The following is a 56698-nucleotide window of genomic DNA, read 5'->3' as shown; positions in this document are numbered from 1 at the left end:
CGCCCACGCGATCGACGAGGCCTACATGCCGCGCTTCGCCGGCGACGCGATCGCGCCGTCCAAGCTGGGCCAGGTGCTGGCGATCGCCGAACGCCTCGACACGCTGACCGGCGGCTTCGCCGCGGGGCTCAAGCCGACCGGCAACAAGGATGCGTTCGCGCTGCGGCGCAATGCGCTGGGCCTGGCGCGCACGCTGATCGAAGGCGGGCTCGATCTCGACCTCGACGCGCTGCTGGCGAAGGCGCGCGAAACCGTCGGCGCGATCGCGCTGGACAAGGCGGCCCCGGCAACCGCCAACGTCGCGGAGCTGCGCGAGTTCATAATCGACCGCCTGCGTGGTTACTACGCCGACCAGGACGTGCCGGTGCAGCAGTTCGAATCCGTCGCCGCGCTGCGGCCGGCCTCGCTGCTCGACTTCGACCGCCGCCTCAGGGCGATCGCCGAATTCGCCCGGCTCCCCGAAGCCGAGGCGCTGGCCGCGGCCAACAAGCGCATCCGCAACATCCTGAAGAAGGTCGAAGGCGCGCTGCCGACCGCAATCGATCCGGCGCGCTACACCGAAGCGGCCGAGCGTGAGCTGGGCGACGCGGTGGCAGCGGCCATCGCCGACACCGATGCGCAGGTCGAGGCGCGCGATTACGTCGCCGTGCTCGGCCGCCTCGCGCGCCTGCGTCCGCAGGTCGACGCGTTCTTCGACCAGGTGATGGTCAACGTCGACGACCTGGCCGTGCGCAACAACCGCCTCGCCCTGCTCAAGCGCCTCAGCGACCGCCTCGGCAGCGTCGCGGCGATCGAGCACCTGTCGGTCTGAGCAGTGCATGCGGCTGCGGTGGCTGCTGCCGCCGTAGCCGCGCCGCGGCCGGCAGCGCAGCGTGCAGATCCCGGCGGTGCGCGCGCAACGCAAGCGCCAAGCGCACCGGCTTCGTTAATTCCCCTTTGACCCGCCCCCGGTATCCTCGGCCGATGCCCCGCCTCTCCCGACTGCTCACCGCCGGCGCCCTGTCCCTGTTCGTCGCCGGAGCTGCGCAGGCCGCGACGGTCAGCAAGGTCGAGGTGCGCGGGCTCGACGAGACGATGGCGCTGAACGTGCGCGTGTCGCTGTCGCTGGTCGATGCGATCGGCAAGGAGGTCTCCGGCCGCCGCCTCGCCTACCTGCTGCGCGAGGCGGAAAGCGAAACGCGCGAGGCGTTGGAGCCGTTCGGTTACTACTCGCCGCGCATCACCGTCGAGCGCACGCGCGATGGCGTGACCACGGTGGTCGAGAGCGCCACGCCCGGCGCAACCCCGGCCACGGCATCGGCAGCAGGCAGCGCGCCGGCGAACGCCGCGCCCGCCGCCGCTGTATCCGCCGCGGCGGATGCCGATGCCGATGCGCCGACCGCGGCCAGCGAGGCGCCCGCGCCCGGCGAGCGCCGCGCCAACAGCGCGCCGGTCAGCGTGACCATCACCGTCGAACTGGGCGAACCGGTGACCGTGCGCCGCGCCAACATCGCCATCGAGGGCGAGGGCGGCAACGACAAGTACCTGCGCGAGGACCTGGGCAAGTTCGTGCCGCAGCCCGGGGCCGTGTTCGACCATTCGCTGTACGAGGCGAGCAAGGCGCGCATCACCCGGCGCCTGGCCGAACGCGGTTACTTCGACGCCGATTTCGCCTCGCGCCAGGTCGCGGTGACGCGTGCCGAGCACGCGGCCGACATCGACCTGGTGTGGGCCAGCGGCGACCGCTACGACATGGGTCCGATGACGATCGTGCAGGCGCCGCGGCACATCATCCGCGACAGCCTGATCGAGCGGCTGGTGTACTGGGAAGAGGGCAGCTACTACCACCAGGGCAAGCTCGACAAGTTCCGCGAATCGCTGGCGCGGCTGGACTACTTCGCCGGCATCGACATCGAACCGCAGCCGGAGAACGCCGTCGATGGCCGCGTGCCGGTCAAGGTCACGCTGACGCCGGCCAAGCGCAGCATCTACACCGCCGGCCTCAGCTACGGCACCGACAGTGGCGCCGGCGTGCGCCTGGGCCTGGAGCGCCGCTACCTCAACGACCGCGGCCACAAGCTGCTCAGCCAGATCGAATGGGCGGAGAAGCGCAAGACCGCGACGGTGCAGTACCGCATTCCCGCGTTCGCCTGGATCGACGGCTGGTACACGGTCAGCGCGCAGTTCTACGACGAGCAGACCGACTACATCGACACGCACAAGATCGAGCTGGTCGGCAGCCGCAGCGGGCAGGTCAACGAACGCCTCAACGCGGTGGCCTCGCTGCATGCGCTGCGCGAGCGCTGGGCCTACGTGACGCAGGACAACGGCGACGGCGACGTCGCCTACAACTACGCGACCTTCCTGTACCCGTCGCTGCGCGGCGAGTACATCGACGCCGACAACCGACTGTTCCCGCGCGATGCCTTCGGCCTCACCCTGGAACTGCGCGGCGGCCTCAATGGCCTGGGCTCGGATGCGAGCTTCCTGCAGGCGTGGGGCCTGGGACGCTGGTACCGCGGACTGGGCGAGCGCAATCGACTGATCGTGCGTGGCGAGGCCGGCTACACCTTCACCAACGGCCTGGTCGACATGCCGCCGAGCCTGCGCTTCTTCGCCGGCGGCGACCGCAGCATCCGCGGCTACGCCTACCGCGAAGTCGGGCCGACCCTGGTGACCGACAGCGGCAAGAAGTACGCGCTCGGCGCGAAGAACGTGCTCACCGGCTCGGTCGAGTTCGAGCATTACTTCAACGAGACCTGGGGCGCGGCCGGCTTCGTCGATGGCGGCGACGCCTTCGACGACGACCGGCCCGACTTCCACACCGGCGTCGGCATCGGCCTGCGCTGGCGCTCGCCGGTGGGCCCGGTACGCCTGGACATCGCCCACGGCCTGTACCACCCGGATTCGCAGTACGAGATCTACCTCAACATCGGCGCGGACCTGTGATGGCGACGAAGCGGCCGACGATGACGCCGGAAGAACGCGACGCGCACGAAGCGCGCATCGCCGAGTTGCGCGCCAAGCGGCGCGCCCGCCTGCGCTGGCTCGCGATCCGCGGCAGCATCACCGCCGCGGCGCTGACCCTGGGCGCCGCCGCGCTGCTGTACTGGCTGCTCACCACGGTCGGCGGACGCAACGTGCTGCTGGCGCAGATCCAGCAGCGCCTGCCGGCGGAAGCGAGCCTGGCGTGGGCGCGCGCGGAAGGCCCGGCCTCGGGACCGCTGGTGCTGCACGACGTGCGCTTCACCTACCTGCTGGCCGACAAGCACGGCAAGCGCGATCCCGCGCACCCGCGCCGGCTCGAGTTCACCGCGCGGCGGGTGGTGCTCGATCCCGCGTTGCGGCCGCTGCTCGGCCGGCGCCTGCGCCTGGATGCGCTGCAACTGCAGGGCGCGACCCTGGAGATTCCCAGGAGCGACGAACCGTTGGAACTGCCGCGCTGGCCCGAATCGTTGCCGGCGATCCATCCGCCGCTGGCGCTGCAGGCCGACGACGTGCGCGTCGACGGGCTGGTGGTGACGCAGGCGCGGCAACTGCTCGTCGACGTGCGCCGCCTGCGCGCCGGGCTCGATGCGAGCGACGGCCGGTTGCACGTGGAATCGCTCGATGCCGACACCAGCCGCGGCCGCTTCACCCTGCACGGCGACTACGTGCCGCGCGACGACTACCGCATGGACCTGGTCGCCACCGCCGTGCTGCCGGCGCAGGCCGGCACGACGCCGCCGCGACTGGGCCTGGTCGCGCGCGGCGACCTCACGCGCATGGACGTCGGCGTCGCCGGCCGTGCGCCGGGCCCGACGCGGGCGACGCTCACGCTGCACGGCAAGGCGCAGCCGCGCTGGCAGCTGCACGCGCGCTCCGACGCGCTCGACCTGGCCTTGCTGACCGAAGGCAAGCCGTCGGACGTGCCGCTGGCGCTGCGCTTCGACGCGGACGGCGTCGGCGGCGAGATGAACCTGCAGGGTGAGTTCACCCACGGCGACGCGGCGCAGGGCGGCTTCAGCGCCACCGTGCTGCCGTCCAGGCTGCGCATCGAGAACCAGGTCCTCGAAGCCAAACCGCTGTCCCTGCGCCTGTTCGACGGCACCGCGGTGCTGCGCGGCCGCGCCGATTTCAACGACCCGGAACACGCGACGCTGCGCTTCGCGGTGAATGCGCGTGCGCTGAAATGGGGCGGCGCCAGGACGACGGCGACGACCCCCGCGCGGGCCGCACGCGCTACCCCGCTGATCCAGGCCGATGCCGATCTCGGCATCGCCGGCACGCTGCAGGCCTGGGCCGCGATCGGTCGCGCCACGCTTACGCGCGACGGCGAACGCGCGCTGGTGTTCTTCGACGGCCGCGGCAACGACGCGCACATGGCCGTGCGCAACCTGCGCGCGCAGATGCCCAGCGGCGCGTTCGATGCCACCGGCGACGTCGCCTGGAAGCCGACGCTGGGCTGGCACCTCGATGCCACCCTGGACGGCTTCGATCCCGGCTACTTCGCCCCGCGGTGGCCGGGCGCGTTGCGCGGCCGCTTCAGCACCCGCGGCACGACCCGCAACGACGGCGGCCTCGACATCGTGGTCGATGCGCCGCAACTGGGCGGGCGCCTGCGTGGACGCCCGCTCGCCGGGCGCGGCCGCTTCCTGATGCGCGGCGCCGCGACACCGGCCGCGCAGGACAGCTACGAAGGCGACGTCGCGCTCACCTTGGGCGGCAGCCGCATCGAGGCGAAGGGCAAGGTCGCGAACGTGCTCGCCATCGATGCGAAGTTCGCGCCGCTGCAGCTCAACGACCTGCTGCCCGACGGCGCGGGCACGCTGCAGGGCACGCTCACGCTGCGCGGCCCGCGCAACACGCCGGACCTCGATGCCGACCTCGACGGCAGCGGCCTGCGCTATCGCAACTACCGCGCCGACAGCCTCAGCGTGCGCGGGCGCCTGCCCTGGCGCAGCGGCAACGGCGCATTGGCCGTGCGCGCGAACGGCCTCGATCTCGGCACGCCGGTCGAGTCGCTGACCCTGGATGCACGCGGCGCGGTGGAGAACCTGCAACTGCAGGGCGAGGCGCGCGGCGAGATCGGCTCGCTGGCCTTGAGCGGCAACGCCGTCAAGCGTGGCGCCACCTGGCAGGGCGCGCTGGCGTCGCTGCGGCTGGTGCCGGTGAAGGGCGCGCAGTGGCAGTTGCAGCAGGCGGCGCAGTTCCGCTGGGACGGGCGCAGCGGCGCGTTGTCGAACGCCTGCCTCGCCTCCAGCGGCGGCGGCTCGCTGTGCGCGAATGCCGACTGGCCGCGTCGCGGCCTCGACGTGCGCGGCACCGGCTTGCCGCTGACCCTGCTGCTGCCCTACCTGCCCGAACGCAGCGACCGGCGTCCGTGGATCCTGCGCGGCGACGTCGCGCTCAGCGCGCAGCTGCGCCCGCTCGGGGCGGGCTGGCGCGGCACCGCGCACCTGACCTCGCCCAACGGCGGCATGAAGTTCAGCGAGCGCTCGCGCACCGAGATCGTGCGCTACGGCGGCCTCGACCTCACCGCGACCTTCGATCCGCAGCGCCTCAGCGCAGAACTGCACAGCTCGCTCAACGACGACGGCCGCGTCGATGCGCGCATCGCCACCGGTTGGGATGCGTACGCGCCGCTGTCGGGCGAGGTCGGCATCGATACCGACGAACTCACCTGGATGGAGCTGTTCTCGCCCGACATCGTCGAGCCGACCGGAAAGCTCGAAGGCCGTGTCACGCTCGCCGGCACGCGCGCCAAGCCCCTGCTCGGCGGCAACGCGCACCTGACCCGCTTCGCCACCGAGCTGCCCGCGCTCGCCATCCAGCTGCGCGACGGCGACGTGCGCATGGATGCGTTGCCCGACGGCACCGCGCGCATCGCCGGCAGCTTGCGTTCCGGCGACGGCACGCTCAACATCGATGGCACGCTCGGCTGGCAGGGCGACGACACCCCGCTGGTGCTCGCGCTCAAGGGCGACAACGTGCTGCTCTCGGACACGCGCGACCTGCGCGCGGTCGCCAACCCCGACGTGCAGGTGCGCTACGCCGCCAAGCAGCCGCTGCAGGTCACCGGCACGGTCACCGTGCCGTCGGCGCGCATCGACCTGGAACGCCTGGACGAAGGCGTGTCCGCGTCGCCCGACGTGGTCGTGCTCGATCCGGTCGACCCGGAGCAGACCCGCGCCTCGCCGCTCGACATGGACCTCACCATCGCGCTCGGCAACGACGTCAAGCTCGCCGGCTTCGGCCTCGATGGCACGCTCGGCGGCCAGCTGCGCGTGCGCGCGCGACCGGGCCGCGAGATGACCGCGTCGGGCCGCCTCGACGTCGACGGCCGCTACACCGCGTACGGGCAGAAGCTGCAGATCACCCGCGGCGAACTGGTGTGGTCGAACAGTCCCGTCGCCGATCCGATCCTCAACATCCGCGCCGAACGCGAAGTCGGCCAGGTCACCGCCGGCATCGACGTCACCGGCCGCGCCGCCGCGCCGCAGGCGAAGGTGTGGAGCAATCCGGCCAGTTCGCAGTCCGAGGCGCTGTCGTACCTCGCGCTGGGCCGGCCGCTGTCGAGCGCGAGCAACGACGAGAGCCGCCAGCTCAACGCCGCCGGCGCGGCGCTGTCGGCGGGCGGCAGCCTGCTGGCCTCGCAGCTGGGCGCGAAGATCGGCCTCGACGACGCCGGCGTGATGGAGAGCCGCGCGCTCGGCGGCAGCGTGCTCGGCGTCGGCAAGTACCTCTCGCCGCGCCTGTACGTCGGCTACGGCGTGTCGCTGCTCGGCACCGGCCAGGTGCTGACGCTGAAGTACCTGCTGCGCAAGGGCTTCGACATCCAGATCGAATCGAGCACGGTGGAGAACCGCGCGTCGATCAACTGGCGCAAGGAGAAGTAGGCGCGCGGGCGTTGCGGAAGCGGCGCGGCCGTCAGCGCGCGTCGCCGCCCAGGTCGAGCACGACGTTGCCGGCCACGCGCCCGGATTCGACCGCCTCATGCGCCTCGGCCACGCGCTCCAGCGGCAGCCGCAGCGCGATGTTGTGCTGCAGGGCGCCGGCTTCCAGCCACGCGGTGAGCTGGCGTTCGGCGATGCCGCGATCGGCGGGCGACAGGTGGTAGACGATGAAGAAGTTGACGCGCACGTTCTTCAGGATCGCCGGCACGAACGGCACGGCGATCTCCGGCGCGCCGCTGCCGTAGACCACGATGCGGCCTTCCGCTGCGATCAGCGCGAAGTCGAGCGCGGCGTTCGCGGCGAAGTCGACCTCGACGATGCGGTCCACGCCGCGGCCGCCGGCGAGCTCACCCACGCGCGCGGCGACGTCCTCGCGGCGGTAATCGATGGCGACGTCGGCGCCCGCGGCCTGCGCGAGCGCGGCCTTCTCCGCTGAGCTCACCGTGGCGAGCACCTGCGCGGCGCCGAGCAGCTTCGCCATCTGCACCGCGTAATGGCCGACCGCGCCGGCGCCGCCGGCGACGAGCACGCGCCGGCCGGCCACGCCGCCATCGACGGCGAGCGCGTGCAGGGCGGTGAGCGCGGGAATGCCGAGGTTGGCGCCAACCTCGAGTGGCACCCCATCCGGCAGGCGCACCGCCTGCGCCGCGGGCAGCACGATCCACTCGGCGGCGGTTCCGTGCGCGCGGCCCCAGGCGGCGTTCCACAGCCACACCCGCTCGCCGAGCCGTTCCCGCGCCACACCGGCGCCGACGGCATCGATGACGCCGCTGCCGTCGCTGTGCGGGATCACCTCCGCGAACGGCAACTCCCTGCTGCGCGTGCCGGCACGACTCTTCACGTCGGATGGGTTCACGCCCGACCAGGCCAGCCGCACGCGCACTTCGCCGGGGCCGGGGTCCGGGCGCGGGCGGTCGGCGACGGACAGCACGTCGCGGGCCGAGCCGGTGCGGGAATAGAAGGCGGCGCGCATGGCGGAAGTTCCGGCGGGAGGAGCGCGGCAGGGTAGGCCGCCGCGCCACCCGATGGTTCCATCTGCAGCGAACGCTGCGTTGCCGCTGGTCGGACGCTGCGCCGCGAGCGGCGTGCGAGCGCTAGGGCGCGACCACCGCCGCGTGCAGCTGCGGCTTGCCGCCGATCACGTCGGTCCACACCACGACCACGCCGCCGTCGTGCAGCGCCAACTGCGGGAAGCCGGTGCCGCGGCCGCGCCCCTGCAGCCGCGCCACCTCCAGGCGCTGGCGTTGCCGCGACAGATCGGGCGCGTATTCCGCGAGCTGCAGCGATTGGCCATCTGCGTCCTCGCGCAGCCACAGCACCCACGCCGCGTCGGTGGACAGCGCGACATCGACGCGGCCCTGCACCGCTTCGCCGCGATCGAGGGTGACGGGCGCGGCGAAGCGGTCGCCATCGTCTCGCGAATGCGCCAGCTTCACCGCGGGCACGTCGCCGGCGGCGGTGTACCAGGCGGCGAGGACGTCGTGGTCGCGCGCGGCGAGCGCGGGACCATTGACCGGACACGCCGGCATCTTCCAGTCGTCCGCGTGCACGGTGTGCGGCGCGGACCAGGCGCCCTGGTCGAGGCGCGACACGGCGATGTCGCGGATCTCCTCGGGCGTGCGGTCGCGGAAGGCGAGCAGCGGTCCGCGCGCGGTGAGGGCGACGTCGGTCTGGCAGCAGTCGCAGGTCATCGCATCGATGCGGGTTTCGTCGCGGCGCTGCAGGCGCGCATCGAACACCGCGGTGCGCAGGGTCATGGCCCCGCCGTGGCCGCCGTGCATCGCATGCGCGTCCTCGCCGGCCGAGTCGCGGCCGTCGAGCCAGGCCACGCCGAGCGCGTCGTTGGCCGCGGGCCACAGCGACACGAAACCGTGCTCGGCGGCCTTGCCGTCGTCATTGACGCGCACGGGCGCCGACCACGTCTGCCCGCCATCGCCGGAGCGCGTCATCGCCACGTCGTAGGCGTAGGAGTCCTGCGCCGACTTCTGCAGCCAGTGCGCCCACAGCGCGCCATCCGCCGTCACGGCCACGTGCGGCGTATCGGCCCAGTTGACGAACCAGTCCGTGCCGCCGGCGATGGTGCGCGGCGCACTCCAGCTTCCGTTGGCGAGCGTGGCGAAACGCAGCGAATGTCCCGCACCCTGCGGTTCGACCCACGACAGCAGCAGCCCGCCCTGGCCGTCGGCGACCAGGTCCGGTTGCGCGGCGACCGCGGTCGTGGGCAAGGCGATCTCGCGCAGGTGCAGCGGCGGCGATTGGGGCGCAGCGGCGTTGCGGGGCGACGGCGGCGCGGGCGCCGGGCCGCAAGCCGCCAGGGCCAATGACAACGACAGCGCGGTCGGCAGGGTGCGAGTAATGGGCTTCATCCGCGCAGCGTAAGCGAAGCGTCGGCCTGCCGCTGCGGCCGCGCGCTGCGCTGGCGTGTTCGCCGGGGTTACGCGACCTGCGTACGCTTCACGCGGGCCAGGTGCACCAGCAACAGGGAAATGGCGGCCGGGGTCATGCCCGGGATCCGCTGTGCCTGGCCGATCGTCTGCGGCTGCACGCGCTGCAGCTTCTGCGTGACCTCCGCGGACAACCCGCGCACCACGGCATAGTCGAAGCCGGCAGGGATCGCGGTGCCCTCGTGGCGCTGCTGGCGCTCGATCTCCTCGCGCTGGCGGTCGAGGTAGCCGGAATACTTCACGCCGATCTCGACCTGTTCGGCCACCGCCGCGTCGTCGACCGACGGCCCGAGCGAGGCGACCTGCATCAGCTTGGCGTAGTCGAGTTCCGGACGCTTGAGCAGGTCGCGCGCGCTGGTCTCGCGGGTGATGTCGATGCCGAGCGCCGCGTTGATCTCGCTTCCCAGTGCGTTGTTGGGTGCGGCCCAGATCGCGCCCAGGCGCGCGTTCTCGCGTTCGATCGCTTCGCGCTTGGCGGCGAAGGCCGCCCAGCGCGCCTCGTCGACCAGGCCGAGTTCGCGCCCCACCGGCGTCAGGCGCAGGTCGGCGTTGTCCTCGCGCAGCTGCAGGCGGTACTCGGCGCGCGAGGTGAACATGCGGTACGGCTCGGTCGTGCCGTGGGTGATCAGGTCGTCGACCAGCACGCCGAGGTAGGCCTCATCGCGGCGCGGCGACCAGCCCTCGCTACCCTGGGCGAGGCGCGCGGCGTTGACGCCCGCGAGCAGGCCCTGCGCGGCGGCTTCCTCGTAGCCGGTGGTGCCGTTGATCTGCCCGGCGAAGAACAGGCCGGCGATCGCCTTGGTCTCCAGCGTGGTCTTCAGGCCGCGCGGATCGAAGAAGTCGTACTCGATCGCGTAGCCGGCGCGGGTGATGTGCGCGTGCTCGAAGCCGCGGATCGAACGCACCAGCTCCAGCTGTACGTCGAACGGCAGCGAGGTGGAGATGCCGTTGGGATAGATCTCGGTGACGTCGAGGCCTTCGGGCTCGACGAAGATCTGGTGGCTGGACTTCTCGGCGAAGCGCACCACCTTGTCCTCGATCGAGGGGCAGTAGCGCGGGCCGATGCCCTCGATCTGCCCGGTGTACAGCGGCGAGCGGTCGAGCGCCCCGCGGATGATCTCGTGGGTGCGTTCGCTGGTGTGGGTGATCCAGCACGACACCTGGCGGGGATGGTCGGCGGAGCTGCCGGTGAAGGACATTACCGGGCGCGGATCGTCGCCGGGTTGTTCCTCCATCATCGCGTAGTCGAGGGTGCGGCCGTCGATGCGCGGTGGCGTGCCGGTCTTGAGGCGATCGACCACGAACGGGCCTTCGCGCAGCCGCTGCGCGAGCGCGACCGCGGGCGGATCGCCGGCGCGGCCGGCGGCGTAGGTTGTCTGGCCGACATGCACCTTGCCGGCGAGGAAGGTGCCGGCGGTGAGTACCACCGCGGGCGCGTCGAAGCGCAGTCCGGTCTGGGTGAGCACGCCGACGGCCCGCCCGCCCTCGAACACGATGTCGTCGACCGCGGCCTGGAACACGGTGAGGTTCGGCTGGCGCTCGACCGCGCGCCGGATGAAGGCGCGATAGAGCGCGCGGTCGGCCTGGCAGCGCGTCGCGCGCACGGCCGGGCCCTTGCTCGCATTGAGCCGGCGCCACTGGATGCCGGCCGCGTCGGCGGCGCGCGCCATGATGCCGCCGAGCGCGTCGATCTCCTTGACCAGATGGCCCTTGCCAATGCCGCCAATGGCCGGGTTGCAGCTCATCGCCCCGACCGTCTCCACCGAATGCGTCAGCAGCAGCGTGCGCGCACCGGCGCGGGCGGACGCGAGCGCCGCCTCGGTGCCGGCATGGCCGCCGCCGACCACGATCACGTCGTATTGGTAGAAGGACTGGGTCAAGGTCGGAGCCACGTTGCAGGGACGGCAATTTTACTAGAGCAATCAGGTGCTTGCCGGCGCCGGCGGCAGGGAACGCGGGGCGGCCGGAAAGTTGGCACGCATCCTGCTTTACCTACCTTGCACCTTGCGGGGCAGGCGCTAGACGCCGGCTGGTAATGGAACAGGGGCTGGCCAAGCGCTCGCGGGGGAAGCACGGGGGTCGAATGTCGGGGGACGTTCGGCCCCTTTTTTATGCCCGGGCGCCGGAAGTGTGACGACGATCGCACTCCATGCCAGGCAGAGGCCCGGAATCACGGGTCGGCGGATCAGGTTCGCGCGGAAGGAGTGGCCGCCGGCGGGAATGGGAGCCGGCGTCCAACGAAGGCGGAACAGGGGGGATCCGTGATTCTTCGTCGGACGCCGACATCGGCGCTTGCCACCATCGACTGGCCTGCAAGGTCGAAATGCGACGCAGCCGGTCAGTGGTTGCAGCTTGCCGTCACTCCCGGGGCAACGCAAGCGCCGGGCCGCTGCGATCTGTGACGCATTGCCGCTACTGCGAAACGCGCCCGCCTCAGGGCTCCTGGGTCTCGGCGCGCCGCTTCGATTCCTGCGCGCGCTGCATGATCTGCCGCATGCGCGAGCCGTCGTTGCCGCTGTCGCGGCGTGGCGCCGGCTGACGCGACGACGCGTCCGGCGGCGGCGTGCGTGGCGCTCCGAGCTGGTCCGGGGCGAGGCCGTCAGGCCCCTGCGCGCGGCGGCGACGGTCGAGGTCGCGCCAGGCCGGCGTGCCCTGGGTGCCGAGCTGGTCCGGGGCCAGGCCATCGGGTCCGTCCACGCGCCGGCGACGGTTGAGGTCGCGCCAGGGCGGCGGGTTGTCGCGGTGATCGCCGGTGGATGGCGTGCCCGGCCGCGGGCGGTGGTGGTAGTAGGGGTAGTAGTACGGTTGGCGGTAATACGGGTAACCGTAGTACGGGTAGCCGTAATAGCCGTAGCCCGGATAGTAGGGATAGCCGTAGTCGTAGTAGCGGTACTCGACGCTGGGCTGGCCGTAGTAGTAGCCGTCGCGGTACCCGTAGCCGGTGACGCAGCCGCCGAGCAGCCCGACTAGCAGGGCTGGAAGAAGAAGTTTGCGGATCATGTCGGATACCCCCCGGGGTGTGTGCGCCAGCTTCCGGCCGGCGCTTTGAACTCGGGCTTAATTCGCCCGGCTCCACCCGCGAGCTGCGAAACCGTTAAGCACGGCGGGCGCGCTAGCATCAGCGCGATGGATACCGCCCCCGCCCTTGCCGCTCGCGGGCGCGCCGCTGCCGATTCCACCGCAGCGGTCCTGCCCGCATTCGACGACGTGCTCGCCGCCGCCGCGCGCATCGCTCCGCATGCGCACCACACGCCGGTCCTGCGTTCCCGTTCGCTGGATGCACTGGCCGGATGCGAACTGCATCTCAAGGCCGAGCACCTGCAGCGCGCCGGTGCTTTCAAGTTCCGCGGCGCCTGCAATGCAGTGTGGTCGCTGCCGCAAGCAAGTGCCAGCCGCGGCGTGGTCACCCACTCCTCCGGCAACCACGGCGCGGCCCTGGCGCTGGCCGCGCGCACGCGCGGGATCCCTTGCCACGTGGTCGTACCGCACAACGCGGTCGCGGCGAAGGTGGCGGCGATCCGGGCCTACGGGGCCACGCTGCACTACTGCGAGCCGACGATCGCGGCACGCGAAGCGGCGTGCGCGAAGGTCCAGGCCGACACGGGCGCGGAGCTGGTGCATCCGTACACCGATCCGCGCGTGATCGCCGGACAGGGCACGGCCGCGCTGGAACTGCTCGGCCACGACGGCCGCTTCGATGCCCTGGTCACGCCGCTCGGCGGCGGCGGGCTGTTGGGCGGCACCGCGATCACCACCGCGGCGGTCTCGCCGGAAACTCGCGTTTACGGCGCCGAGCCCGCCGGCGCGGCCGATGCGTTCGCATCGCTGCAACGCGGCGAGCGCGTCACCGAACTGGTGCCCGATACCATCTGCGATGGCCTGCGCGGCCTGCTGGGCGCACCGAACTTCGCCCTGCTGCGCATGCACCAGGTCGAGGTCCTGCTCGCCGACGATGCCGCGGTGGTGCGCGCGCTGCAGGTGTTCTGGCAACGGACCAAGCAGATCATCGAGCCTTCGTCGGCGATCGCGCTGGCCGTCGTCCTCGGCAACCGCGAACGCTTCGCCGGGCAACGGGTAGGGGTGATCCTTTCCGGCGGCAACGTCGACCTGGAAGCGCTGTCCGGGCTGTTCGCCCGCGTCTGAAATCACGGATACTCGCGGCGCCGTGGCGCGTGTCGCCAGGCTTTCGCCGTTTCGCATAGCCGTAGCCGTCTTCCTCGCCGGTGGGCCGCATGCCGCATCTGTCCGCACTGCTTCGCAGCAAGTCGTTCTGGATCGCCGCGATTGCGGTCGTGCTCGCGCTGGGCTTCCTCGGCGCGCGCGGAATCTGGGATCCGGACGAGGGGCGCTACACCAACGTCGCGCTGAACATGCTCGACAGCGGCGACTGGTTGAACCCGCGCCGCAGCGATGAGGTCGGCCACTGGACCAAGCCGCCGCTGACCTACTGGGCCATCGCATCGAGCGTCGCCGTGTTCGGCCAGAATGCCTTCGCCGCGCGGCTGCCGTCGGCGCTGGCGTACTTGCTGTGCGTGTGGCTGGCATGGCGCATCGCACGCCGGCTCGCGCCGGGCAGCGAGGCCACGGCGGCGGTCGCGTACGCCACGATGCTGTTCACCGTCGGCGCCGCGCAGATGATCACCACCGACTACGTGCTCGCGGCCTGCACGGGCGTGGCGATGTGGGCGTTCGTCGAGGCGCGCTTCGGCGACGGCGTGCGTACCAGGCGATGGACCGCGTTGATGTGGGGCGGGTTCGCCCTCGCGTTCCTGACCAAGGGGCCGCCCGCCCTGATCCACCTGCTGGCGGCGCTCGTCTTCGACCAGTTGATGCCGCAACGCAAGCGCAGCCGCGTCTTCCAATGGTCGGGCCTGTTGCTGTTCGTGGCCTTGGCCTTGCCCTGGTATCTCGCGGTGATCGTCAACCACCCGGGTTTGTTCCGCTACTTCATCGGCGACGAGGTGGTCAACCGCGTCGCCACCAATGAGTTCGGCCGCAACGGGCAGTGGTATGGCTGGCTGGTCGTGTACGCGCCGACGCTGCTCCTGGGCACGCTGCCGTGGACACCCGCGCTCCTGCGCTGGGCGCGCGGCCTGCCGGCGAGCGTGCGCGAATGGCGCGACGTGGATCATCGCGCGCGCGACGCCGCCGATGTGCTGCTCGCCCTATGGCTGCTGCTGCCGTTGCTGGTGTTCTGCATCGCGCGCTCGCGCCTGCCGCTGTACATCCTGCCGTTGTTCCTGCCGTTGGCGGTGATCGTCGCCAGCCGCCGCCAGCGCGAGCGGCGCGAGCTGCGCTGGGGCTGGCTGGGCGCGTGGCTGCTGGTGCTGCTGGCGCTGAAGTTCGGCGCCTCGTTGTGGCCCACGCACAAGGACGCCTCGGAATGGGCGCGTGCGATCCGTGCGCGTGCGCGCGGTCCGGTGCGCGAGGTGCTGTTCGTCGAGGACATGGCGCGCTACGGGCTGCACTTGCACCTGGACGCGAAGATCGAAAAGCTGTCGCTGGACGCGCGCGCGCAGTCGCAGTTCAACCCCGAGTACGACCAGACGCTCGCACAGGAACTGGCGGAGCACGAGCCCGATGCGGTGTGGATCTGCAAGCAGGATGTGTGGCCGGGCGTGCAGCGGCGCTTCGCAGCCCAGGGCTATCGGGTGGAGGCGCTCGGTTCGCCCTACCAGGGGCGGATCATCTTCCGCGCGACCCAGCGCTGAGGCGTCAGGCGCCGCGGTCGCCGCGCAGTTCCTGGGTCGCCTGCCGGTCACCCGCTGCGGCGCGCGCGGCGACGACGCTGAAGGCGACGATGCCCACGATCACCACCGCCGCGCCCCACAGCGCGCGGCCCTGCGGCCACGCCTCGCCCAGCCACACGGCGCCGATCAGCGTGGCGAACAGGATCTCGGCGCCCTGCATTGCCTCGGCCGCGGCCAGCGCGGTGGGATCGTTGCGGACCATGCCGGTGGCCTGGAAGAACAGCACGGTGGCGATCACGCCCGCGCCCAAGGCCACGCCGGCCGCGAACAGCACCTGGTCCACCGGCGGCGCGCCGCTCCGGACAAAGGCGCCGGCGGCGACGGCCCACCACAACGGCTGGCTGGCCAGGGTCATGCCGAACACGCGCTGGGTGGCGTTGAGTTCGATGCCGGCGCGCTCCAGGTGCAGGAGCAGGCCGCGATTGCCCAGCGGATAGGCGAAGGCGCTGACCGCGACCGCAGCCAGTGCGATCCACGCCCCACGATCGAGCTGGCCGCCGCTGTGCCCGACCTGCATCAGCAGCACGCCGCCGACCACGACCACGCCCGCGGCCAGTGCAGGCAGCGGAATGCGCGCGCGTGCATCGCGCGCGTGCTTGTTTCGATACAGCAACGGCGCGCACAGCATCCCCGCGATCACGGTGAGCTGGAACGTTCCGGCGACCAGCCACGACGGGCCACTCGCGGCCGCGTAGCTGAGCAGCAGGTAGAACAGCACGAAGCCGACGCCGCTCCACAACAGCCAGGGCCCGGGATGCGCGCGGATCGCGCGCCACACCGGCGCCATCCCGCCCTGCCAGGGCATCACCAGCAGCATGATCGGCAGGGTGATCAGGTAGCGCAGCGCGGCGGTCCACACCCAGTAGCCGCCGCCGCTGGCGGCCGCGCGGTTGAGCACGTAGGTGCAGGTGAAGAACAGCGCCGACAACAGCGCGACGGCCACGGCGGCCAAGGCGATGCTGCGCGGCGAGCGCGTCACCCGCGCCTCCGGATCGGAATCCGCGACACCGGCACCGCCACCTCGTCGACGCCGCCGACGCGGATCGGCGTGCCCGGCTGCGGGCCCCAGGCATGCGCGGTGATCACTTCCCAGGTCGCCGGCAGCTTGCCGTCGCGACGCAGCGGTTCGTAACCCTCGGCGGCGCGGGCGAAGCGGGCGCGGCCGGTGAGGCTGCGCCGGCGCGTGTTCAACGCATTGGTCGCGCCGAGCGTGCGCAGCTCGCGCATCAGCTCCGCCAGCGAGTCGTGGCGCAGGCGGAATTCGTCGCGGTCCAGCACCGGATCCTTGAAGCCCGCGGCGATCAGCGCGTCGCCGAACTGCGCGATCGACGCGAACGGACTCACGTGCGGCGCGCTGTCGGCGTGGCCGAAGGCCTCGCGCAGTTCCCACAGCGTGTCGGGCCCGAACGTCGACAGCACCATCAGGCCATCCGGCTTGAGCACGCGCCGGAACCCGGCGAACACTGCGGGCAGGTCCTCGACCCACTGCAGGCACAGGTTGGAAAACAGCACGTCGACGCTGCCGTCGGCGAGCGGCAGCGCGCGCGCGTCGGCGCACAACGGCTGTGGCCGCTGCTTGAACGGGCGCCAGCCACCGGCGTTGCGCTTGCTCTCCTGCAGCATCGGCAGGGCGAGGTCGAGCGCGAGCACCTGCGCCTTCGGCCAACGCTTCTGCATGGCTGCCGTGGCATGGCCGGGGCCGCAGCCGACGTCGAGCACCACCTGCGGCGTACGCGGCGTGCCGCCCTGCGCCTCGCGCTGGGCGCGTTCGTCGAAATAGTCGAGCGATTCGAGCAGGCGCGCGCCGACTTCGCGCTGCAGCGCGGCGGCGTCGTCGTAATGGTGCGCGGCCCGCGAGAAGGCGCGGCGGACCTGGCGGTGGTCGAACAGTTCGCTCATGCGTACGGCTATTGTGGATCGCGTGGGGGGACGACGCTTTGCCGCGGGCGCCGGTTAGGGCAGTTGTTGCAGGAATGCATCGATCTCGTGCGCCACCGCGTCGGCGGCGCCGAGGAACGGCGCGTGCCCCGCATTCGGGATCACCACGCTCCTGGCGTTCGGCGCCAGCGCGGCCGCGGCCGGCATTGCGCCCGCGGGCACCAGGCGGTCGCGGCGGCCGGACAGCCACAGGCTGGGCACGCGCAGCATCGGCAGCTCGTCGCGCAGGTCGAGGCGGTCGAGCAACTGCAGCCCTTCCAGCAGGGTGCGCGCGGCGGGCTCGCCGCGCGCGAACGCCTGCGCGCGTAGGCTGCGCAGTTCGTCCTGCGCATGCGTCGAGCCCAGCGCCTCCAGGGCGAGGAAACCGTCGAGGGTGCCGCGGAAATCCTTGGCAAGGGCGTCGCCGAAGTCGCGGAACAGCTGCGCGCCGACGCCGTGCGACCAGTCCTCGCCGACCACGAAGCGCGGCGAGGAGGCGATCATGACCAGCCCGCGGACCGCATGCGGATGGTCGAGCGCGGCGCGCAGCGCGAACTGGCCGCCCAGCGACCAGCCCAGCCACGCGGCGTCGGGCACGCGCGCGACCAGCTCGCTGGCGAGCGTTTCTGGCACCAGTTCGGTCGCGTCCTCGCGGGCGAAGCCGTGGCCGGGCAGGTCGACCAGGTGCAGCGTGTAGCGATCGGCCAGACGCTCCACCAGCGGCGCGAACAAGCCGCCATGCATGGCCCAGCCATGGATGAGCGCGAGCGCGGGCCCTTGCCCGCGCATTTCGATGTGCATCGGCGCCGTCCTCAGCGCGGGGGCGAGAGCATCTCGGCGACGCGCGCCTCGGCTTCCGCCTTGTCGCGCGCGCGTCCGAGCGCATCCACCAGTCCGTCCACGTCGGCGTGGGTGTGCAGGGCCGAGAGCGTCACGCGCAGGCGCGCGCGGCCTTCCGGCACTGTGGGCGGACGGATCGCCGCGACCCAGTAGCCGCGCTGTTCCAGCGTCGCCGACATCGACAGGGCACGCGTGTCGCTGCCGCACATCACCGGCTGGATCGGCGTATCCGACGGCAGCAGCACCAGGCCGGCCTGGTTCGCGCGCTCCTTGAAGTGCGCGATCAGGTCGTAGAGCTTGCCGCGGCGCCAGTCCTCGCCGCGCGCGAGCTTCACTGCGGCGAGCGTCGCCGCGGCCTGCGCCGGCGGCAGCGCGGTGGTGTAGATGTAGGGGCGCGCGGTCTGCACCAGGTGTTCGATCAGGTCGGCGTCGCCGACCACCGCGGCGCCGTAACCGCCCAGCGCCTTGCCCAGCGTGACCAGTTGCAGCGGCACCTGCTCGACGCTCAGTTGTGCGTCGGCGACGCTGCCGCGGCCATCGGGACCGACCACGCCGACGCCATGCGCGTCGTCGACGTACATCAGCGCCTTCTGCACGCGCGCGGCGAGCGCGAGTTCGCGCAGCGGCGCGACGTCGCCGTCCATGCTGAAGACGCCATCGGTCGCGAGCATCGCGACGCCGTCGGCGGCCTCGCGCATCAGGCGCAGCGCACCGCTGGAATCGCCGTGCGGGTAGCGGCGCAGCTTGCAGCCGGCCAGGCGCGCCGCGTCGATCAGGCTGGCGTGGTTGAGGCGGTCCTGCACGCACACGTCGTCGTCGCCGAGCAGCGACTGCAGCACCGCTAGGTTGGCCATGAAGCCGCTGCCGAACAGCAGCGCGCGCGGCGCGCCCAGCCAGTCGGCCAGCTCCTTCTCCAGCGCCTCGTGCAGGGCGTGGTGGCCGCACACCAAGTGCGAGGCGGTGCCGCCGGCGCCTTCGCGCGACGCCGCATCCTGCAGCGCATTGATCACCGCGAAATGCTGCGACAACCCGAGGTAGTCGTTGCTGCAGAAGTTCAGCAGCTTGCGTGGCGCGCCCTTGGCATCGAGCACCTCCACGCGCGCGCCATCGCGGTGGGTGACCGGGCGCAGCACGCGCAGGCGCGACGCCGCGATGCGTTCGGCACGCGCGGCGGCAATGCGCTCACGCCAGGACGCACGGGCCATCTCAGACCACCGTGCAGGAAATGGGTTCGCGAGCGCTCGGGCTCGATTCGAGAATGTCGGCGTGCACGGTCTCCCCCTGTTCAACGACCGGCATGGGCATGAGGCCCAAGCGGTTGAACAATGCCATATCGCGCTCGGTGTCGGGGTTGCCGGTCGTCAGCAATTTCTCGCCGTAGAAGATGGAGTTCGCGCCGGCGAGGAAGCACAACGCCTGCAATTCATCGGACATCGATTCGCGGCCGGCGGACAGGCGCACCATCGAACGCGGCATGAGAATGCGTGCAACTGCGACGGTGCGCACAAATTCGAACGGGTCGAGCGGCGCGGTGCCGGCCAGCGGCGTGCCTTCGACCTGCACCAGGCGGTTGATCGGCACCGAATCCGGGTGCGCCGGCAGGTTGGCCAGCGTCTGCAGCAGGCCGGCGCGCTGTTCGCGCTGCTCGCCCATGCCGACGATGCCGCCGCAGCAGGTCTTCATGCCGGCGTCGCGCACGTGGCCGAGCGTGTCGAGGCGGTCCTGGTATTCGCGGGTATGGATGATCTCGCCGTAGAACTCCGGCGCGGTGTCGAGGTTGTGGTTGTAGTAGTCCAGGCCGGCCTCGCGCAGCGCGCGGGCCTGGTCGCCCGAGAGCATGCCCAGGGTGGCGCAGGTCTCCAGGCCCAGCGCCTTCACCTGCGAAATCATGTCGGCGACCTTGGGGATGTCGCGATCCTTCGGCGAGCGCCAGGCCGCGCCCATGCAGAAGCGGCTGGCGCCGGCGGCCTTGGCCTGCCGGGCCTTCTCCAGCACCGCGTCGGTCGACATCAGCTTGGTCGCGTCCACGCCGGTGTGGTAGCGCGCCGCCTGCGGGCAGTAGCCGCAGTCCTCGGGGCAGCCGCCGGTCTTGATCGACAGCAGGGTGCTGACCTGGACCTGGGCCGGGTCGAAATGGGCGCGGTGCACGGTCCCGGCGCGATGCAGCAGCTCCGGGAAGGGCAGGTCGAACAGGGCGCGGACTTCCTCGCGGCTCCAGTCGTGGCGGAGGGCGGGCGGATTACTGACGGCGGGCATGGGGGTATTCCGACAGACGTGGGCAGACCGGGCGGGCAGTCTGGAAACCATGACCACCGCTGTCAACCAAACGTACCCGCATCGGGTTGACGGCGACCCGGGGGGCGCCGCGGGCGCCGAGGACCTGCGCCGCCGGCTGTGGCACTGGCTGCGCATCGACGCCGCGCGCCTGCTCTGGCCCAGCCGCTGCCAGGTTTGCGACGCGCCGGGGCTGGACGGACTGGACCTGTGCCTGGCCTGCCTGGGCGAGCTGCCGTGGAACCACTGCGCCTGTCCGCGCTGCGCCCTGCCGTTGCCGGCCGCGGACACCTGCGGCGATTGCCTCCGCCGCGCGGCCGCCCTGTCCGGGCGGGGGCGGCGCCCGACGCTCGACGCGGTGCACGCCGGGTTTGTCTACGCCGCCCCGATCGACCGGCTGCTGCCGCGGTTCAAGTTCCATCGCGACCTCGCGGCCGGCGCGCTGCTGTCGCAGCTGCTGGCCGAGGCGGCGCCCGCCTGGCCGCGGCCCGACGCCCTGGTGCCCGTGCCGCTGCACCGCGCCCGCCTGCGCCGTCGCGGATACGACCAGGCCTTGGAACTCGCCCGCCCGTTGGCCCGGGCACTGGACCTGCCGCTGCGCGACGGCTTGCTGCAACGCGTGCGCGCAACCGCGCCGCAGTCCGAGCTCGATGCGGCGGGGCGCCGGCGCAATCTCCACGGGGCGTTCGCGGTGCGGGCCGGCGCCGCCTTACCCGCGCATGTGGCGCTGGTCGACGACGTCATGACCACCGGCGCCACGCTGCACGCGGCGGCGCAGGCGCTGCGGCGCGCCGGGGTCCAGCGCGTGGACGCGTGGGTGTGTGCACGGGTGCCGTAACCACCGCAGGTGATCGTTCCGGCGGGCTTGGTAATGGCGACGTTGGCCGCGGTGCCGGAACCAGGAGATGGCGCGCCCGGAGGGATTCGAACCCCCGACCAATGGCTTCGGAAGCCACTACTCTATCCGGCTGAGCTACGGGCGCCTGGTGGAAAACCGCGCGATGGCAGCCATCGCGGGACCGGCATTCTAGCAGCGACCGCGGCGCCTGCGGCCGTTGCCGCTAGACCGCCGTGCGCAGGGGATCGACGGGCGCGTCCTGCTGCAGCCAGCGCGCGAAGTCCTCCAGCGCCATCGCCTTGGCGAACAGGTGGCCCTGGACCACGTCGCAGTTGCGCAGGCGCAGGGCCTCCAGCGTTTCCTCGTCCTCGACGCCTTCGGCGACCACGTGCAGGCCGAAACGGTGCGCCAGGTCGATGATCAGCGCGGTGATGTCGGCGCAGGTGGCGTCGATCAGCAAGCCGGCGACGAAGGATTTGTCGATCTTGAGTTCGTCCGCCGGAATGTCCTTGAAGTAGGCCAGGCACGAATAGCCGGTGCCGAAGTCATCGATCGAGATCTTCACCCCCAAGTCGCGGATGCGCGAGAGGATGCGGAAGCTGTGGCGCGGGTTCACCACCAGCGAACGCTCGGTGATCTCCAGCACCAGCTGCACGTCGGGCGTGGCCCACAGGTTCAGCGCGTTCTCGACCAGGTCGGGCAGGTCGTCGTGGGCCACCAGTTCGGGCGGCACGTTCACGGCGATGCCGAACGGGACGTGCGGGTGCTTCCACTCGCCGGCATGGCGCAGCGCCGAGTTCAGCGCCCAGATCGTCATGTTCTTGATCTGCCCGGTCTGTTCGGCGATCGGGATGAACTGCGCCGGCGAGATCAGTCCGCGCGAGCGGTGCTGCCAGCGCATCAGTGCCTCGGCGCCGATCGGCGTCAGGTCGGACAGGCGCAGCTTGGGCTGGTACATCAGGAAGGTTTCGCCGCGCTGGACCGCGCCGTCGAGCTCGATCTCCAGGTCCCAGAATTCCGACAGGCCCGCGTCGTCGCTGCCGTCGGGCGGGAACAGCCAGCGCTGTCCGGTCGCACGCGCGAGTTCGAGGCTCTTCTCGGCCTGGCACAGCAGGAACTCGGCCTGCGTCGCATGCAGCGGGCACAGCGCCACGCCCACGGTCGCGGTCATGCGCACGCGCCCGGTGCCGCCGTCGAACGGCACCTCGAGCAGGCGGAAGAGCTTCTGCACCGCCAGTTCGGCGTGGCCTGCGTTCATCACCCCGGGGAGGATCACCGCGAAGCGGTTGTCGCCGATGCGGGCCGCGTAGTCCTGGGCGCGGATCATGCCGCGCAACTGCTGCGCGACGTGCTGCAGGGCGCGGTCGCCGAAGTCGTAGCCGTGGGTCGCGTTGAGGCGGGCAAACCCGTCGATGTCGACGACGATCAGCGCGAGGTTGGTCTTGCGGTCATTGGCCAGCCCGACGTGGCGCCGCAGCAGGGCGAGGAAGCTGCGACGGTTGAGCAGGCCGGTGAGTTCGTCCTCGATGCTGGCCATGGCCCGTCCCGCCCGGTCAGTGCAGGAACAGCTCGACCGGGTCGATGCCGTAGGCGCCGGTCGGCAGGCCGCTCTTCACGCTCAGTGGCTGCCCCTGGTCGTCGCGCTCGACCTCGCCCAGGTCGAGGACGCGGAACTGCTGCAGCGGGGTCTTGTCGGCGTCGAGCAGGAGCATCACCCGCGGACGCAGGCGCTTGAGGCTGTGCACGTCGGTGACCACCGCGACCTGGCCGTTGGAGAGCTCCACCAGCGATCCGGTGGGATAGATGCCGCAGTTCTGGATGAACTGCTCGACCAGTTCGGCCTGGAACAGCTTGCCACGCTGCTGGTACAGCTCGTTCACCGCCAGGTGCGGCGACCGGCTCGTCGCATACGGCCGCGGGCTGGTCATGGCGTCGTAGCTGTCGACGATGCCCATGATCCGGCCGAAGATCGGAATCTCGCCGCCCTCCAGCTTCCACGGGTAGCCGCTGCCGTCATGGCGCTCGTGGTGGGTGGCGACGATCTCGCGGATCTTCGGCGACAGCCCGGCCGTCGCATCGAGGATTTCCAGGCCGTGCTGCACGTGCAGGCGCAACTGCTCGCGCTCGGCATGCATGAGGGGCGTCTGCTTGTGCAGCAGTTCCTGCGGCACGCGCGTCTTGCCCACGTCGCAGAGCAGGCCCGCGAGCGCAAGCAGTTGCAGTTCGGCGCGCTCCAGGCCGAGGTGGCGACCGAAGCTCGCCGACAGCACCGCGCAGCCCATCGCGTGCTGGTAGGCGTAGGCGTCGCGCCGCTTCATCTCCTTGAGCCAGACGAACGCGGTCGGATTGCGCAGGATCGAATCGATCATCGCGTCGACGCCGTCCTTCAGCCGCTCCAGGTCGAGGCGCTTGCCGCTCTGCAGGTCGACCATCACTTCTTCGATCGAGGCGGCCAGCGTCGCGTGCACGGCTTCGGCCTGGCGCAGCTCGGCCTGCACGTCGAGTTGCGGTTGCCACTGCGTCTTGCGCAAGGCCTCGACTTCCGCGGCGGCGCGGCTCTGGCGCACGGACGCGGGCTCGTCGAAGGCGATGAAGCGCGGGTTCGGCGACGTGCCCAGCAGGACGTCGACCCAGACGTGGTTGCAGATGCGTTGCAGCATCGCGATCTCGTCGTCGGACGTGATCTTGATGCCCTGCATCAGGAAGGCGGTCTCGAGCCACGGCCGGTCGAGCCGGCTGACGTACATGCCCAACGTCAGTCCCTGCACGGTGATCCTGACTTCCCTGGACTGGATATCCATTAGATCCCCCGGATCCTGCGGCTAGCCTACCGCCGCAGCCGCTGCAGGCATAGTGCGGCGACGGGCCGCCGGTCCGGAATTCCGCGGCAATCGGCGACAATGCGGCGGCGCCGCGGTCTGCACGGCGCGCGTGTCTTCTTCCTGAGTAGCGAACCGATGGGTTACGAGCGCGACTACGCCCCGATTCCACCGCCCGTTCCGCGCTGGCGCGAGCGGCTGCACCAGTACTGGCTGCTGGTCCGCGGCGACCGCCCGATCGGCTGGCTGCTGCTGTTGTGGCCGACCTGGTGGGGCCTGTGGCTCGCCGCCAAGGGCGTGCCGCCGTGGTGGACGCTGCTGGTGTTCACTGCCGGCGTGTGGCTGACGCGCGCAGCCGGTTGCGTCATCAACGACTATGCCGATCGCTGGCTCGACCCGCACGTGGAGCGCACCAGGCAGCGCCCGCTGGCGACCGGTGCGGTGGGTGGGCGCGAGGCGCTGGCGGTGTTCGCGGTACTGATGCTGGTGGCGTTCGCGCTGGTGCTGACGATGAACCGGCTGACGATCTACCTGAGCGTGGTCGGCGTGGCGCTCGCGGCGAGCTATCCCTACCTCAAGCGTTACACCTACCTGCCGCAGGTGTATCTGGGCATGGCGTTCGGCTGGGGCATCCCGATGGCCTTCGCCGCGATCCAGGGCGAGGTGCCGGCGCTCGCGTGGCTGCTCTACGTCGCCAACATCCTGTGGTCGACCGCGTACGACACCTGGTATGCGATGGTCGATCGCGACGACGACCTGCGCATGGGCAGCAAGTCGACCGCCATCCTGTTCGGCGACATGGACCTGGTCGCGCAGGGCGTGCTGTACGCGCTGTTCCTGTATGCGCTGTTCCTGGTCGGGCGGCGCGCGGAACTCGGGCATTACTACTGGTACGCCGTGGCCCTGGCCGCGCTGCTGATCGCCTACCAGTTCGTCATCGCGCGGCACCGCGAGCGCGACGCCTGCTTCCGCGCGTTCCTGCACAACCACTGGGTAGGGCTGGTGGTGTTCGCCGGGTTCGCGCTGGACCTGGGCCTGCATGGCGCGCGTTGAATTCGCCTAGACTCGACCGGCCCGATGGGGATCGGGTCCAATCATGGTCAAGCCAGGGGGTAATGCATGAAGTCGTGGGGCAAGTGGTTCTTCATCTTTGGCGCGGGTTCGTTCCTGTTGAACCTGCTGGGGCTCGAATTCATCGTTATGAGCTGGGTCGATAACTGGGGTCCTACCGTCGGCATTGCCATCCGCGTGGGCCTGATGGTGGTCGGCGCCGGCATGTGGCTGGTGGGCCGCAAGCAGGAGGCGGCGCAGGCCGCGGCCTGACCGTCGCGACGACGCCCGCAACGGCCCGCCATGCGCGGGCCGTTGCCGTTTCCGGCGCCGGATTCGCGTGGACAATGCACGTCCGGACCACGACAGGAACACCGCGATGACCAAGCCCCGCGAGCACCGGACCGGCGAACATTGGATGGCGCGCGTGGCGCTGCGTTGCGCGGGCTTCGCCGAACGCTGGTTTCCCGATGCCTGGGTCTTCGCCGTGCTCGGCGTGCTGATCGTCGCCCTCGCCGCGATTGCGTGCGGCGCCAGCACGCACGCCACGGCGCAGGCGTTCGGCAAGGGCTACTGGAGCCTGATCCCCTTCACCATGCAGATGGTGTTCGTGGTGATCGGCGGCTACGTCGTTGCCACCGCGCCGGTGGTCGCGCGGGTGATCGAGCGCCTCGCGCGCTGGCCGCGCAGCGGGCGCGGCGCGGTGGCGTTCGTCGCCACGGTGAGCATGCTCAGCTCACTGTTGAGCTGGGGCTTTTCGCTGGTCTTCGCCGGCCTGCTGGTGCGCGCGCTGGCGCGCCGCACGGAGCTGCGCATGGATTACCGCGCCGCCGGCGCTGCCGCCTATCTCGGTCTTGGCGCGGTCTGGGCAATGGGCCTGAGTTCGTCCGCGGCGCAGCTGCAGGCCAATCCCGCCAGCATGCCGCCGGGCCTGGTCGAGATCACCGGGGTGCTGCCATTCGCGCAGACCATCCTGCTGTGGCAGTCGCTGGTGCTGACCGCGGTCCTCATCGCGGTGTCGGTGCTGGTCGCGTATGCGACCGCGCCGGGCGAGGCGGCGGCGCGCGGGGCCGATCCGGCCGCCCTCGCCGAGGCGCCGGCCCTGCCGCAGCGCACGCGCCCGGGCGAATGGCTGGAGCACAGCCCGCTGCTGACCATCCTGCTGTCGCTGCTGGCGTTCGGCTGGCTGGCCAGCGAGTTCGCGGGCAAGCCGTTCGCCAACGCGATCGCCGACCTCAACACCTACAACCTGCTGTTCCTCTCGCTCGGCCTGCTGCTGCACTGGCGGCCGCGCGGCTTCCTCGACGCCGTGGCCAAGGCGGTGCCGGGCACCGCCGGCGTGCTGCTGCAATTCCCGCTGTACGGCGGCATCGCGATGCTGCTCACCGGCGTTCCGGGCGCAGGCGGGGAAACCCTCGCGCACCGGCTGTCGGAACTGTTCGTGCAGGTGGCCTCGCGCGACAGCTTCGCCCTGGTGATGGGTGCGTATTCGGCCGCGCTTGGGTTCTTCGTGCCGTCCGGTGGCGGCAAGTGGATCATCGAGGCGCCTTATGTGATGCAGGCGGCGAACGAACTGCGCGTGCATCTGGGCTGGGCGGTCCAGGTCTACAACGCCGCCGAGGCGCTGCCCAACCTGGTCAATCCGTTCTGGATGCTGCCGCTGCTGGGCGTGCTCGGCTTGAAGGCGCGCGACATCGTCGGCTTCACCTTCATGCAGCTGCTGGTGCACGTGCCGCTGGTGCTGGGTCTGTTGTGGCTGCTGGGGATGACGCTGGAGTACCGCGCGCCGGTGATGCCATAACCGGGCGCCAGGCCTCCTCGCTCACCGCCCATCGCCGCCGGCGCGGCGCGGATGGGTCGTCAGCGGGTGGCGCCGCGCGCCGGCGCGACCCAAGCCGCGGCCAGGATGCCGATCTCGTAGAGCAGGCACATCGGGATCGCCAGCATCAGCTGCGACACCACGTCCGGCGGGGTGATGATCGCCGCGATCACGAATACGCCGACGACGGCATAGCCGCGCGATTCGCGCAGCTGCTGCGGCGTGACCCAGCCCAGCAGCGCCAGGATCACCAGTGCGACCGGCAACTCGAAGCTCGCGCCGAACGCCAGGAAGATCACCAGCACGAAGTCCAGGTACGCCTGGATGTCGGTCATCATCGCCACGCCGTCGGGCGTGACCTTGGTGAGGAAGCCGAACACGGCCGGCAGCACCAGGAAGTAGGCGAACGCGCAGCCGGCATAGAACAGCGAGACCGCGGACACCAGCAGCGGCACCGCGAGTTTCTTCTCGCGCTGGTACAGGCCCGGCGCGACGAAGGCCCAGGCCTGGTACAGCAGCCACGGCACCGAGACGAAAAGCGCGGCGAAGAACGCCAGCTTCACCGGCGCGAAGAAAGGCGAGGCGACACCGGTGGCGATGAGTTGTCCGCCTGCCGGCAGCTTGGCGAGCAGCGGCTTGGCCAGCCAGGCGTAGAGCTTGTTGGCGAAGGGAAGGAAGGCGACGAACACCACCATCAGCCCGGTCACCGCGCGCAGCAGGCGCGCGCGCAGTTCGATCAGGTGGTCGATGAGGCGGCTTTCGGCCTGGGCGCCGGTGTCAGCGTCGTGCATCGGGCGCGGACTCGGCGGGGTGGTCGTCTGGCTGGTCGTCCAGCGGCAGTTCGGGCTGCTCCAGCGCATCGCTCACCGAGCTTAGCGGGCGCTCGAGGTCGTCGTCGCCATGGTCGGCGGGTTGCGCGTCGCCGTGGCCGGGCTGCAGCGCGTTGCGCACGTCGCTGCGCGCCGCGTCGAACTGCCGCTGCAGCGCCGCGCCGCCCTGCGCCAGCGAGTCGCGCGCTTCCATGAGGTCGGCGCGCGTCTGCTGGAGGCTGCGCTTGAGTTCCTCGTCGGCGAGTTCGTTCTCGAGTTCGGCCTTGACCGAATACCACTGCGCGCGCGCGCGCCGCACCCACAAGCCGGCGAAACGCGCAGCCTTGGGCAGGCGCTCGGGGCCCAGCACGAGCAGGGCCACGATCGCGATCAGGAAGATCTCGCCGAATCCGACATCGAACATGCATTCAACCCGCCATCACGGCGGTCCGGAATCAGCGCGGGGTGCGCTCGTTATCGGTGCTGCTGTCGTTGCGCTGCGTCGCATTGGTGCTGTCGCGACGCGATTCGTCCGGCAGCTGCGCGGACGGCTTCTTGTCGTCGTCGTCCTGCATGCCTTTCTTGAAGCCCTTCACGGCTTCACCCAGGTCCTTGCCGACGTTGCCAAGACGCTTGGTGCCGAACACCAGCACCACGATCACCAGCACGATCAGCCAGTGCCAAATGCTCAAACCGCCCATTGAAATGCCCTGTGGAGTGGGCGCTCAGGATACCGCAGGCCTCGTGATCGCAGTGGAAGCCGGTCACGAGGCGAAGACTCGCGGGCAGTGGCGAGGCCGGTTCAGCGGCCGGGTGTGCGCGCCGGCGCCGGTTCCGGCGGCAATGCCTCGGTGCGCACCGCATCGGCCGACACGTCCTCGAACGGGGCGGGCTTGGCTTCCGCGGGCTGCGCCGGCTGCGGCGCCGCCGGTGCCATCGTGGTCGCCGCCGCGGGCGTGGCCGCCAATGTGGGGGCGCGACCGCCGCGGCGTTCGCGCGCCAACGTGCTGGCTTCCTCCAGCGCATCGCGGAAGTCGACGACCTTGTCGCCCGGCTGCGCGCGCGTGCGTCCTTCGAAGATCATGCGTGGCGTGGTGCCCTCGCCGTACGCCAGCTGGTTGGCGGCGTCGTCGATCGACAGCACCGCGCCATCCAGGGCGATGCCGGCGAACAGGCCGCGCGCCCGCGACCACGACCAGATCTCGGCTTTCAGCTGGCCATCGGTGGCGGTGGCGGCATTGCGCCCGACCGGGCCGGCCGCGACGCCCGCGTCGGCGCCGAGCGTGACCTTGCCATTGACGATCGAATCCAGTCCGCGTTCGCCCCGGAACACCAGCACGATGTCGGACGATTGCACGCCGGCCTGGAATCCGATGCTGCCGCCGGTGAGCTTGACGAAGCTCGGGTTCGACCAGCTGCCGTCGGGGTTCTTCACCGAGACCAGGCCGTGGCCGCGGCGGCCGCCGAGCAGCAGCCCGACCTTGAGCGTGTCGGGCACGACCACGATCGCCTTCGCCTCGTCGAACAGCTTGTCCGGGATCGCCGATTCGGGGATGCGCTGCACGTCGCTGAGCACGCGCACCGCGTCACGGGCGCGCTGGTCCTCCTCGGGTCCAGCCATCGCATTGCCGGCGAACGCCAGCGACAGGGCAAGCGACAGGGGGACGAACGACAGCTTCGAGAGGATGGCGCGCGACATGGCGGCTCCGGCGGCGGGGGATGCCCGGAGGGTAATGACGGCGCAATGAACGCCGTCGATACGAAGCCGCGCGCCGGGGCCGCGCGATCGCAGCGGATCGTGCAGCGGGTGACGCCGGGGCGGGGCGACTGTCATCCTATGCCGATGATCACGCCCCCCTCGACGGCAGGCGCTTCCACCGGCAACCCTGCCCATTCGCCGGTCGATGCCGGTACCGCGCTGGTACTGGTGAATCTCGGCACGCCCGATGCGCCCACGCCCGGCGCGGTGCGCCGCTACCTGGGCGAATTCCTCTCCGATCGCCGCGTCGTCGACCTGCCGCGCTGGCTGTGGTGGCCGGTGCTCAACCTGCTGATCCTGCCGTTGCGTTCGCGCCGGGTCGCGCACAAGTACGCGAGCATCTGGATGGAGGGCGGCTCGCCGCTGGCCGCGTACACGCGCGGGCTGGCGCAGGCGGTGCAGCGCGACTGCCCGCAATGGCGCGTGCTGCCGGCAATGCGCTACGGCGCGCCGGCGCTCGCCGACGCCTTGCGGCAACTGCGCGCCGACGGCGTCGAGCGCGTCGTGGTGCTGCCGCTGTATCCGCAGTACTCGACCACCACCACCGCGTCCGTGCGCGACGTGGTCGAGGCCGCCGGCTTCGCGATCCAGGACCGCGGCTTCGTCGAGGCCGCAAAGACCGGCGCGCCGACGCTCGCGGGCGCGCCCCTGGCGCACTTCGTCGGCGATTACCACCTCGACCCGGGCTGGATCGGCGCGATCGCCGAGTCGATCCGCGCGCATCGCGCGCAGCATGGCAACGCCGCGCACCTGCTGTTCTCCTTCCACGGCCTGCCGCAGCGCCTGGCCGACAACGGCGATCCCTACCCGCGCCAGTGCGAGGCCGGCGCGCGCGCGATCGCCGCGGCCCTGGGCCTGCGCGACGAGTCGTGGACGCTGACCTACCAGTCGCGCTTCGGCCGCGAGAAGTGGCTGGAGCCGGCGACCGCCGATACCTTGAAGGCACTGGCCGAACGCGGCATCCGCAGTGTCGACGTGGTCGCGCCCGGATTCGCCGTCGATTGCCTGGAAACACTGGAGGAAGTGGCGCAGATGCTGCGCGAGGACTTCCACGCGCGCGGCGGCGAACTGCGTTACATCCCGTGCCTCAACGACAGCCCCGCGCACGCGCGCGTGCTGGCCGCGATCGCGCGCGAGGCGGCCGGCGCCGGCACGGCCCCGCGAGCATGAGCGCGATGCGGCCGTTCGCGCTGGAGACGGCGTTCGGCACGCTGGCCGGATTGCGCTCGGGCCGCGCCGGTGCGCCGCGCGTGCTCGCGCTGCATGGCTGGCTCGACAACGCCGCCAGCTTCGTGCCGCTGTCCGCGCACCTCGACGACGTCGACCTGGTCGCGCTGGATATGCCCGGCCATGGTGCCAGCGCGCACCTGCCGGCCGCCGCCGATTACCTGCTGATCGCCTTCCTGCGTGCGGCCTTCGCCGCGGCTGAGGCGCTCGGCTGGGAGCGTTTCGCCCTGCTCGGGCATTCACTCGGCGGCGTGATCGCCAGCCTGATGGCCTCGGCGCAGCCGCAGCGGATCGAGCGCCTGCTGACCATCGAGGCGCTGGGTGCGCTCACCGAGGCGGAGGAGCGCACCGCGCAGCGCCTGCGCGACGCGATGGCCGCGTATGCGGCCCGATCCGGCAAGCAGCTGCGCGTGTTTCCCGATGTCGCCACCGCGGTGCGGGCGCGCCTGCAGGCCGGCACCGGCGATCTCGGCGAGGCGGCGGCGACGCTGCTGGTCGAGCGCGGGCTGCGTCCCGTCGATGGCGGCTTCGTCTGGCGCAGCGACCCGCGCCTGACCATGCCGACGGCGGTGCGCATGAGCGAGGCGCAGAGCCGCAACCTCGTCGCCCACATCGAGTGCCCGGCGCGGGTGATCTACGCCGAACCCGCGCAGAGCTATTTCCCCGAGGAAGTGCGGCGCGAACGCGCGCGCCTGCTGCGCCGGGGCGACCTGGTCGTGATGCGCGGCAGCCACCACCTGCACATGGACGATGCCGCCGGCGTCGCCGCCGCGATCGGCGATTTCTTCAGCGCGGGCTGACCGCGCCGCGCGTCACTGCTGGGTGGCGAGCTGGTAGCCCACCTGCACGCCGCGCTTCTGGTCGGCGGACAGGGTCAACGTCGCGTGGCGCTTGTCCTTCTCGTACATCACCACCTTCGCCTCCGGCCCCTGCATCATGGTCATCGACGCCTTCCAGCCCTGCGCCTGCATCTGCCGCTCGGCCTCGGCGGCGATCGCATCGAGCTCGCCGGGCGCCAGCAGGTGGACGACCATCGCGTTGGGCATCTCCATCGCTGCTTCCACCGAATATTTCCCGGGCACATAGACGTCCTTGGGGAAGCCCGCCGGCAGCGCGGTGCCGCCGCCGGTATTGATCTTCATCTCGCCTTCGTCGGTGTGGATGGTCATCTGGCCCTTGTCGGCGTCGACGTCGGCCTTGTGCCCGGTGCGCGCTTCGATCGCGCGCTCGGCCATGCGTTCGCCGGGCGACTTGCCGCAGGCGCCCACGCACAGCACGGCGCCGCACAGGACCAGCAGGGGAAGTGCGTACGTGCGCATGGTCGGCTCCCGGATCCGCCGCGGGTGCGGCTACGGCAGGAACAACGGCGGCGCCGCGCTCAGGCGGCCAGCAGTGCGCGCATGGCCGCCTTCAGCCGGCGGCCTTCGGCGTGGAAGTAATCGCGCTCGTCGCGCCACGCCGGGAAGCGCAGCTCGACCTCGCGCCAGAACGCGCGCGAATGGTCGGCGCGGATCAGGTGGCAGAGCTCGTGCACCAGCACGTACTCGAACGCGCTCGGCCGCGCCAGCACCAGCGCGAGGTCCAGCGCGACCACGCCGTTCGGGGCCAGCGAGCCCCACTGCGAGCTCATCACCTTGAGCGCGATGCGCGAGGGCGGCCGCGGCAGCGTCGGCAACAGGGGCGGCAGCCAGCGGCCGATGTCGGTGCGCGCCTGCGCTTCGTAGAAGTCGCGCAGGGCGCGGCGCAGCGAGGCGACGCGCACGTTTGCGGGCACGGTGGCCTGCAGCGTGTCGTCGTCCATGGCCAGGCGCAGGGCGCGGCCTTCGTGCCAACGCACCGGCAGGTCGCCGCCGCGCAGCGGGATGGATGCGGTGACATGCGGCTGCAGCGCCGGGGCATCGCTGCCGTTGTGCGCGAGCTGCGCCATCAGCCAGTCGCCGTGTTCGAGCACGAAGCGCTCGCCGGCGACCTCGCTCGCGCGCAGCGGCAGGGTCAGGCGCGCGCCGCGTTCGCTGACGCTGAGCTTGATCCGCTGCGCGCGCGGATCGCGCACGCGCAGCACCGCGACGGTCTCGCCGTTGCCGAGGGTGAAGCTGAGCGTTTCGCGGGCCGCGCGCTCGGGCACGCGCGGCTTGCCCGCCAGCAGCCGGAGGGGATTCATGCGTGCACGCTCGCCATGCGCGACAGGATATCGCGATGCCGGCGTGGCGCCGGCGCGCATTCAGGTGTGATCGATTTCATCGGGGACCGAAGCGGGGCGACGCGGCGCGTGTTGCGCCGCGTTCTCCGGGAGATGGGTCGCAGGCCGCGCGCAGCGCGGTCCCGGCAGCAGTCGTCAGGCTTCGGCCTTGGACAGTTTCAGCGCCTTTTCGAGCACCGCGAACAGGCGTCTGGCCTCGCCGCTCATAAGCGCGAAGCGCGCATCGAGTTCGGCGCGCAGGTCTTCGCGTTCGGTGGATTCGAGCTGGTCGACGGCGCCGTCGAGCAGCTTGAACTTGCGCACCACCAGGTCCTCGCCGAGCACGAACGAGACGTGGTCGTCGAGCGTCAGCGCCAGCCGCGTGACCTGCTTGCCGGCTTCCAGGTGCTTGCCGATCTCGTCGCCCTGCAGCTCCTGGCGCTGGCACTTGACCACCGCGCCCTGGTCGACCGGATCGCGCAGTTCGCACTCGTCGCCGAGCGAGAGGCCATCGGGCAGCGGTTCGCCCGCGATCCAGCCGGTGAGCACGCTGCGTGGCGCGACTTCCGCATTCAGCGGCAGCGCCGGGAAGCTGCCCAGCGCGCGGCGGATCTCGCTGACCACGTTCTCGCCGCTCTTGCGGCTGGAAGTGTCGACCACGACGATGCCGTGCTCGAGATCGAGCAGGGCATCGGTGCGGCTGGGCTTCACGAACGCGCGCGGCAGCAGGTCGGTGATCAGCTCGTCCTTGATCCGCTTGCGCGTGCGCCCACCGGGCTTGCGGCCTTCCTTCTGCTCGATCTCCTCGAGCTTCTTCGCCAGCATGTCGTTGACCACGCTGCCGGGCAGCAGGCGGTCCTCGCCGCCCACGGTCAGCCAGATCGCATCGCGCTGGCGCGCGGCGAGCAGGTCGCTGTCGCGGCCATACGGCGAGATGAAGCCGCGGCTGGAGAGTTCGAGCGGGCCGACCGGCTTGAGCTGGCACTCGTCGAGGCCGGTATCGAGGTCGTCGAGCTTGGTGGTGGTGGGGAAGCGGAACAGCGTGAGGTTGCGAAAGAACATTCGGTAACCGATATGGGTTGGCATCCGGAGCGTGCGCTCCGCGTTCTGGCTTCCATGCCGCGATTGCCCGGCGATGCCGGGCCCCTGTTGGAATTGCAGCGGCCTTCGCGCGGAAGGCGGGCGGCGATTATGGGCGACTTAGCCCTCGCCGTCGCCCTGCGCGTGCGGATCGCCGGCCAGCCAGGCGTGCGCGTCGGGCAGCGGCGCGTCGCCGTGGCGGCCCAGGGCGAGGAAATCGAACAGCTTCGGGTCGCTCAGCTGCGACGGACGGATGTCGCCCAGCGCCCGCGCGATGGTCTCGATGCGGCCGGGGCTGTCCTTCTCCCATGCATCCATCATCTTCTTGACCTGCTTGCGCTGCAGGTTCTCCTGCGAGCCGCACAGGTTGCACGGGATGATCGGGAACTGCTTCGCCTCGGCGTAGGCCGCGATGTCGTCCTCGCGCACGTAGGCGAGCGGGCGGATCACCACGTGCTGGCCGTCGTCGCTGAGCAGCTTGGGCGGCATGCCGCCGAGCTTGGCGTGGAAGAACAGGTTGAGGAAGAACGTCGCGACCAGGTCGTCGCGATGGTGGCCGAGCGCGATCTTGGTGAAGCCCTGTTCCTGCGCGTACGCGTACAGCGCGCCGCGGCGCATGCGCGAGCACAGCGAGCACAGGGTCTTGCCCTCGGGCACCACGCGCTTGACCACCGAGTAGGTGTCCTGCTCGAGGATCTTGTATGCCACGCCGAGCGATTCGAGGTACGCGGGCAGCACGTGCGCGGGAAAATCCGGCTGCTTCTGGTCGAGGTTGACCGCGACCAGTTCGAACTTCACCGGCGCCTTCTGCTGCAATTGCAGCAGGATGTCGAGCATCGTGTAGCTGTCCTTGCCGCCGGACAGGCACACCATCACCTTGTCGCCGTCCTCGATCATGCCGAAGTCGGCGATGGCGCGGCCGACCTGGTGGCGCAGGCGCTTGGCCAGCTTGTTGGACTCGTGCGCGCGCTTGTCCGTGCGGCCAAGCGCGCGCGGCAGGGGTTCGGCGAGGGGCAGGACGATGCTCACGGTGGTGCGTGCGGCGGGAAGCGGATGGCCCATTGTAAACGGCCGCGCGTGCACGCTTTCCGTAGTGGATGACGGGCCCGGCATCGCCGCGCTCGATGCCGGCGGCGCCTGCCAGCTGTCATGGGCAAGTCGCCGGGGCAGGCGTAAGCTGGCCGCATGATCGAACTCGACGATCCGGCCAGCATTGCCCGCAAGCTCTCCGAGCTCAAGCTCGAGCACCGTGACCTGGACCTCGCGATCGAGCGCCTGGCGGGTGATGCCAGCGCCGACGAGCTCACGGTCAAGCGCCTGAAGAAGCGCAAGCTCTGGCTCAAGGACTGCATCGCCAAGCTCGAGAGCGCGCTGATTCCCGACGAGCCGGCCTGACCGGCGAAAAGCAGAAGGCGGACCGTGGTCCGCCTTGCTTGTTTCCAGCCCCGCAAACCGCCCCCGCTCAGCGCGCCGGCGGCTCCGCCTTGGCGGTTTCCGGACTGATCTTCTCGATCGTGTGCCGCAGTTCGCGGCCGAGGATGACCTTGGCGTCCTTGGCCCAGGTCGTCAGGCGCTGGTCGAAGGTCAGCTTGCCGTTCTCGTCCGGCCACACCAGCTTCAACTCGCGCAGCTTGAGGATGAAACCACGGAACAGCGACTTGTCGAAGAACTCCGGCGCCGCCGGCGCGTACAGCAGCGACAACCGCTGCGCCGCGAGGTGGCACAGGCTTTCCAGTTCGCCCGACGACAGCGTGCCGGCACCGTTCTTGGCCAGCACCGAGATGGCGATGTAGTAGCGCTCGAAGGCCTGCTGCAGCGAATGCCCGATCGCGCGCAGGCGGAACACCTCGTCGCTCTGCCCGGCGTTGCGGGCGAGGATGCCGCCGTCCTCCTCGCTCACGCGTTCGAGCAGCCCTTCGCCGACGAACAGGTCGACGGTGCGGGCCAGGCGCTCGCCGAACTCGTCCTCGCTCCACGGCAGGAACAGTTCGGCCTGCAGGAACGGATACACATTGCGGCCCAGTTCCTGCACCCGCGTCAGGCTCATGCGGCGGTTGTGCTGGAAGCAGCAGGCGATCCACGCCGCGGCGGTGAACAGGTGCAGCACGTTGTTGCGGAAGTAGCTGAGCAGCACCGCCTTCTCGTCGTCGACGCCGAGTACGTCGCCGAGCGGATGCTTGGTGCGCTCCAGGACGTTGATTTCCTCGCCGTGGGCGATGATCTGCTCGGGCATGTGCGGCGTGACGGTGACGCGGTCCGAGTACGGCAGGTCCGCGAGCAGCTTCTGCGACAGCGCGATCTGGGTGCGCAGGTCGGCTTCGCCCATCGCGTGCTTGGGCGTGGACAGCAGCGCCAGCGCCAGCAGGTTGATCGGATTGACGTCCGCGGCACGGTTGATGTTGATGTTGATGCGATCGGCGAGGGTGTCGACCGTGTCGGCCAGCCACTTTGGCTTCTCGTCTTCCGGCACCGGCTTGCCGTCCCATTCGGGCGCATGTTCGGCCAGCACGTCGCCGAGCATGATCGGCTCGCCGAAGTTCACCACCACCTGGCCGTAGTTGCTGCGCAGCACCTTGGGGATGCCGGTGAGCAGCTGCCAGATCGATTCCTTTTCCTTCGGCTTGCCGGTCAGTTCATCGAGGTAGCTGTTGCCCTCCATCAGCTTCTCGTAGCCGATGTACACCGGCTGGAACAGCACCGGGCGCGTGGGCTGGCGCAGGAAGCCGCGCACGGTCATCGAGATCATGCCGCCCTTGGGCTGCAGCAGGCGGCCCGTGCGGGATCGCCCGCCTTCGGTGAAGTACTCGATCGAGTAGCCGCCGGCGACCAGCTGCGCGACGTATTCGCTGAGCACCGCCGAATACAGCACGCTGCCGCGGATGCTGCGGCGGATGAAGAACGCGCCGCCCTTGCGCAGGATCGTGCCGATCACCGGCAGGTTGAGGTTGATGCCGGCGACGATGTGCGGCGGCACCACGCCCTTGGTGTAGAGCAGGTAGCTCAGCAGCAGGTAGTCCATGTGGCTGCGGTGCGACGGCACGTACACCACTTCATGCCCGGGCGCGGCCTGCTTGAGCTTGTCCAGGTGGTGCACCAGCACGCCACGGTAGATGCGGTTCCACACCGTGGTCAGCAGGAAACTGGCCGAACGCACCACCGGATGCGAATAGTCGGCGGCGATCTCGTAGGCGTAGCCGTGCGCCTTCTTCCAGGCGTCCGTGAGCGAGGTCTTGTCGCGCGCGGCCTGGTTGGCGATGGCCTCCTTGACCGTGTCGGCGGCCAGCACCTGGTCGATCAGCAGGCGGCGGGTGGACAGGTCGGGGCCGATCACCGCCGCGCGCAGGCGGTGGAAGTGCGTGCGCAGCACCCGCGAGAGTTTGCGCACGGTGCGCTCGGGCGGCAGGCCCTCGTCGAGCACGCCGCGCAGCGACACCGGCGGCGCGAACTGCACCAGGGTGTCGCGGCCGTTGAGCGCGATCGCGAGCAGGCGGCGGAAGCGGCCGACCAGGGTCCAGTTCTCCGAGAACAGCACCGAGAACCAGCCGCTGCTCTTGTCGGGCGAGCGGCCGACGAAGATCGACACCGGCACCAGCTGCACGTCGAGCTCGGGCTGGGCGCGATGCGCCTCGAGCAGGCGCGCCAGCGATCCCGAGTGGGTCTTGGCCGACGGCGGCGTGGCCGATTGCGTGCCGGTGATGGTGCCGGTGATGGTGTCGGCGAGCGGCGCCAGGGTGCTGACGTTGCGCCGGGACAGCGCCAAGTAGGCGCGCTTGCGGCCGAGCGGATCGCCGGGCAGCGGCTTCAGCGGCGTCGGCAGGCCGGCCTGGCGGCAGGCGCGCTCGAGGATCAAGGCGTTGGAGAGGCCGTAGTCCTCGAGCACGTAGCAGACCGGGCGACCGTCCAGCATGGCCAGGTGCTCGGCGGCGGTCTCCGGTTCGATCTTCAGTTCCACCCAGGGCTCCATGACCGAACCCAGCAACCGCGCCCACAGCGGCCGGCGCGCCGCGGGGTGCGGGCGTGGCTCGGCGGATCCCGCGGGCGCGGGCACGCCCAGCTCGGGTTGGCTCGGGCCGGGTTCACGGGCGGCCGCGTCGGCCGTGGCGTCGGCGGCGGCCGGATCCGGCGCCCCGGGCGCGGATTCCGTGGCGGCCGGCGGCGGCGCCGGAGCGTCGGACGCGGGCGCCTGCGGACGCGTCGGTTCGTCGTCCGGGAAAAGGGAGGTCTGGTTCGGCATTGGCGGGATTATGCCGGGCTCGCGGTAAATCCCGGATACGACGGGCCCGGCGCGCCCCGGCGGCGGGGGAGGATGGGGTGTGGACTTTGTGCAAAACGGGCGCCCGGAGGCAGCTGAATCAGCGGGCGCCCGCATCCGCTTCGGCCTGCGCCCGCCGCAGCAGGTCGCTCAGGTACCAGCGGCCCTCGTGGCGCTCGAGCAGGACGAAGGCGTCGATAGGCTGACCGGCGAGCGTGTACTGCAGGCGGACCTTGGCCTGGTCGCCGGTCTGCTCGGCAAGCGAGATCCGCATGCCGGCCAGGGCGGCGTCGAAGTCGAGTCCGTACGAGGCCAGGGCGCGCTCGAGGCGGACGAAGAACGGGCCGAGGCGCTGCAGGCTGTGCTCCATCCCGGCCCGGCGCAGGCCGTCGGGACCGCCGAGCCCGGTGGTCCGCGCCGCCAGGGTGATCTGGGGGACGACCCGGCGGGCGTGGGCGAGGTCGCTGAGCGGGGCGCGCTGGCCCCAGGCGGCGAGGGCCGCGACGAGCTGGCGGTAGTGGTCGCGCTCGGTGTCGCTGTAGGCCGACTCGTTCGCCACGTATTGGGTGGTGAAGAGGCCCAGCGTGGTTGCGGCCGTGCGGATCTCGGCGTCCGCCCCGGCGAACTGGCGGCGGTACGCGGCGAGCAGGGTCTGTTCCGAGCGCGGCTCCGACAGTGCGCCCAGGAAACCCTGGAACTTCTGGTCGAGCGGCAGTTCGGTCAGGGGCCACAGCGTGCGGCCCTCCGCCCAGGCGGTCTCCAGCCGGGCGTGCAGCGGTGCGGGGACGGCGTGGCGGGCGTAGGCGGCGAGATCGTCGCGGCGCAGGTCATCGACCAGTTGCTGGACCGCCGCGCCCGGGGACCCGACGGCATTGTCGGGCGAGGGTTCGCGGTTGCAGGCGGCGAGGGCCAGCAACAACAGGAGGGCGATGACGGTTCGGATCCAGGACATGGGGCGGACGTCGTCGCCAATGCAGGGGTGCATCTTGGCAACCGGTCCCGGGGCGGACAAGCCAAGGCGGTCGCGGAACCGCATTCGACTGAACAGAGCCGGGTCGCCGCGACCGGTCAACTAGTGACGCGCACCGGCGATCCGGGCCGTGACGCGGTCCCGGGCCCCGCTCACGTTCGTGTAGGCCGCGTCAAAGCTGGAGGCAAAGTTGGCACACTTCATGCTAAGTTCTGCGACCGGAATCACACTCTCGCAAAGGACGGCCACACACTTATGTCGTTGAGATATCTGAATGAACGTCCTGAAAGTTTCTTTGCTTGCCCTTGCTGTTGCCGCCACCGCTTCGCCCTTCGCCGCTGACGCGGCCAACACCACCGCCAACTTCGGCGTGCAGCTGACCGTGCAGAACGCCTGCACCATCAGCGCCGGCAATACCGCCTCCGACATCGACTTTGGCACCGTCACCGGCAACATCACCGCCGACCGCGACGCCAGCACCGACCTCACGGTGAACTGCAACAACGGCGCGCTGTACCACGTCGGGCTCAACAACGGCCTCAATGCCTCGGGCTCGCAGCGCCGCCTGGCGAATGCTGCCACCGGTCAATTCGTCAACTACGAGCTGTACACCACTGCGGCCCGTAACAGTCGCTGGGGCGTGACGGCCGCAGGCGGTAACGCTACGGACGTCGACGGCACGGGCAGCAACGCCGATCAGACCTGGACCGTGTACGGCCGCGTGCCGGGCACCCCGACCCAGTCCGTCGGCGCCGGCGTCTACAACGACACGATCACCGCCACGATCGAATTCTGATCATGTACCGGGCAGTTCCCGCCGCGCTCCTGGGCGCGGCGTTGGCTTCGTTCGTCCCCGCGTCCTGGGCGCGGGGGCAGTTGCAGGTGGCGCCGACCCTGGTCGAGCTGCCGGCTGGCGCCAGCGCCGGCCGCCTGACCCTGGCCAACACCGGCGACACGCCGGTGGCGGCGCAGGTGCGGGTCTTCGCCTGGAAGCAGGCGGAGGGCGAGGACCGGCTGGGCGCCACCCAGGACGTCGCCATCAGTCCCGCGATCGTGCGCATCGCCCCCGGCGCCAGCCAGGTGATCCGCGTGGTGCGGGCGGGAGCGGCGCCCGTGTCCACCGACGCGACCTATCGCGTCGTCGTGGACGAATTGCCGTCGGCCGACGAACCCGCGCAGGCCGGCGTGCAGCTGCGCCTGCGCTTCGTCGTGCCGGTGTACCTGCGCGCCGCCAAGGCCACCGCGCCGGCGCTGCGCTGCCAGCTGCAGTCGATTCAACTCAGTTGCGCCAACGCGGGCGGCCAGACCGCGCAGCTCGGCGCGACGCGGCTGCTCGACGCGCGCGGACAGGCGGTGGCGCTTACGCCGGGCCTGTTCGGCTACGTGCTGCCGGGCAGCGAGCGGCGCTGGTCGCTCGATGCCGCCGCGCTCGCCAGGCTCAACGGCGGCCTGCAACTGGAAACGCGCCTGAACGGCCAGCCGTTCTCGGTGCCTGTCAGCCGTGCGCCTTAAGTCGCTGGCCCTCGCCGTCGGCACCGCCCTGGCGGGTTTCGCCGCGACGGCGAGCGCCGGTACCGGCACCGATGCCGGTTCGTTTTCGCTCGGCGAGCTCGACCTGCCGAGCCTGGGTGGCGTGTCCACGCCGATGGCCGCGGCCCAGGGCGCGCAGATGCTTTATCTCGAGGCCTACCGCGGCGACCGCGCGCTGGGCCAGCTCGCGCGCGTGCAGCTGCGCGACGGCCGCCTGTTCGCCCGGCCCGACGACCTGCGCCAGCTCGGGGTGGTGATCGATCCGGCCCTGCGCACCGACGACACCGGCCTGCTCGCGCTGGATGAGGTGCCCGGCCTGGCCTATCGCTACGACGTCGAAGGCCAGCGTCTGGTCCTGCAGGTCGCCCCCGCCCTGCGTCCCAGCCAGTCGCTCGGCTACCGCATGCCGGAGGCCGTCGCCGCCACGCGCAGCGCCGGCTTCCTCCTCAACTACGACGCCTATGGCCGCAGCGCCGGCGACCAGGACACCCTGTCGCTGGCGACGACCATGCGGGCGTTCGGGCGCTTGGGTGCGCTCGAAAACAGTTTCCTAAGCCGCGCCGGCGACAACGCCGACGCGTACCAGCGCCTCGACACGCGCTGGACCCTCAGCGACTCCACGCACATGACGACCTGGACCGCCGGCGACTTCATCGGCGGCGGCCTGGCCTGGACGCGGCCGGTGCGCCTGGGCGGCCTGCAGTTGCGGCGCAACTTCGGCGTGCGGCCGGACCTGATCACCTTCCCGGTGCCGCGCTTCACCGGGCAGGCGACCGTCCCCTCGTCGGTCGAACTGCTGGTCGACAACGTCAGGCAGTTCGGCACCGACGTCGACGACGGTCCGTTCGTGCTCGACAGCTTTCCGCGCCTGACGGGCGCGGGCGAGGCGACCCTGGTCGTGCGCGACGCGCTCGGCCGCACCACCCAGACCAGCGTGCCGATCTACGTCGACTACCAGCGCCTCGCGCCGGGGCTGAGCGACTTCAGCCTGGAGGCGGGGCGCCAGCGCCTGGGCTACGCCACCGCCGACGACCGCTACGGCGACGACTTCGTCGCCAGCGGCAGCTACCGCCGGGGCCTGTCGATGGCCGTGACCGGCGAAGCGCATGCCGAGTACGCACCGGGCCTGCGCCTGGCCGGGGCGGGCTTGGTGTGGGCGCCGGCCGGCCACCTTGGCGTGGTGACCGCGTCGCTCGCGCGCAGCGAGGGCGACAGCCGCGGCGAACAGCGCGGCGCGGGCTATCAGTGGATGAACCCGCATTTCGGGTTCGACCTCAAGGCGCAGCGCCGCACGCGCGGTTTCCGCGACCTGGGCGACGTCGCCGACGGTGGCACCGTGCCGACGTCCTTGCGCGAGCAGGACCAGGCGTCGGCCTGGTGGGCGACCGCGCACGGCAGCCTCGCGGGTTCGTGGGTGCGCTGGCGCAACCACGCCGGCGATGCCGACAGCATCCGCACGCTGACCTGGTCGCAGGTGATCGGTGGCCGCCTCAACGCCAGCCTCGGCGTGTTCGCCAGCGACAATTCCGGGCACGGCTTCAACCTCAATTTCAACCTGCCGCTCGACCACCTGCGCGACGCGTCGCTGTCGCTGAGCCACAGCCACGACCGCACCGATGTCGTGGCCGCCGTGCGCCAGTCGCCCGGCTACGACGGCGGCTGGGGCTGGGAGCTGCAGGGCGGCGATCGCGACGGCCGCTACGGCCTGGCCGCGACGACCGCGCGCGGCCGCTACGGCGAGGCCACCGTCGGTGCCGACCACCAGCATGGGGAGACCGGCTACTTCGGCCAGGCCAACGGCAGCCTGGTGTGGATGGGCGGCACCGCCTTCGCCAGCCGGCGCATCGGCGACTCGTTCGCGGTGGTGAGCACGCAGGGCGTGGCCGGCGTGCCGGTGCTGTACGAGAACCGCGTGTTCGGCAAGACCAACGATCGTGGCTTCGTGCTGTTGCCCGACCTGCGCGGCTGGCAGCGCAACCGCGTCGCCATGGATCCTGATGCCTTGGGCGTCGATTACCGCATCCCGCCGCTGGAGCAGCTGGTCACCCCGGCCGATCACGGCGGCGTGCTCGTGCGCTTCGACGTCGCCCGCGTGCATCCGGCGATGCTGACGCTGTTGGCGCCGTCCGGCGCGCCGCTGCCGGCCGGCAGCGAGGGACGCATCGTTGGCAGCGACGCCACCTTCCTGGTCGGCCTCGACGGCGAGGCCTACCTCGACGACGCGCCCGCGGGCGGCACGCTGGAGGTCGACGTCGCCGGCACCCCGTGCCGCTACGCATTGCCCGGCTTGCTTCCTGCCGGCAGCGGCATCGTGCAGCTGGGAGCGCTGCGTTGCGGGGGTCCGCTATGAGCGTGCGCGTGTTCCTCGTCCTCGTTGCCCTTGCCCTGCTGTGGCCAGCAACGGCGCGCGCCGCGGAGTCCTGCACGACCTCGGTGCAGCCGCTGGCATTCGGCACGATTGGCACGCCGACCGCGCAGCGCGACACGACCGCGAACATCACGGTCACCTGCCTGGGAACGCCCGGAACCCCGGTGCGCGCCTGCCTCGCCGTCGGGGCCGGCGCGGCGCCCAGCAGCGTCCTCGATCGCAGGATGTTCAACGGCGCCGCGTCCGTGGCGTACCAGATCACCTCGCTGGGCGGCGCACTCTGGGGCGACTACACCTCCGCCCCGGGACAGGAGGTCAGCGTGCCCATCGCCAGCAACGGCAGCGGCAGCGCGGTGGTGACGATGTACGGCCGGATCGCCGCGGGCCAGAACGTCACCGCCGCGACCTACACGGCCTCGGTCCAGGTGCAGACACGCATTCCCAGCGGTGGCTCGCCGTGCGGCAACGGCACCGGCAATGCCCAGCCGGCGACGTCGTTCAACGTGAGCGCCGACCTCAGGGGCACCTGCACCATCACCGCTTCGCCGATCAACTTCGGCACCGTCGCCAACCTGCTGACGGCGCAGAGCGCCAGCGGCTCGCTGGCGGTGGCCTGCACGATCGCCATGCCCTACAGCATCGCGCTCAACGCCGGCTCGACCACGGGCAACACCATCGCCGCGCGCAAGCTGAGCCTGGGCGGCAGCGGACCGGGCATCGTGTCTTACCAGCTCTACCAGGACGGCGGCTTCAGCACGCTCTGGGGCGACGGCACCACCGGCGCGACCTACCCCGGCACCGGGACCGGCACCCTGCAGAACATCCCGGTGCATGCCCGCGTGCCCGCACAGCCCACGCCGGCGTCGGGCACCTACCGCGACACCGTGACGGCGACGATCACCTACTGATCCCGCGCCGTCGGTCGCCGATGGCCCAAAAAGAAAGGGAGGCCTGTGGGGGCCTCCCGCAATCCGGCGCGAGCCGGAGGACATGGTTGTGGCGCGATTCCGGCAAGGCCGGACGCCGGCAGGTTAATCGCCTTGCCAACTTTAGGCAATACTTCGCCACATCTCCGTAACATATTGATTTACAGCGACTGTGAGCTGGGGGACGGCGGCCGACATGCGGTCGTCCCACCCCAAGGCGACGGCGTATAAGTGGCGCGCGGCGTGGCCTTGGCCCTGCCGCGGCATCGCGAGTGGACACCGACGCCGGCCTCCGGCTGCGCCCGCGGAGGCGTGTCGCCATGGGGAACTCGCGCCACCTCGAGGGCGCCCGTGCAACGAGGAGACCACCATGGCACTCAGGATTGGCGATACCGCCCCCGATTTCACCGCCGAGACCACCGAAGGCCGCGTGGCCTTCCACAACTGGCTGGGCGACTCGTGGGGCGTGCTGTTCTCGCATCCCAAGGATTTCACCCCCGTGTGCACCACCGAGCTGGGCTGCATGGCCCGGCTCAAGCCCGAGTTCGACAAGCGCAACGTCAAGGTCATCGGCCTGAGCGTGGATTCCGTCGACGACCACAAGCGCTGGGCCGATGACATCCGGGAGACGCAGGGCGCCGCGCCCAACTACCCGGTGATCGGCGACAGCGACCTCGCGGTATCGATGCTCTACGACATGCTGCCGGCGGAAACCCAGGGCACGGCCTCGGCACGCACGCCGGCGGACAACCAGACCGTGCGTACGGTGTTCGTGATCGGACCGGACAAGAAGATCAAGCTGGAGCTGGCCTACCCGATGACCACCGGCCGCAACTTCGACGAAGTCCTGCGCGTGATCGACTCGATGCAGCTCACCTCGCAGTACAAGGTCGCCACGCCGGTGAACTGGAAGCCGGGCGAGGACGTGATCATCGCGGCGTCGGTGTCCGACGACGATGCGAAGCAGTTGTTCCCCGACGGCTGGACGGCGTCGAAGCCGTACATCCGCATGGTCCACCAGCCCGGCGCATGACGCGCGGAACGAAGACGGCGGGCTGCGCGTGGCCGCGGCCCGCCGGCACGCGGCATCAGTCGCGCGCGTCGTCCAGCGCGGCTTGCTTGGCGGCGCGGCGCGCGCCCTCGGGCTGGCGCCAGTTGTTGTCGAAGAGCGCCGGCTCCCAGCTGCCGTAGAGCGGGTTGGGCAGGGCCCACCAGCGCTCGCCGATCCACGCCTGGTACGGCGCGATCGCGGCGCGGCGGCCGTCGCGGGTGTTCGCGGTGATCGCGACGAAGTCGCCGACCTGGTCGCCGAACTGCATCAGCACTCGGTACCTGCGCGCGACAAGCTGGCGGCGGCAAGCCTTCTCCGAGCCCTCCTGCTCGCAGCCGTCGACCACCGTGCCCAGGCCGAGGAACTGCGCGTCGTCGGCTACGGGGAAGCCCGCGGCGCGCAGGTTGGCCAGCGTGGCCTCCGCGAGGCTGGCATCGCGGTTGCTGATGTAGAAGACGGTGACGCCCTTCTTCGCGGCGGCGCCGAGGAATTCGACCGCGCCCGGCAACGGCTTGGCCTTGCGCTCGTTCACCCATTCGCCCCATGCGGCCTCGTTGAAGCCGCGGTGCTCGCGGATCTGCCGCACCGAGCTGGGCGAGTTGTCGAGCACGGTCTCGTCGATGTCGACGATGATCGCTGGCGGCAGGCGGGTGAAGTCGTTGCTGCGCTCTTCCCGCGGCAGCGCGTCCCAGTGCCTGTCGCGCAACGCGGCATCCAGGCGCTGGCCGGCGGCGCGATAGAGCGCCGTGTACACCAGGTCGCGCTCGACCGAGGTCTGGAACCAGGTCGTCGCATTGAGGCTGTCGTCGGCGGCGGGATACGCGGGAGCCGGTGCAGTTGCGGCGGGCGCCGGCGCCGGAGCGGGTGCCGTGGAGAGGCTGGCGCAGCCGCCCAACAAGGCGAAACCGATCAGCAAGGGTAAGGCGAACTGGCGCATGGAAGCGTTCCTCGTGGGATCGCGCGAGTTTAGCCGACGACGCTGAGGCGCCTGCCAGCGCGAGTGGTCCCGAACCCGAAGCGCGCATTCGCGCCGGCGTGCCGGTAGCGCGTATCCACGCCGACGTGCGACGTCTCCATGGGGTTGGAGTAGCCCTCGCCGATCTCCTCGACCTTGCCGGTGCCGACTTCGAAGCCGACCTGCGTTACCGGACCAGCCTGCCAGCGATAACCCGCGCTGATCGCATGGGTGGCGGCCTGCTAGTCGGCGAATTCGCTGTCGTCGTAGCTGGCGCGACCGGCCTTGCCGGCGACGAAGAAATTGCCCTGCGCGTGCACTGCCGGTGCGGCAATGCTGCATGCGATGGCCAATGCCATGCATCCGTACTTGATCACATTGTCCCCTGGTGCATCGATGACGCCCCGCGCAGAAATCGCCCGCGGCTGGTTCTTGCGGCCGGGTACTTTGCCCGGGCGCCTGCCGGCAACGCAGTGCCTCGGTGCGGGCTGCCCGCGATGACCTCAGCCGTTCTCCAGCAGTGCCTTGATCGCGGCGAAGCCCGCGCTGGCGCGCTCCTGCTTGCGCGCCGCATCGGCGACCGGATCGGCGCCGTCGCGCTGCAGCTCGGCGGCCGGCAGTTCATCGAGGAAGCGGCTGGGTTTGAGCCGCAGCTTGTCGCCCCAGCGCGAGGCCTCGCGCGAGTGCGACAGCCACAGCTGTTCCTTCGCGCGGGTGATGCCCACGTAGAGCAGGCGGCGCTCCTCGTCGAGGCTGCCTTCCTCCAGCGCCATCTCGTGCGGCAGCGTGCCGTCCTCGCAGCCGACGATGAAGACGTAGCGGAACTCCAGGCCCTTGGCACCGTGCATCGACATCAGCCGCACCTGGTTGCCGGCATCGCCCTTGTCGGCGTGCGACAGCAGGGCGAGCTGCGCGGCCAGTTCGCCCGGACCGGACCCCTTGCCGCCGTCGAACCAGCCCGCGAGCTCCTCCAGGTTTTCCTTGCGGCGCTGGAAGCTGGCTTCGTCCTTGCACTGCGCGCGGATCGCCGCGAGCATCCCCGATTTCTCGCCGAGTAGGCGCACCAGTTCGGCGGGGCTGAGTCGGGTCGAGTCGCTGCGCAGCGCGCGCACGATGCCCATGAAGCCGTCCAGCGCGTTGGCCGCGCGCGGCGGCAACTGCTTCAACGCACCGACCGACTCGGCCGCGCGCGACATCGGCAGGTGCTGGCCGTGCGCGAGTTCCGCGAGCCGGGAGAGCGTGGTCGCGCCGACCTCGCGCTTGGGCGATTGCACCGCGCGCAGGAACGCCGCGTCATCGTCCGGATTGGCGATCAGGCGCAGCCAGGCCAGCGTGTCCTTCACCTCCTGCCGTTCCAGGAACGCGGTGCCGCCTGACAGGTGGTACGGAATGCGCAGCAGCTGCAGCGCCTTTTCCAGCGGCCGCGACTGGTGGTTGCCGCGGAACAGGATGCAGAAGTCGCTCCACGGCGCGGCGTTCTTCTGCGCGAGGAAGTGGATCTCGCTGGCGACCTTTTCCGCCTCGTGCGCGTTGTCGCGGCACTCCCACACCCGGATGCGCTCGCCGTCGGGCTGGTCGCTCCACAGCGTCTTGGGATGCTCGTGGAAGTTGTGCGCGATCAGCGCATTGGCGGCGCGCAGCACGCGGTTGGAGCAGCGGTAGTTCTGCTCCAGCTTGATGATCTCCAGCGCCGGATAGTCCTTGCCCAGCTGCAGCAGGTTGTCGGGATTGGCGCCGCGCCAGGCGTAGATCGACTGGTCGTCGTCGCCCACGCAGGTGAACAGTCCGGTCGGCCCGGCCAGCGCCTTGAGCAGGCGGTACTGCGCGTCGTTGGTGTCCTGGCATTCGTCGACCAGCAGGTAGCCGATGCGTTCGCGCCACGCCAGGCGCAGTTCTTCCTCGGCTTCGAGCAGCTGCACCGGCAGGCGGATCAGGTCGTCGAAGTCGACCGCGTTGAACGTGCCCAGGCGCTGCTGGTACTTGCCGTACAGGATCGCGGCGTCCATCTCGCGCGGGCTCTGCGCGAGCGCGAGCGCTTCCTCGGGAGACAGGCCGGCATTCTTGGCGCGCGAGATCAGGTTGCGCGCATTGTCGAGCACGTCGGGCTTGCTGCCCGGCGGCAGCAGGTCCTTCAGCTGCGCGGCGGTGTCGTCGCTGTCGAACACCGAGAAGCCGCGGCGCAGGCCGGCCTTGGCGTGCTCGATCTGCAGGAACTTCAGGCCCAGCGCGTGGAAGGTGCAGATCGTCAGCCCTTCGGCCGCGTCGCCCTTGATCCGCTTGGCGAGGCGCTCCTTCATCTCCTTCGCCGCCTTGTTGGTGAAGGTGATCGCGGCGATCCGGCGCGCGGGCATGCGGCCCGAGGCAATCAGGTGCGCGATCTTCTCGATGATGACGCGCGTCTTGCCGCTGCCGGCGCCGGCGAGCACGAGCAGGGGGCCGTCGGTATGGAGCACGGCGGCGCGCTGGGGAGGATTCAGGCCGAGCATTGCGGGGTACACGCGAGGAGGCGCGCAGCTTACTGCCTCCGGCGACCCGGCGGCCAAGACGCAATGCCGGAAACGCCTGTCAAGTCCCGCGAGGCCGCCGATCCCGCCGCAACGGCCGCGCGCACGCGCGGCCCGCGGCCGGTCCGGATGCGGCGGCGCGCGCGGATTCCCTAAAATGCGCGCATGGCCAAGCTCTACTTCTACTACTCGGCGATGAACGCCGGTAAGACCACCACCCTGCTGCAGTCGGCGCACAACTACCGCGAACGCGGCATGCGCGTGCTGATCCTCACGCCGCGCCTGGACGACCGCGCCGGCAGCGGCACGGTGGCCTCGCGCATCGGCCTGAAAGCCGTCGGGCGCGCGTTCGAACGCGGCGACGACCTCGACCAGATCATCCGCGAGGATGTCGCCACGCACGGCAGGCTCGATTGCGTGCTGGTCGACGAGGCGCAGTTCCTGGCCAAGGCGCAGGTGTGGCAACTCAGCGAAGTGGTCGATGCGTTGCGCGTGCCGGTGCTGTGTTACGGGCTGCGCACGGATTTCCGCGGCGAGCTGTTCGAGGGCAGCCAGTACCTGCTGGCCTGGGCCGACGAACTGAACGAGATCAAGACGATCTGCCACAGCGGCAAGAAGGCGACGATGACCGTGCGCGTCGACGAGGCCGGGCGCGCGGTGCAGCAGGGCCCCCAGGTCGAGATCGGCGGCAACGAACGCTACGTCTCGGTGTCGCGTGCCGAGTTCAAGAAGGTCATGCGCGGCGAGAGCGCGGTCGAGGGCCTGCCCGAGCCGCAGCAGCCGCCGCTGCTGTAGCGTCCAGTCAGCGGCAGGTTTCGCGGATCGCCCGTACCTCGCGCAGCACCGCGCCGCCTTCGGCCAGCGCGGCCTGCATCTCCTGCGCCAGCGCGTCGAGTTCGGCGTGGGCCAGCCCCGGATCGCCGCCGCAGCGCGTTTCGGCGAGGTAGGCGCGGGCGAGCCAGCGGGTCTTGTTGCGCTCGCTGTCGCCCGCCGGCAGTTCGGCGATCTCGGCCATGCGGCGTGCGGCCGCGGCGTTGCCGGAGGCGGCGAGCACCCGGGCCTGGGCCAGTTCGGCGCGCAGGGTGTGGGAATGGTCGGCCCCGTAGCCGATGCGCGTGAGCGCCACCGCGCTCTGCAACGCCCGTTGCGCGCGCGCCGTGTCGCCCATCGCCGCGGCCACGGTCCCGATCATGCGGTCGGTGTCGCCGATGAGTTCGTGCTGCGCGCCGAACAGCTCCACCCGCAGGCGCCGCGATTCGGCCAGCAGCGGCATGGCATCGGCATCGAAGCCGGCGTCGTGGAGCACCAGGGCCTGGTTGAACAGGCCCGCGGCGAGCAACGCCTTGTTCGTGCCCCTGCGCCAGATCGCGACCGCATGCGCGAGCGCCGGCAACGCCGCATCGAAATCGCCGCGCTCCCAGGCGGTGACGCCGAGGCTGTTGTAGTTGCGGGCGACGTCGGGATGCCCCGGGCCGAGGCGACTGACGAGCCAGGCCTGGGCGGCGGTGAATTCACGCTGGGCCTGGGCGTAGCGGCCCTGGTCGACATGCAGCGCGGCCAGCTGGCGCCGCGCATCGATGCCCGCGCGGCTGTCGCTGCCATGCAGTTGCAGGGCAAGGTCGAGGGCCGCCTGGCACTGGGTCTCCGCGGCACCCGCGCGCCCCTGCGCACGCAGCAGCGCGCACCGCTGGCGCAGGATGTCCGCCGCGAGCGGGTGGCGGGCGCTGACATGGGCCTGCAGGTGGCGCATGGCGTCGTCGTAGCCGCGCATGGCGGCGGCGGTGTCGCCGGCGTCGCCCTGCAAGGCCGCCAGGTCGATCAGGTTCTCGACGATGCCAACGTCGTCCGACGGTGCTTCGCGTCGCATCGCCAGCGAGCGTTCGTACATCTGGCGCGCGCCCTGGCGTTCGCCAACGGCGCGGCGGCAGCGCCCGAGCTGCGAATAGAACTGGCTGCTCTGCGGCGGCAGCTGTGCCTGCTCGCTGCGGGCGAGGTCGAGGAATGGCTGCATCAGCGCGATGCACTGCTCCGCATTGTCCTGCAGGGCCAGCAGTTGTCCGCGCAGCGTCAGCGATTCCAGTTGCAGGCTGTCGGGAATGTCGCGGGCGTTGTCGACGATCGCCGCCTGCCGGCGCAGCAGTCCGGCGGCCTCCGCGTAGTCGCCCAGGCCCAGGCGCAGGCGCGCCAGCAGGCCCAGCAGTTCCGCGCGCGTGCGCGGTTGCCGGCTCGGCTCGGCGCTGTCGCGTGCCTCGGCGGCCGCGAGCAGCCGGCGCAGGTCCATTGCCTGGCCGGGCGCGCCGTCCGCCTGTTCGAACAGCCCCACCATGAAATCCTGCATCGCCTGCGCGCGCGCGGCTTCGGCCAGGGCCTGCCGCGCCTGCCAGGCAACGAGCGCGATCGACATCGCCAGCACCACGGTGACCATGGTCGCCGAAGCGATCGTCCAGCGATGGCGCGCGAAATACTTGCGCATGCGGTAGCCGACGCCCTGCGCGCGCGCGAGCACCGGCCGGCCCTCGTCGTAGCGGCGCAGGTCGAGCGCGAGCGCTTCCACGGAGGGATAACGCTGCTCGGGCTGCTTCGCCAGCGCCTTGAGCACGATGTTGTCGAGGTCGCCCGCGAGCACGCGCGCGCGCCGCCGCAGCTCGCCGGCCTGGCCCTGTTCGTCGGCGGTATCGCTTTCGATCCGGCGCAGGATCTTCTGCGAGGGCTTGAGCGGATCGTTGAACAGGATCGCGTCTTCCCAGGCCGCATCGCTGTCGCGCTTGAGCTTGTACGGCTTGCGGTCGGTGAGCAGCTCGTACAGCACCACGCCCAGCGAATACACGTCGGTCATCGTCGTGACCGGCTCGCCGCGGATCTGCTCCGGCGCGGCGTAGTGCAGGGTGAACGCGCGCATGCCGGTGCGCGTCTGTTCGATCACCGGCACCTCGCTGTCGAGCAGCTTGGCGATGCCGAAGTCGAGCAGCCGGACTTCGCCGGCGGGCGTCACCAGGATGTTCGAGGGCTTGAGGTCGCGGTGCACGATCAGGTTGGCGTGCGCGTGGCTGACCGCGTCGCATACCTGCTGGAACATCCGCAGCCGCTGGGCGATGGGCGTGTCCAGCGCGCGGCAGTAGTCGGTGATCGGTTCGCCGTCGACGTATTCCAGCGCGAGGTACGGCACGCCCTCGGTGGTGACGCCGGCATCGAGCAGGCGCGCGATGTGCGGATGCGCCAGGCGCGCGAGGATCTGCCGTTCGCGGGTGAAGCGCAGCCGCAGGTTGGTGTCGGTGAGGCCGGGCCGCAGCAGCTTCAGGGCGACGCGGCGCTGGTACAGGCCGTCGGCGCGCGAGGCCAGCCAGACCTGGCCCATGCCGCCCTCGCCGAGCAGGCGGTCGAGCCGGTACGGCCCGACCACCGTTCCGGGCTGCGCGCCCATGCGCGAGGGCGTCATGGGTTCGGCGAGGAAGTCGGAACGCTCGTCCTCCAGCGCGATCAGCTGCTCGAGTTCGTCCGTGAGCTGGGCATCCTCGTCGCGCATCTCGCGCAGGCGCTCCGCGCGCGCTTCCGGCGGCAGCTCGAACAGCGAGTCGAGCAGGGGAGAAAGGCGTTGCCAGCGCTCGGGGTCCATCGGTGTTCCTGTGCTCCCCCGCGGATGTTCGTCGCCGCTGCCGGCGACGGCGTGACTCAGGAATCCTTCAACGACGCCAGCAGGAACATGCGCGCCTTCTGCCAGTCGCGGCGGATGCTGCGCTCCGAGCGTTCGAGCAGGGCGGCGATCTCCAGTTCCGACAGGCCGGCGAAGTAGCGCAGTTCCACCACCTGCGCGAGCTTCTGGTCGACTGCGGCGAGCTTGGTCAGGGCGACGTCGAGCCCGAGCGTCTCCTCGTCCAGGCGCAGGCCGCCCTCGACGTCCTCGGGCAGGTCGGTGACGCGATGCAGGTCGCCGCCGCGCTTCTGCGCCAGGCGCTGGCGCGCGTAGTCCACGACCACGCTGCGCATCGCGGAGGCCGCATAGGCGAAGAAGTGGGCGCGGTCGTCGAAGTGGGCCTCGCGCCGGCCGATCAGTTTCAGGTAGGCCTCGTGGACCAGGGCGGTGGCGTCGAGCGTCTGCCCATGCTGGCCGGCGAGCTGGCGCCGCGCCATGGAGTGCAGTTCGCTGTAGAGGCGGGCGAGCACGTTGTCGAGCGCGCCGCGGTCTCCGCCACGGGCCGCATCCAGCAGCAAGGTGATGTCCGCGCTATCCGCCATTTGTTACCCAACCCCCGGAGATGGGCCGAATATAAACCCATTCCCTGCAGGGCGGCGTGGGCCCCCGGGAGCCCGCGCAATGCGCGCAGCGCCGCCCGGCGCTCCCGTTGCGCAGGCGGAAGGCCGGCAGACGCCTACTTCTGGCAGTGGCCGCACCACACCGTCGTGCGCTGGCCGATCGCGGCCTGTTTCAGCGGGCGTCCGCAGCGCGGGCAGGGCTCGCCGCCGCGGCCGTAGGCGGCCAGCTCGAGCTCGAAGTAGCCCGGTTCGCCGTCGGGGCTGATGAAGTCGCGCAGGGTGGTGCCCCCCCGCTCGATCGCGTACGCGAGGATGCGCTGCACCGCGGCCGCGAGCAGCGCGTAGCGCTCCCGCGAGACCTTCCCGGCCGCCCGCAGCGGGGAAATGCCGGCCTCGAACAGGGCTTCGGCGGCGTAGATGTTGCCGACCCCGACCACGACCCGCTGGTCCATCAGGAAGCTCTTCACCGGCGCCTTGCGGCCGCGGCTCAGGGCGAACAGGTAGTCGCCGTCGAACGCGTCCGACAGCGGCTCGGGGCCGAGCTCGCGGAGCAGCTCGTGGGTCTCGCCCGGGGGCTGCCACAGCAGGCAGCCGAAGCGGCGCGGGTCGGTGAAGCGCAGTACGCGCCGCGAATCCAGGGCGAAGTCGACATGGTCGTGCGCCTTCACCGGCGTCGCCGCCGGCAACACCCGCAGGCTGCCGGACATGCCCAGGTGCAGCAGGGCGCTGCCGGCCTGGGTATCGAGCAGCAGGTACTTGGCGCGGCGGCGCACCGCGGCGATGCGCTGGCCCGGCAGCAGGTCGCGGACCTCGCGCGGGATCGGCCAGCGCAGGTCCGGCCGGCGCAGGGTGACGGCGGTGATGGTGCGGCCTTCCAGATGGGGCGCGAGGCCGCGCCGGGTCGTTTCGACTTCGGGGAGTTCAGGCATTCAGGACCTCGCCATGTGCGCATCCCGCGGCCGCCCGCGGCGCGGCATTCCGCCTAGCTTACGGAGCGGTCGATCGGAGCGGCCATTCAGCTTTTCTCCCTTGCTGAACCTCGTCACGGCCCCCATCAAAAAGGTGGTTCCATACAGGGGCGAACGTCCGGACGGGGTGGCAAACTGCCCTGCGGGACGCGTCCTTCCACCCACCCTCTTCGCCCCGGGCGAAGGGCGGACGCCCCCCGCTCCGGAGTTTCCATGTCCGCATTGCTCGATTTCCTCGCCGGTGGCCTGCTGCAGGCCGGCTGGGGAACCCTCGCGATCTATTTCCTGGTCGCCACCCAGCTGACCATCTTCTCGGTGACGCTGTACCTGCATCGTTCGCAGGCGCATCGCGCGGTGGACTTCCATCCGGTGCTCGCGCACTTCTTCCGCTTCTGGACCTGGCTGTCGACCTCGATGGTCACCAAGGAGTGGGCCGCGATCCACCGCAAGCACCACGCCAAGTGCGAGACCGAGGAAGATCCGCACAGCCCGCAGATCAAGGGCATCAAGACCGTGTTCTGGCGCGGCGTCGAGCTCTACAAGGAAGCGCGCGCCGACCGCGAGTCGATCGAGAAGTACGGCAAGGGCTGCCCGGACGACTGGATCGAGCGCCACCTCTACACCCCGCACGCGACGATGGGGCCGACGCTGCTGCTGCTGATCCAGTTCGCGCTGTTCGGTTTCGTCGGCGTCGCGCTGTGGGCGATCCAGATGGCGTGGATTCCGTTCTGGGCCGCGGGCGTGGTCAACGGCCTCGGTCACTGGTGGGGCTATCGCAACTTCGAAACCAGCGACACCGCGACGAACCTCTCGCCCTGGGGCCTGTGGATCGGCGGCGAGGAACTGCACAACAACCACCATGCTTTCCCGTCGTCGGCGAAGTTCGCGCTGCGCAAGTTCGAAGTCGACATCGGCTGGGTCGCGATCCGCGCGTTCGAGAAGATCGGCCTGGCCAAGGTGCTGCGCGTGGCGCCCACGCTCGACGTGCGCCCGAACATCGCCATGCCCGACGGCGAGACCATGAAGGCGCTGCTGGCGATCCGCTTCCAGGCCATGACCGACTACTACCGCAACGTCACCCTGCCGGCGCTGCGCGAGGCCAAGCTCAAGCTGCCGCGCAAGCTGCGCCAGGGCTTGGCCGATGGCGGCCGCTGGCTCGACGACGACAAGCGCGCCCGCCTGCAGGCCTGGGTGGCCGAGCGTCCGCGGATCGCGCAACTCGCCGAATTCCGTGCGCGGCTGTCGCAGGTGCTGGACGAACGTTCGCACGACGCCCAGGCCACGCTGGCCAAGCTGCAGGCGTGGTGCGCGGAAGCGGAGGCTTCGGGCAATGCTGCGTTGCAGGCGTTCTCGCTGCGCCTGAAGGGCTACGCGCTGGCGCCGGCGCGCATCGGCGCCTGATGGGCGCGCGCACGCCACGTCTGCCAGGCGAAGGGGCGGCAACGCCCCTTCGTCGTTTGCCGGCGCGGGCCCGCCAGCGCAGCGCGCGCGTCATGGCGTCGCTCCATTGCGCGCTCGCGGCGACGGCGCTGTGGCCGCTGCTGGCCGGTGCGCAGGTCCCTGCCGCGAACGATTACCTCGCGCGCATGGACGACGATCGCGATGGCCGCGTGTCGCTGGCCGAATACCAGGCCTGGATGGGCTATGGGTTCGAGCGCATGGACCTCAACGGCGATGGCCTGCTGACGGCCGACGAACTGCCCGGCGGCAAGGGCCGCACCGTCAGCCTGCTCGAGCATCGCGCATCGCTGGCCGCGATGTTCGTCCGCCAGGATGTCGACCGCGATGGCTTCCTCGACGCACAGGAACTCGCCGCGCCGCCGCGCTGAGCGCGGGCGTGAGGGCAATCTTCCGGCGCGCTCACTAGAATGCGCGCATGACCATCCTCGTGACCGGCGCGGCCGGCTTCATCGGCGCCCACGTGTGCCGTGCGCTCTTGGATCGCGGCGACGCCGTGGTCGGACTCGACAACTACAACGACTACTACGATCCGCAGATCAAGCGCGATCGCGTCGCGGCGTTGTGCCCGGACGCCGACATCCGCGTGCTCGACCTGGTCGACCGCGACGGCCTGGCGGCGCTGTTCGACGAAGTGCCGCCCACCCGGGTGGTGCACCTGGCCGCGCAGGCCGGCGTGCGCTATTCGCTGACCCACCCGCATGCCTACGTCGACAGCAACCTGGTCGGATTCGTCAACCTGCTGGAGCTGTGCCGCCATCGCGGGGTGCAGCACCTGGCGTATGCGAGTTCCTCGTCCGTGTACGGCGACTCGGCCACGCCGCCGTTCTCCGAGGACCAGCGCATCGACCAGCCGCGCTCGCTGTATGCGGCCACCAAGGCCGCCAACGAGCTGATGGCGCACACCTACGCGCACCTGTACGGATTGCACGCGACCGGCTTGCGCTTCTTCACCGTGTACGGACCGTGGGGACGCCCGGACATGGCGCCGCTGCTGTTCTCGCGCGCGGTTCTGGCGGGCCGGCCCATCGACGTGTTCAACCACGGCAGGATGCGCCGCGACTTCACCTTCATCGCCGACATCGTCGCCGGCGTGCTGGGCGCGCTCGACCATCCGCCGAGCGACGAGCCGCCGCACCGGGTATTCAACCTGGGCAACCACACGCCGGTGGAACTGGAGCGCTTCATCGCCGTGATCGAGCAGGCCGCCGGCCGGCCGGCGCAGAAGGTGTACCGGCCGATGCAGCCCGGCGACATGCTCGAAACCATGGCCGACACCGCGCGTGCCAAGGCGGCATTCGGCTTCGAACCGGCGACCGCGATCGAGGCCGGACTGCCGCAGGTCGTGGCCTGGTGCCGCGACTACTTCGGCGACCGGGCCTGAACAGGCGCAATAACGGGACTGACGTCGCAACTTCGGGCGGGTAGGATGCACGCCCAACGTCCGCCCATTCAGCCGCCGCCCGCGGCGCGCGGCCTGAAGATGCCGAAATGACCGCACTCCCCGAGATCTCCGTCGTCGTGCCCGTGTTCAACGAGCGGGACAACGTGCCGCCGCTGGTCCACGAGATCGTGGCCGCATTGCGCGGCGTGGTTCCGTTCGAGATCGTCTATGTCGACGACCACTCGCGCGACGACACCCTGTCGGTGCTGCGCGGCCTTAAGGCTGAGGTGCCGGAGCTGCGCGTGCTCAGCCATGCCAGCCAGAGCGGCCAGAGCACCGCGATCCGCACCGGCGTGAAGGCC

The 56698-nt window shown here is 70.8% G+C and carries 47 protein-coding genes, 1 tRNA gene and 2 pseudogenes (2 of these 50 running past the window's edge); 23 read left to right on the top strand and 27 right to left on the bottom strand.

Annotated elements, in window-relative coordinates; translation table 11 throughout:
* The 4 genes and pseudogenes from glyS to BP05_RS10980 form a co-directional block, all read left to right on the top strand.
* Window positions 1-811, top strand: partial view of a glycine--tRNA ligase subunit beta gene (glyS, locus tag BP05_RS10995; RefSeq protein ID WP_496363346.1) — the final stretch only. Its footprint begins 1283 nt before the window's first position; only the last 811 of its 2094 coding nucleotides appear in the window; the start codon falls outside the window, past its left edge; it ends in the stop codon at window positions 809-811.
* 152 nt (window positions 812-963) lie between these two features.
* Window positions 964-1674, top strand: a pseudogene (locus BP05_RS10990) (POTRA domain-containing protein); the annotation flags it as partial.
* Between the two features lie 57 nt (window positions 1675-1731).
* Window positions 1732-2928 carry an autotransporter assembly complex protein TamA gene (locus BP05_RS10985; RefSeq protein WP_496363822.1) on the top strand — a complete coding sequence of 399 codons (1197 nt, stop codon included), beginning with the start codon at window positions 1732-1734 and terminating at the stop codon, window positions 2926-2928.
* Between the two features lie 20 nt (window positions 2929-2948).
* Entirely contained in the window at window positions 2949-6857 is a 3909-nt protein-coding gene (locus BP05_RS10980) for a translocation/assembly module TamB domain-containing protein (RefSeq protein WP_496363820.1), read from the top strand.
* A 31-nt stretch (window positions 6858-6888) separates the two neighbouring features.
* Here the strand turns inward: BP05_RS10980 and BP05_RS10975 are convergent, their stop codons facing one another.
* The 4 genes from BP05_RS10975 to BP05_RS10960 all read right to left on the bottom strand — a co-directional run bounded on the left by BP05_RS10975 (window position 6889) and on the right by BP05_RS10960 (window position 12358).
* Complete coding sequence (locus BP05_RS10975) at window positions 6889-7887, bottom strand: NADPH:quinone reductase (protein WP_496363344.1); 999 nt, start codon at window positions 7885-7887, stop codon at window positions 6889-6891.
* A gap of 121 nt (window positions 7888-8008) precedes the next feature.
* Window positions 8009-9280: a sialidase family protein gene (locus tag BP05_RS10970; RefSeq protein WP_496363342.1), complete on the bottom strand. Its 1272-nt coding sequence runs from the start codon at window positions 9278-9280 to the stop codon at window positions 8009-8011.
* Window positions 9281-9348: 68 nt separating this feature from the next.
* Window positions 9349-11238: a tRNA uridine-5-carboxymethylaminomethyl(34) synthesis enzyme MnmG gene (mnmG, locus tag BP05_RS10965; protein WP_496363340.1), complete on the bottom strand. Its 1890-nt coding sequence runs from the start codon at window positions 11236-11238 to the stop codon at window positions 9349-9351.
* A gap of 553 nt (window positions 11239-11791) precedes the next feature.
* Window positions 11792-12358, bottom strand: coding sequence for a hypothetical protein (locus tag BP05_RS10960; protein WP_496363338.1), 567 nt, complete (start codon window positions 12356-12358; stop codon window positions 11792-11794).
* A gap of 126 nt (window positions 12359-12484) precedes the next feature.
* Here BP05_RS10960 and BP05_RS10955 point away from each other — a divergent pair, with 126 nt between their 5' ends.
* Together BP05_RS10955 and BP05_RS10950 are read left to right on the top strand one after the other, a co-directional pair.
* Window positions 12485-13501, top strand: a complete 1017-nt coding sequence (locus BP05_RS10955) for a pyridoxal-phosphate dependent enzyme (RefSeq protein ID WP_496363336.1) — start codon at window positions 12485-12487, stop codon at window positions 13499-13501.
* An 89-nt stretch (window positions 13502-13590) separates the two neighbouring features.
* Complete coding sequence (locus BP05_RS10950; RefSeq protein WP_496363334.1) at window positions 13591-15069, top strand: ArnT family glycosyltransferase; 1479 nt, start codon at window positions 13591-13593, stop codon at window positions 15067-15069.
* A 4-nt stretch (window positions 15070-15073) separates the two neighbouring features.
* Here the strand turns inward: BP05_RS10950 and BP05_RS10945 are convergent, their stop codons facing one another.
* The 5 genes from BP05_RS10945 to bioB are packed head-to-tail and all read right to left on the bottom strand — an operon-like array spanning window position 15074 to window position 20121.
* Window positions 15074-16087, bottom strand: coding sequence for a multidrug resistance efflux transporter family protein (locus BP05_RS10945; RefSeq protein WP_496363332.1), 1014 nt, complete (start codon window positions 16085-16087; stop codon window positions 15074-15076).
* A complete protein-coding gene (gene bioC, locus BP05_RS10940; RefSeq protein WP_496363330.1) occupies window positions 16084-17007 on the bottom strand; it encodes a malonyl-ACP O-methyltransferase BioC in 924 nt (307 codons plus the stop codon). Before bioC ends, BP05_RS10945 begins: the two co-directional genes overlap by 4 nt.
* A 54-nt stretch (window positions 17008-17061) precedes the next feature.
* Entirely contained in the window at window positions 17062-17826 is a 765-nt protein-coding gene (bioH, locus tag BP05_RS10935) for a pimeloyl-ACP methyl ester esterase BioH (protein ID WP_496363328.1), read from the bottom strand.
* Between the two features lie 11 nt (window positions 17827-17837).
* Window positions 17838-19070: an 8-amino-7-oxononanoate synthase gene (gene bioF / locus BP05_RS10930; RefSeq protein ID WP_496363326.1), complete on the bottom strand. Its 1233-nt coding sequence runs from the start codon at window positions 19068-19070 to the stop codon at window positions 17838-17840.
* Between the two features lies 1 nt (window position 19071).
* On the bottom strand, window positions 19072-20121 hold the full coding sequence (bioB, locus tag BP05_RS10925) for a biotin synthase BioB (protein ID WP_496363324.1): 1050 nt from the start codon (window positions 20119-20121) through the stop codon (window positions 19072-19074).
* A gap of 49 nt (window positions 20122-20170) precedes the next feature.
* Here bioB and BP05_RS10920 point away from each other — a divergent pair, with 49 nt between their 5' ends.
* The gene (locus BP05_RS10920; RefSeq protein ID WP_496363322.1) at window positions 20171-20977 is read left to right on the top strand and encodes a ComF family protein; all 807 of its coding nucleotides are present in this window, start codon (window positions 20171-20173) and stop codon (window positions 20975-20977) included.
* A 68-nt stretch (window positions 20978-21045) separates the two neighbouring features.
* On the opposite strand, the gene BP05_RS10915 is transcribed toward BP05_RS10920, so the two are convergent.
* The 3 genes from BP05_RS10915 to BP05_RS10905 all read right to left on the bottom strand — a co-directional run bounded on the left by BP05_RS10915 (window position 21046) and on the right by BP05_RS10905 (window position 23778).
* Window positions 21046-21122: transfer RNA gene (locus BP05_RS10915), tRNA-Arg, on the bottom strand.
* A gap of 78 nt (window positions 21123-21200) precedes the next feature.
* Window positions 21201-22514 (bottom strand): putative bifunctional diguanylate cyclase/phosphodiesterase, encoded by a 1314-nt coding sequence (locus BP05_RS10910; protein ID WP_496363320.1) that lies wholly within the window; start codon window positions 22512-22514, stop codon window positions 21201-21203.
* 16 nt (window positions 22515-22530) lie between these two features.
* Window positions 22531-23778: an HD-GYP domain-containing protein gene (locus BP05_RS10905; RefSeq protein WP_496363318.1), complete on the bottom strand. Its 1248-nt coding sequence runs from the start codon at window positions 23776-23778 to the stop codon at window positions 22531-22533.
* A 156-nt stretch (window positions 23779-23934) separates the two neighbouring features.
* Here BP05_RS10905 and ubiA point away from each other — a divergent pair, with 156 nt between their 5' ends.
* The 3 genes from ubiA (at window position 23935) to BP05_RS10890 (ending at window position 26647) form a co-directional block, all read left to right on the top strand.
* Entirely contained in the window at window positions 23935-24849 is a 915-nt protein-coding gene (gene ubiA / locus BP05_RS10900; RefSeq protein ID WP_496363818.1) for a 4-hydroxybenzoate octaprenyltransferase, read from the top strand.
* Between the two features lie 66 nt (window positions 24850-24915).
* Window positions 24916-25119: a hypothetical protein gene (locus BP05_RS10895; protein ID WP_496363316.1), complete on the top strand. Its 204-nt coding sequence runs from the start codon at window positions 24916-24918 to the stop codon at window positions 25117-25119.
* Window positions 25120-25264: 145 nt separating this feature from the next.
* A complete protein-coding gene (locus BP05_RS10890) occupies window positions 25265-26647 on the top strand; it encodes a short-chain fatty acid transporter (protein ID WP_496363816.1) in 1383 nt (460 codons plus the stop codon).
* Between the two features lie 59 nt (window positions 26648-26706).
* Here BP05_RS10890 and tatC read toward each other — a convergent pair whose 3' ends face one another.
* The 4 genes and pseudogenes from tatC to BP05_RS10870 form a co-directional block, all read right to left on the bottom strand.
* Complete coding sequence (gene tatC / locus BP05_RS10885) at window positions 26707-27456, bottom strand: twin-arginine translocase subunit TatC (protein ID WP_496363314.1); 750 nt, start codon at window positions 27454-27456, stop codon at window positions 26707-26709.
* 210 nt (window positions 27457-27666) lie between these two features.
* Window positions 27667-27898: pseudogene (tatB, locus tag BP05_RS10880) on the bottom strand (Sec-independent protein translocase protein TatB); the annotation flags it as partial.
* 31 nt (window positions 27899-27929) lie between these two features.
* A complete protein-coding gene (gene tatA / locus BP05_RS10875) occupies window positions 27930-28175 on the bottom strand; it encodes a Sec-independent protein translocase subunit TatA (protein WP_496363312.1) in 246 nt (81 codons plus the stop codon).
* A 101-nt stretch (window positions 28176-28276) separates the two neighbouring features.
* On the bottom strand, window positions 28277-29173 hold the full coding sequence (locus BP05_RS10870) for a lipid-binding SYLF domain-containing protein (protein WP_496363310.1): 897 nt from the start codon (window positions 29171-29173) through the stop codon (window positions 28277-28279).
* Between the two features lie 144 nt (window positions 29174-29317).
* Here BP05_RS10870 and hemH point away from each other — a divergent pair, with 144 nt between their 5' ends.
* Both hemH and BP05_RS10860 read left to right on the top strand, forming a co-directional pair.
* Complete coding sequence (hemH, locus tag BP05_RS10865) at window positions 29318-30403, top strand: ferrochelatase (protein ID WP_496363308.1); 1086 nt, start codon at window positions 29318-29320, stop codon at window positions 30401-30403.
* Between the two features lie 5 nt (window positions 30404-30408).
* Window positions 30409-31260, top strand: coding sequence for an alpha/beta fold hydrolase (locus BP05_RS10860; protein ID WP_496363814.1), 852 nt, complete (start codon window positions 30409-30411; stop codon window positions 31258-31260).
* Between the two features lie 12 nt (window positions 31261-31272).
* Here the strand turns inward: BP05_RS10860 and BP05_RS10855 are convergent, their stop codons facing one another.
* From BP05_RS10855 to ttcA, 4 genes are all read right to left on the bottom strand, one after another.
* On the bottom strand, window positions 31273-31779 hold the full coding sequence (locus tag BP05_RS10855; RefSeq protein ID WP_496363306.1) for a hypothetical protein: 507 nt from the start codon (window positions 31777-31779) through the stop codon (window positions 31273-31275).
* 59 nt (window positions 31780-31838) lie between these two features.
* Window positions 31839-32621 (bottom strand): YgjP family zinc-dependent metalloprotease, encoded by a 783-nt coding sequence (locus BP05_RS10850; protein ID WP_496363304.1) that lies wholly within the window; start codon window positions 32619-32621, stop codon window positions 31839-31841.
* A gap of 174 nt (window positions 32622-32795) precedes the next feature.
* Window positions 32796-33701: a recombination-associated protein RdgC gene (locus tag BP05_RS10845; protein WP_496363302.1), complete on the bottom strand. Its 906-nt coding sequence runs from the start codon at window positions 33699-33701 to the stop codon at window positions 32796-32798.
* Window positions 33702-33839: 138 nt separating this feature from the next.
* Window positions 33840-34748: a tRNA 2-thiocytidine(32) synthetase TtcA gene (ttcA, locus tag BP05_RS10840; protein WP_496363812.1), complete on the bottom strand. Its 909-nt coding sequence runs from the start codon at window positions 34746-34748 to the stop codon at window positions 33840-33842.
* A gap of 159 nt (window positions 34749-34907) precedes the next feature.
* Here ttcA and BP05_RS10835 point away from each other — a divergent pair, with 159 nt between their 5' ends.
* Entirely contained in the window at window positions 34908-35114 is a 207-nt protein-coding gene (locus BP05_RS10835) for a YdcH family protein (RefSeq protein WP_496363810.1), read from the top strand.
* A 67-nt stretch (window positions 35115-35181) separates the two neighbouring features.
* On the opposite strand, the gene plsB is transcribed toward BP05_RS10835, so the two are convergent.
* A complete protein-coding gene (gene plsB / locus BP05_RS10830; RefSeq protein ID WP_496363300.1) occupies window positions 35182-37953 on the bottom strand; it encodes a glycerol-3-phosphate 1-O-acyltransferase PlsB in 2772 nt (923 codons plus the stop codon).
* Between the two features lie 118 nt (window positions 37954-38071).
* A complete protein-coding gene (locus BP05_RS10825; protein ID WP_496363298.1) occupies window positions 38072-38923 on the bottom strand; it encodes a hypothetical protein in 852 nt (283 codons plus the stop codon).
* A 292-nt stretch (window positions 38924-39215) separates the two neighbouring features.
* On the opposite strand from BP05_RS10825, the gene BP05_RS10820 reads away from it, so the two are divergent.
* The 5 genes from BP05_RS10820 to BP05_RS10800 all read left to right on the top strand — a co-directional run bounded on the left by BP05_RS10820 (window position 39216) and on the right by BP05_RS10800 (window position 44798).
* Complete coding sequence (locus BP05_RS10820) at window positions 39216-39737, top strand: Csu type fimbrial protein (protein WP_496363296.1); 522 nt, start codon at window positions 39216-39218, stop codon at window positions 39735-39737.
* A gap of 2 nt (window positions 39738-39739) precedes the next feature.
* A complete protein-coding gene (locus BP05_RS10815) occupies window positions 39740-40453 on the top strand; it encodes a fimbrial biogenesis chaperone (RefSeq protein ID WP_496363294.1) in 714 nt (237 codons plus the stop codon).
* Window positions 40443-42821 (top strand): fimbria/pilus outer membrane usher protein, encoded by a 2379-nt coding sequence (locus BP05_RS10810; protein WP_496363292.1) that lies wholly within the window; start codon window positions 40443-40445, stop codon window positions 42819-42821. Before BP05_RS10815 ends, BP05_RS10810 begins: the two co-directional genes overlap by 11 nt.
* Window positions 42818-43747: a Csu type fimbrial protein gene (locus BP05_RS10805; RefSeq protein WP_496363290.1), complete on the top strand. Its 930-nt coding sequence runs from the start codon at window positions 42818-42820 to the stop codon at window positions 43745-43747. Before BP05_RS10810 ends, BP05_RS10805 begins: the two co-directional genes overlap by 4 nt.
* A gap of 388 nt (window positions 43748-44135) precedes the next feature.
* Entirely contained in the window at window positions 44136-44798 is a 663-nt protein-coding gene (locus tag BP05_RS10800) for a peroxiredoxin (protein WP_496363288.1), read from the top strand.
* Between the two features lie 55 nt (window positions 44799-44853).
* On the opposite strand, the gene BP05_RS10795 is transcribed toward BP05_RS10800, so the two are convergent.
* Together BP05_RS10795 and BP05_RS10790 are read right to left on the bottom strand one after the other, a co-directional pair.
* Window positions 44854-45753, bottom strand: a complete 900-nt coding sequence (locus BP05_RS10795) for a 5'-nucleotidase, lipoprotein e(P4) family (protein ID WP_496363286.1) — start codon at window positions 45751-45753, stop codon at window positions 44854-44856.
* A 521-nt stretch (window positions 45754-46274) separates the two neighbouring features.
* A complete protein-coding gene (locus BP05_RS10790) occupies window positions 46275-48257 on the bottom strand; it encodes a UvrD-helicase domain-containing protein (RefSeq protein WP_496363808.1) in 1983 nt (660 codons plus the stop codon).
* Window positions 48258-48440: 183 nt separating this feature from the next.
* On the opposite strand from BP05_RS10790, the gene BP05_RS10785 reads away from it, so the two are divergent.
* Window positions 48441-49070, top strand: coding sequence for a thymidine kinase (locus BP05_RS10785; RefSeq protein ID WP_496363284.1), 630 nt, complete (start codon window positions 48441-48443; stop codon window positions 49068-49070).
* 7 nt (window positions 49071-49077) lie between these two features.
* Here the strand turns inward: BP05_RS10785 and BP05_RS10780 are convergent, their stop codons facing one another.
* The 3 genes from BP05_RS10780 to mutM all read right to left on the bottom strand — a co-directional run bounded on the left by BP05_RS10780 (window position 49078) and on the right by mutM (window position 53455).
* Window positions 49078-51888: a protein kinase domain-containing protein gene (locus BP05_RS10780; RefSeq protein ID WP_496363282.1), complete on the bottom strand. Its 2811-nt coding sequence runs from the start codon at window positions 51886-51888 to the stop codon at window positions 49078-49080.
* A 56-nt stretch (window positions 51889-51944) separates the two neighbouring features.
* A complete protein-coding gene (locus BP05_RS10775) occupies window positions 51945-52508 on the bottom strand; it encodes an ECF-type sigma factor (protein ID WP_386754808.1) in 564 nt (187 codons plus the stop codon).
* Window positions 52509-52642: 134 nt separating this feature from the next.
* Window positions 52643-53455: a bifunctional DNA-formamidopyrimidine glycosylase/DNA-(apurinic or apyrimidinic site) lyase gene (mutM, locus tag BP05_RS10770; RefSeq protein ID WP_496363280.1), complete on the bottom strand. Its 813-nt coding sequence runs from the start codon at window positions 53453-53455 to the stop codon at window positions 52643-52645.
* A gap of 252 nt (window positions 53456-53707) precedes the next feature.
* Between mutM and BP05_RS10765 the strand changes: the two genes are divergently transcribed.
* The 4 genes from BP05_RS10765 to BP05_RS10750 all read left to right on the top strand — a co-directional run.
* Window positions 53708-54895 carry a DesA family fatty acid desaturase gene (locus BP05_RS10765; RefSeq protein WP_496363278.1) on the top strand — a complete coding sequence of 396 codons (1188 nt, stop codon included), beginning with the start codon at window positions 53708-53710 and terminating at the stop codon, window positions 54893-54895.
* Window positions 54896-54987: 92 nt separating this feature from the next.
* Window positions 54988-55323, top strand: coding sequence for an EF-hand domain-containing protein (locus BP05_RS10760; RefSeq protein ID WP_496363276.1), 336 nt, complete (start codon window positions 54988-54990; stop codon window positions 55321-55323).
* 47 nt (window positions 55324-55370) lie between these two features.
* Window positions 55371-56336, top strand: a complete 966-nt coding sequence (locus BP05_RS10755; protein WP_496363274.1) for an NAD-dependent epimerase/dehydratase family protein — start codon at window positions 55371-55373, stop codon at window positions 56334-56336.
* Window positions 56337-56443: 107 nt separating this feature from the next.
* A protein-coding gene (locus tag BP05_RS10750) for a glycosyltransferase family 2 protein (protein WP_496363272.1) crosses the window boundary here: on the top strand, window positions 56444-56698 show its 5' portion. 471 nt of this gene lie beyond the right edge of the window; only the first 255 of its 726 coding nucleotides appear in the window; its start codon is at window positions 56444-56446; its stop codon lies off the right edge, out of view.

It is taken from the genome of Lysobacter oryzae DSM 21044 (genome assembly GCF_059568595.1).
Note: the sequence above shows the minus strand (reverse complement) of the source record. Positions and strands in the feature narration are given on the sequence as shown.

Excerpts from the sequence above, each read along its gene's own strand:
- BP05_RS10780 (WP_496363282.1), bottom strand. The coding sequence starts at position 51,888 with ATGGACCCCGAGCGCTGGCAACGCCTTTCTCCCCTGCTCGACTCGCTG.
- mutM (WP_496363280.1), bottom strand. The coding sequence starts at position 53,455 with ATGCCTGAACTCCCCGAAGTCGAAACGACCCGGCGCGGCCTCGCGCCC.
- BP05_RS10920 (WP_496363322.1), top strand. The coding sequence starts at position 20,171 with ATGACCACCGCTGTCAACCAAACGTACCCGCATCGGGTTGACGGCGAC.
- BP05_RS10870 (WP_496363310.1), bottom strand. The coding sequence starts at position 29,173 with ATGTCGCGCGCCATCCTCTCGAAGCTGTCGTTCGTCCCCCTGTCGCTT.
- BP05_RS10755 (WP_496363274.1), top strand. The coding sequence starts at position 55,371 with ATGACCATCCTCGTGACCGGCGCGGCCGGCTTCATCGGCGCCCACGTG.
- BP05_RS10860 (WP_496363814.1), top strand. The coding sequence starts at position 30,409 with ATGCGGCCGTTCGCGCTGGAGACGGCGTTCGGCACGCTGGCCGGATTG.
- bioF (WP_496363326.1), bottom strand. The coding sequence starts at position 19,070 with ATGGCCCGTGCGTCCTGGCGTGAGCGCATTGCCGCCGCGCGTGCCGAA.
- BP05_RS10795 (WP_496363286.1), bottom strand. The coding sequence starts at position 45,753 with ATGCGCCAGTTCGCCTTACCCTTGCTGATCGGTTTCGCCTTGTTGGGC.
- BP05_RS10785 (WP_496363284.1), top strand. The coding sequence starts at position 48,441 with ATGGCCAAGCTCTACTTCTACTACTCGGCGATGAACGCCGGTAAGACC.
- BP05_RS10980 (WP_496363820.1), top strand. The coding sequence starts at position 2,949 with ATGACGCCGGAAGAACGCGACGCGCACGAAGCGCGCATCGCCGAGTTG.
- BP05_RS10985 (WP_496363822.1), top strand. The coding sequence starts at position 1,732 with ATGGGTCCGATGACGATCGTGCAGGCGCCGCGGCACATCATCCGCGAC.
- tatA (WP_496363312.1), bottom strand. The coding sequence starts at position 28,175 with ATGGGCGGTTTGAGCATTTGGCACTGGCTGATCGTGCTGGTGATCGTG.
- BP05_RS10805 (WP_496363290.1), top strand. The coding sequence starts at position 42,818 with ATGAGCGTGCGCGTGTTCCTCGTCCTCGTTGCCCTTGCCCTGCTGTGG.
- bioC (WP_496363330.1), bottom strand. The coding sequence starts at position 17,007 with ATGAGCGAACTGTTCGACCACCGCCAGGTCCGCCGCGCCTTCTCGCGG.
- plsB (WP_496363300.1), bottom strand. The coding sequence starts at position 37,953 with ATGCCGAACCAGACCTCCCTTTTCCCGGACGACGAACCGACGCGTCCG.
- BP05_RS10760 (WP_496363276.1), top strand. The coding sequence starts at position 54,988 with ATGGCGTCGCTCCATTGCGCGCTCGCGGCGACGGCGCTGTGGCCGCTG.
- BP05_RS10910 (WP_496363320.1), bottom strand. The coding sequence starts at position 22,514 with ATGGCCAGCATCGAGGACGAACTCACCGGCCTGCTCAACCGTCGCAGC.
- bioH (WP_496363328.1), bottom strand. The coding sequence starts at position 17,826 with ATGCACATCGAAATGCGCGGGCAAGGGCCCGCGCTCGCGCTCATCCAT.
- BP05_RS10790 (WP_496363808.1), bottom strand. The coding sequence starts at position 48,257 with ATGCTCGGCCTGAATCCTCCCCAGCGCGCCGCCGTGCTCCATACCGAC.
- hemH (WP_496363308.1), top strand. The coding sequence starts at position 29,318 with ATGATCACGCCCCCCTCGACGGCAGGCGCTTCCACCGGCAACCCTGCC.
- BP05_RS10975 (WP_496363344.1), bottom strand. The coding sequence starts at position 7,887 with ATGCGCGCCGCCTTCTATTCCCGCACCGGCTCGGCCCGCGACGTGCTG.
- tatC (WP_496363314.1), bottom strand. The coding sequence starts at position 27,456 with ATGCACGACGCTGACACCGGCGCCCAGGCCGAAAGCCGCCTCATCGAC.
- BP05_RS10855 (WP_496363306.1), bottom strand. The coding sequence starts at position 31,779 with ATGCGCACGTACGCACTTCCCCTGCTGGTCCTGTGCGGCGCCGTGCTG.
- BP05_RS10950 (WP_496363334.1), top strand. The coding sequence starts at position 13,591 with ATGCCGCATCTGTCCGCACTGCTTCGCAGCAAGTCGTTCTGGATCGCC.
- BP05_RS10845 (WP_496363302.1), bottom strand. The coding sequence starts at position 33,701 with ATGTTCTTTCGCAACCTCACGCTGTTCCGCTTCCCCACCACCACCAAG.
- BP05_RS10895 (WP_496363316.1), top strand. The coding sequence starts at position 24,916 with ATGAAGTCGTGGGGCAAGTGGTTCTTCATCTTTGGCGCGGGTTCGTTC.
- BP05_RS10820 (WP_496363296.1), top strand. The coding sequence starts at position 39,216 with ATGAACGTCCTGAAAGTTTCTTTGCTTGCCCTTGCTGTTGCCGCCACC.
- BP05_RS10905 (WP_496363318.1), bottom strand. The coding sequence starts at position 23,778 with ATGGATATCCAGTCCAGGGAAGTCAGGATCACCGTGCAGGGACTGACG.
- BP05_RS10815 (WP_496363294.1), top strand. The coding sequence starts at position 39,740 with ATGTACCGGGCAGTTCCCGCCGCGCTCCTGGGCGCGGCGTTGGCTTCG.
- BP05_RS10825 (WP_496363298.1), bottom strand. The coding sequence starts at position 38,923 with ATGTCCTGGATCCGAACCGTCATCGCCCTCCTGTTGTTGCTGGCCCTC.
- BP05_RS10955 (WP_496363336.1), top strand. The coding sequence starts at position 12,485 with ATGGATACCGCCCCCGCCCTTGCCGCTCGCGGGCGCGCCGCTGCCGAT.
- BP05_RS10960 (WP_496363338.1), bottom strand. The coding sequence starts at position 12,358 with ATGATCCGCAAACTTCTTCTTCCAGCCCTGCTAGTCGGGCTGCTCGGC.
- ubiA (WP_496363818.1), top strand. The coding sequence starts at position 23,935 with ATGGGTTACGAGCGCGACTACGCCCCGATTCCACCGCCCGTTCCGCGC.
- BP05_RS10800 (WP_496363288.1), top strand. The coding sequence starts at position 44,136 with ATGGCACTCAGGATTGGCGATACCGCCCCCGATTTCACCGCCGAGACC.
- bioB (WP_496363324.1), bottom strand. The coding sequence starts at position 20,121 with ATGCCCGCCGTCAGTAATCCGCCCGCCCTCCGCCACGACTGGAGCCGC.
- BP05_RS10850 (WP_496363304.1), bottom strand. The coding sequence starts at position 32,621 with ATGAATCCCCTCCGGCTGCTGGCGGGCAAGCCGCGCGTGCCCGAGCGC.
- BP05_RS10970 (WP_496363342.1), bottom strand. The coding sequence starts at position 9,280 with ATGAAGCCCATTACTCGCACCCTGCCGACCGCGCTGTCGTTGTCATTG.
- BP05_RS10765 (WP_496363278.1), top strand. The coding sequence starts at position 53,708 with ATGTCCGCATTGCTCGATTTCCTCGCCGGTGGCCTGCTGCAGGCCGGC.
- BP05_RS10775 (WP_386754808.1), bottom strand. The coding sequence starts at position 52,508 with ATGGCGGATAGCGCGGACATCACCTTGCTGCTGGATGCGGCCCGTGGC.
- BP05_RS10890 (WP_496363816.1), top strand. The coding sequence starts at position 25,265 with ATGGCGCGCGTGGCGCTGCGTTGCGCGGGCTTCGCCGAACGCTGGTTT.